At 63.0% G+C, this 57,119-nt stretch carries 47 protein-coding genes and 3 tRNA genes (1 of these 50 cut by a window edge); 31 read left to right on the top strand and 19 right to left on the bottom strand.

What is annotated here, in order from left to right; translation table 11 throughout:
* The first annotated feature begins 129 nt into the window (after positions 1–129).
* From arfB to dcd, 4 genes are all read left to right on the top strand, one after another.
* Positions 130–540 carry an alternative ribosome rescue aminoacyl-tRNA hydrolase ArfB gene (gene arfB / locus NFI08_RS15870; protein WP_045992488.1) on the top strand — a complete coding sequence of 137 codons (411 nt, stop codon included), beginning with the start codon at positions 130–132 and terminating at the stop codon, positions 538–540.
* 248 nt (positions 541–788) lie between these two features.
* A complete protein-coding gene (locus NFI08_RS15875; protein ID WP_349590572.1) occupies positions 789–2,405 on the top strand; it encodes a coiled-coil domain-containing protein in 1,617 nt (538 codons plus the stop codon).
* A gap of 177 nt (positions 2,406–2,582) precedes the next feature.
* Positions 2,583–3,386 (top strand): iron-sulfur cluster carrier protein ApbC, encoded by an 804-nt coding sequence (gene apbC, locus NFI08_RS15880; RefSeq protein WP_204248941.1) that lies wholly within the window; start codon positions 2,583–2,585, stop codon positions 3,384–3,386.
* Between the two features lie 159 nt (positions 3,387–3,545).
* On the top strand, positions 3,546–4,112 hold the full coding sequence (dcd, locus tag NFI08_RS15885; protein ID WP_045992486.1) for a dCTP deaminase: 567 nt from the start codon (positions 3,546–3,548) through the stop codon (positions 4,110–4,112).
* Between the two features lie 67 nt (positions 4,113–4,179).
* Here the strand turns inward: dcd and NFI08_RS15890 are convergent, their stop codons facing one another.
* The 8 genes from NFI08_RS15890 to purM form a co-directional block, all read right to left on the bottom strand.
* Positions 4,180–6,522: a lanthionine synthetase LanC family protein gene (locus tag NFI08_RS15890; protein ID WP_349590575.1), complete on the bottom strand. Its 2,343-nt coding sequence runs from the start codon at positions 6,520–6,522 to the stop codon at positions 4,180–4,182.
* Entirely contained in the window at positions 6,519–7,586 is a 1,068-nt protein-coding gene (locus NFI08_RS15895) for a phosphotransferase family protein (protein WP_349590578.1), read from the bottom strand. The genes NFI08_RS15890 and NFI08_RS15895 overlap by 4 nt, the downstream gene beginning before the upstream one ends.
* Complete coding sequence (locus NFI08_RS15900) at positions 7,583–8,101, bottom strand: hypothetical protein (protein ID WP_349590581.1); 519 nt, start codon at positions 8,099–8,101, stop codon at positions 7,583–7,585. The genes NFI08_RS15895 and NFI08_RS15900 overlap by 4 nt, the downstream gene beginning before the upstream one ends.
* A 301-nt stretch (positions 8,102–8,402) precedes the next feature.
* Positions 8,403–9,029 (bottom strand): hypothetical protein, encoded by a 627-nt coding sequence (locus NFI08_RS15905; RefSeq protein ID WP_349590584.1) that lies wholly within the window; start codon positions 9,027–9,029, stop codon positions 8,403–8,405.
* Positions 9,030–9,047: 18 nt separating this feature from the next.
* Positions 9,048–10,904, bottom strand: a complete 1,857-nt coding sequence (locus NFI08_RS15910) for a hypothetical protein (RefSeq protein ID WP_349590587.1) — start codon at positions 10,902–10,904, stop codon at positions 9,048–9,050.
* A gap of 36 nt (positions 10,905–10,940) precedes the next feature.
* A complete protein-coding gene (locus NFI08_RS15915) occupies positions 10,941–19,685 on the bottom strand; it encodes a Tc toxin subunit A-related protein (RefSeq protein WP_349590590.1) in 8,745 nt (2,914 codons plus the stop codon).
* Positions 19,686–20,288: 603 nt separating this feature from the next.
* Positions 20,289–21,020 carry a phosphoribosylglycinamide formyltransferase gene (purN, locus tag NFI08_RS15920; RefSeq protein ID WP_349590593.1) on the bottom strand — a complete coding sequence of 244 codons (732 nt, stop codon included), beginning with the start codon at positions 21,018–21,020 and terminating at the stop codon, positions 20,289–20,291.
* Entirely contained in the window at positions 21,017–22,090 is a 1,074-nt protein-coding gene (gene purM / locus NFI08_RS15925) for a phosphoribosylformylglycinamidine cyclo-ligase (protein ID WP_108133088.1), read from the bottom strand. The genes purN and purM overlap by 4 nt, the downstream gene beginning before the upstream one ends.
* Before the next feature lie 174 nt (positions 22,091–22,264).
* Between purM and NFI08_RS15930 the strand changes: the two genes are divergently transcribed.
* Positions 22,265–23,359, top strand: coding sequence for an AI-2E family transporter (locus tag NFI08_RS15930; protein WP_045992483.1), 1,095 nt, complete (start codon positions 22,265–22,267; stop codon positions 23,357–23,359).
* On the top strand, positions 23,356–24,057 hold the full coding sequence (gene hda / locus NFI08_RS15935; RefSeq protein WP_045992482.1) for a DnaA regulatory inactivator Hda: 702 nt from the start codon (positions 23,356–23,358) through the stop codon (positions 24,055–24,057). Before NFI08_RS15930 ends, hda begins: the two co-directional genes overlap by 4 nt.
* A gap of 101 nt (positions 24,058–24,158) precedes the next feature.
* On the opposite strand, the gene NFI08_RS15940 is transcribed toward hda, so the two are convergent.
* Together NFI08_RS15940 and NFI08_RS15945 are read right to left on the bottom strand one after the other, a co-directional pair.
* A complete protein-coding gene (locus tag NFI08_RS15940; RefSeq protein WP_108133089.1) occupies positions 24,159–24,758 on the bottom strand; it encodes a carboxypeptidase-like regulatory domain-containing protein in 600 nt (199 codons plus the stop codon).
* A gap of 271 nt (positions 24,759–25,029) precedes the next feature.
* Positions 25,030–25,413: a phasin family protein gene (locus NFI08_RS15945; RefSeq protein ID WP_045992506.1), complete on the bottom strand. Its 384-nt coding sequence runs from the start codon at positions 25,411–25,413 to the stop codon at positions 25,030–25,032.
* 407 nt (positions 25,414–25,820) lie between these two features.
* Here NFI08_RS15945 and NFI08_RS15950 point away from each other — a divergent pair, with 407 nt between their 5' ends.
* Complete coding sequence (locus NFI08_RS15950) at positions 25,821–27,200, top strand: class II fumarate hydratase (protein WP_108448791.1); 1,380 nt, start codon at positions 25,821–25,823, stop codon at positions 27,198–27,200.
* Between the two features lie 174 nt (positions 27,201–27,374).
* Here the strand turns inward: NFI08_RS15950 and NFI08_RS15955 are convergent, their stop codons facing one another.
* The 4 genes from NFI08_RS15955 to NFI08_RS15970 all read right to left on the bottom strand — a co-directional run bounded on the left by NFI08_RS15955 (position 27,375) and on the right by NFI08_RS15970 (position 33,165).
* On the bottom strand, positions 27,375–28,451 hold the full coding sequence (locus NFI08_RS15955) for an endonuclease/exonuclease/phosphatase family protein (RefSeq protein ID WP_045992479.1): 1,077 nt from the start codon (positions 28,449–28,451) through the stop codon (positions 27,375–27,377).
* Positions 28,452–28,560: 109 nt separating this feature from the next.
* Positions 28,561–30,189 carry a glycerol-3-phosphate dehydrogenase/oxidase gene (locus NFI08_RS15960; RefSeq protein ID WP_286985822.1) on the bottom strand — a complete coding sequence of 543 codons (1,629 nt, stop codon included), beginning with the start codon at positions 30,187–30,189 and terminating at the stop codon, positions 28,561–28,563.
* Positions 30,190–30,497: 308 nt separating this feature from the next.
* The gene (gene glpK, locus NFI08_RS15965; RefSeq protein ID WP_108448789.1) at positions 30,498–32,000 is read right to left on the bottom strand and encodes a glycerol kinase GlpK; all 1,503 of its coding nucleotides are present in this window, start codon (positions 31,998–32,000) and stop codon (positions 30,498–30,500) included.
* Between the two features lie 406 nt (positions 32,001–32,406).
* Complete coding sequence (locus tag NFI08_RS15970; protein WP_045992476.1) at positions 32,407–33,165, bottom strand: DeoR/GlpR family transcriptional regulator; 759 nt, start codon at positions 33,163–33,165, stop codon at positions 32,407–32,409.
* Positions 33,166–33,641: 476 nt separating this feature from the next.
* Here NFI08_RS15970 and NFI08_RS15975 point away from each other — a divergent pair.
* The 3 genes from NFI08_RS15975 (at position 33,642) to NFI08_RS15985 (ending at position 33,957) form a co-directional block, all read left to right on the top strand.
* Positions 33,642–33,718, top strand: a tRNA-Val gene (locus NFI08_RS15975).
* Between the two features lie 24 nt (positions 33,719–33,742).
* A tRNA-Val gene (locus NFI08_RS15980) sits at positions 33,743–33,819 on the top strand.
* 61 nt (positions 33,820–33,880) lie between these two features.
* Positions 33,881–33,957, top strand: a tRNA-Val gene (locus NFI08_RS15985).
* Between the two features lie 179 nt (positions 33,958–34,136).
* Here the strand turns inward: NFI08_RS15985 and msrC are convergent.
* From msrC to NFI08_RS16005, 4 genes are all read right to left on the bottom strand, one after another.
* Positions 34,137–34,601 (bottom strand): free L-methionine (R)-S-oxide reductase MsrC, encoded by a 465-nt coding sequence (gene msrC, locus NFI08_RS15990; protein WP_045992475.1) that lies wholly within the window; start codon positions 34,599–34,601, stop codon positions 34,137–34,139.
* Between the two features lie 79 nt (positions 34,602–34,680).
* A complete protein-coding gene (locus NFI08_RS15995) occupies positions 34,681–35,475 on the bottom strand; it encodes a MetQ/NlpA family ABC transporter substrate-binding protein (RefSeq protein ID WP_045992474.1) in 795 nt (264 codons plus the stop codon).
* Positions 35,476–35,579: 104 nt separating this feature from the next.
* The gene (locus NFI08_RS16000; protein WP_045992473.1) at positions 35,580–36,233 is read right to left on the bottom strand and encodes a methionine ABC transporter permease; all 654 of its coding nucleotides are present in this window, start codon (positions 36,231–36,233) and stop codon (positions 35,580–35,582) included.
* Positions 36,214–37,257: a methionine ABC transporter ATP-binding protein gene (locus tag NFI08_RS16005; RefSeq protein WP_045992472.1), complete on the bottom strand. Its 1,044-nt coding sequence runs from the start codon at positions 37,255–37,257 to the stop codon at positions 36,214–36,216. The genes NFI08_RS16000 and NFI08_RS16005 overlap by 20 nt, the downstream gene beginning before the upstream one ends.
* Positions 37,258–37,672: 415 nt before the next feature.
* On the opposite strand from NFI08_RS16005, the gene NFI08_RS16010 reads away from it, so the two are divergent.
* The 15 genes from NFI08_RS16010 (at position 37,673) to NFI08_RS16080 (ending at position 51,816) form a co-directional block, all read left to right on the top strand.
* Positions 37,673–38,293 carry a riboflavin synthase subunit alpha gene (locus NFI08_RS16010; protein WP_108133095.1) on the top strand — a complete coding sequence of 207 codons (621 nt, stop codon included), beginning with the start codon at positions 37,673–37,675 and terminating at the stop codon, positions 38,291–38,293.
* A gap of 154 nt (positions 38,294–38,447) precedes the next feature.
* Entirely contained in the window at positions 38,448–39,005 is a 558-nt protein-coding gene (locus tag NFI08_RS16015) for a cytochrome P460 family protein (RefSeq protein ID WP_231498667.1), read from the top strand.
* A 318-nt stretch (positions 39,006–39,323) separates the two neighbouring features.
* Entirely contained in the window at positions 39,324–40,655 is a 1,332-nt protein-coding gene (locus NFI08_RS16020) for an NCS2 family permease (RefSeq protein WP_045992468.1), read from the top strand.
* 133 nt (positions 40,656–40,788) lie between these two features.
* Positions 40,789–41,334: an adenine phosphoribosyltransferase gene (locus tag NFI08_RS16025; RefSeq protein WP_108133097.1), complete on the top strand. Its 546-nt coding sequence runs from the start codon at positions 40,789–40,791 to the stop codon at positions 41,332–41,334.
* A gap of 3 nt (positions 41,335–41,337) precedes the next feature.
* Positions 41,338–41,814, top strand: a complete 477-nt coding sequence (gene gpt, locus NFI08_RS16030; protein ID WP_045994212.1) for a xanthine phosphoribosyltransferase — start codon at positions 41,338–41,340, stop codon at positions 41,812–41,814.
* Positions 41,815–41,819: 5 nt separating this feature from the next.
* The gene (gene ung / locus NFI08_RS16035) at positions 41,820–42,503 is read left to right on the top strand and encodes a uracil-DNA glycosylase (protein ID WP_108448865.1); all 684 of its coding nucleotides are present in this window, start codon (positions 41,820–41,822) and stop codon (positions 42,501–42,503) included.
* 160 nt (positions 42,504–42,663) lie between these two features.
* A complete protein-coding gene (upp, locus tag NFI08_RS16040; RefSeq protein WP_045994211.1) occupies positions 42,664–43,293 on the top strand; it encodes a uracil phosphoribosyltransferase in 630 nt (209 codons plus the stop codon).
* A gap of 224 nt (positions 43,294–43,517) precedes the next feature.
* Entirely contained in the window at positions 43,518–43,868 is a 351-nt protein-coding gene (locus tag NFI08_RS16045; RefSeq protein WP_222516519.1) for a hypothetical protein, read from the top strand.
* Between the two features lie 309 nt (positions 43,869–44,177).
* Positions 44,178–45,332: an ABC transporter ATP-binding protein gene (locus tag NFI08_RS16050; protein WP_287165598.1), complete on the top strand. Its 1,155-nt coding sequence runs from the start codon at positions 44,178–44,180 to the stop codon at positions 45,330–45,332.
* A gap of 1 nt (position 45,333) precedes the next feature.
* Positions 45,334–46,437: an ABC transporter ATP-binding protein gene (locus NFI08_RS16055; RefSeq protein ID WP_124804855.1), complete on the top strand. Its 1,104-nt coding sequence runs from the start codon at positions 45,334–45,336 to the stop codon at positions 46,435–46,437.
* A complete protein-coding gene (locus NFI08_RS16060; RefSeq protein ID WP_349590609.1) occupies positions 46,434–47,321 on the top strand; it encodes a carbohydrate ABC transporter permease in 888 nt (295 codons plus the stop codon). Before NFI08_RS16055 ends, NFI08_RS16060 begins: the two co-directional genes overlap by 4 nt.
* Positions 47,314–48,207, top strand: a complete 894-nt coding sequence (locus NFI08_RS16065; protein ID WP_108133101.1) for a carbohydrate ABC transporter permease — start codon at positions 47,314–47,316, stop codon at positions 48,205–48,207. The genes NFI08_RS16060 and NFI08_RS16065 overlap by 8 nt, the downstream gene beginning before the upstream one ends.
* Positions 48,208–48,218: 11 nt before the next feature.
* The gene (locus NFI08_RS16070) at positions 48,219–48,491 is read left to right on the top strand and encodes a DUF2160 domain-containing protein (RefSeq protein ID WP_108133102.1); all 273 of its coding nucleotides are present in this window, start codon (positions 48,219–48,221) and stop codon (positions 48,489–48,491) included.
* Positions 48,492–48,557: 66 nt separating this feature from the next.
* Entirely contained in the window at positions 48,558–50,297 is a 1,740-nt protein-coding gene (locus NFI08_RS16075; protein ID WP_045994205.1) for an ABC transporter substrate-binding protein, read from the top strand.
* 265 nt (positions 50,298–50,562) lie between these two features.
* Entirely contained in the window at positions 50,563–51,816 is a 1,254-nt protein-coding gene (locus NFI08_RS16080) for a uracil-xanthine permease family protein (RefSeq protein WP_124804852.1), read from the top strand.
* A gap of 311 nt (positions 51,817–52,127) precedes the next feature.
* Here NFI08_RS16080 and NFI08_RS16085 read toward each other — a convergent pair whose 3' ends face one another.
* The gene (locus tag NFI08_RS16085) at positions 52,128–52,709 is read right to left on the bottom strand and encodes a cupin domain-containing protein (RefSeq protein ID WP_045994203.1); all 582 of its coding nucleotides are present in this window, start codon (positions 52,707–52,709) and stop codon (positions 52,128–52,130) included.
* A gap of 175 nt (positions 52,710–52,884) precedes the next feature.
* On the opposite strand from NFI08_RS16085, the gene mobA reads away from it, so the two are divergent.
* The 6 genes in view from mobA to moaA are tightly spaced (at most 9 nt apart) and all read left to right on the top strand, a layout consistent with a single transcriptional unit that may run on beyond the window.
* The gene (mobA, locus tag NFI08_RS16090) at positions 52,885–53,496 is read left to right on the top strand and encodes a molybdenum cofactor guanylyltransferase MobA (protein ID WP_045994202.1); all 612 of its coding nucleotides are present in this window, start codon (positions 52,885–52,887) and stop codon (positions 53,494–53,496) included.
* A complete protein-coding gene (gene mobB, locus NFI08_RS16095; RefSeq protein WP_108448785.1) occupies positions 53,493–54,062 on the top strand; it encodes a molybdopterin-guanine dinucleotide biosynthesis protein B in 570 nt (189 codons plus the stop codon). Before mobA ends, mobB begins: the two co-directional genes overlap by 4 nt.
* On the top strand, positions 54,059–55,309 hold the full coding sequence (moeA, locus tag NFI08_RS16100; protein WP_349590616.1) for a molybdopterin molybdotransferase MoeA: 1,251 nt from the start codon (positions 54,059–54,061) through the stop codon (positions 55,307–55,309). Before mobB ends, moeA begins: the two co-directional genes overlap by 4 nt.
* Before the next feature lie 9 nt (positions 55,310–55,318).
* Complete coding sequence (moaC, locus tag NFI08_RS16105) at positions 55,319–56,137, top strand: cyclic pyranopterin monophosphate synthase MoaC (RefSeq protein WP_108448783.1); 819 nt, start codon at positions 55,319–55,321, stop codon at positions 56,135–56,137.
* Positions 56,138–56,140: 3 nt separating this feature from the next.
* Entirely contained in the window at positions 56,141–56,599 is a 459-nt protein-coding gene (gene moaE / locus NFI08_RS16110; protein WP_108448782.1) for a molybdopterin synthase catalytic subunit MoaE, read from the top strand.
* Positions 56,596–57,119, top strand: partial view of a GTP 3',8-cyclase MoaA gene (gene moaA, locus NFI08_RS16115; protein WP_108448781.1) — the 5' portion only. The gene runs 469 nt beyond the window's last position; only the first 524 of its 993 coding nucleotides appear in the window; its start codon is at positions 56,596–56,598; its stop codon lies beyond the right edge, outside the window. The genes moaE and moaA overlap by 4 nt, the downstream gene beginning before the upstream one ends.

Raw genomic sequence — 57,119 nt, forward strand, 5'->3', positions numbered from 1 at the left:
TCAGCACTGGGCATCGGCACTGAGCATCAGCGCCGGGCATCAGGGCCGGGCATCGGCGCCGACCAGCGATACTGGTCACCAACGCCGTTCATCTACCGTCATTTATCAAGCCACCAGGAGGGAGGCAAGATGCAACTAAGTCGACGTCTGTCGGTCCCTCATAGCGAGATCGCCATGAGTGCGATTCGTGCCCAGGGAGCCGGCGGCCAGAACGTCAACAAGGTCGCCTCGGCGATTCATCTGCGCTTCGATATTCAGGCATCGTCGTTGCCTGACGACGTCAAGGAGCGCCTTTTGGCGCTCAATGATCATCGCATCACCCAGGACGGAGTGGTGATCATCAAGGCCCAGTCGGAACGCACCCAGGAGGCCAACCGCGCAGCGGCACTGGCGAGGCTGAAATCGCTGTTGCAGCAGGGACTGGTGATTCCCAAGGCGCGTCGCGCCACCCGGCCCAGCAAGGCGGCCAAGCGGCGTCGCCTCGAAGGCAAGAAGCAGCGGGGCAAGCTCAAGTCGCTACGCGGCAAGCCGGAGACGTAGTGCGTCGAACAGGTGTTGCATCATGAACGCTTGTGAGGGCGGCTTTCCGCAGACTCCTGCGCTTCGGTAATGGGGCTCGACGCTCTGCGGAAAACGTGCTCGGATAGGGTACACGGCAATTTTCTAATGCTCGCTAGCGCGTATTTTTGATGGAGCACACCCCTGACGCGCCCGCAGTCAGGCAGTATGCTGTGATCACTTTGGTCCTCGAACCTCAGGACCCGTCCCACCCCAAGGGAGACCCCCGAATGGAAGAGATCAATCCCGACAAGGACAACAACACCGAGAAGGATGGCAACACCTCCGAGGCGACCCAGTCTTCAGCCTCCGGCAAGGATGCCAAGGAGCTGTTCAAGGACAACCGCGTCAAGGGCCTGGCGGCGGTGGCCGGCGTCAGCCTGATCTGGGCCATCGGTGCCCAGCTCAGCGCCAGTTCCAACGGCGAGGCACGCACTGCCCTGACCAAGGAACTCGATGCCAGCGAGTCACGCGTCGAGACCCTGCGCGAGCAGGTGTCCGGGCTGGAAGAGAGCCAGGCTACCCTGGAAGCCCAGCGTGCCGAGCTCGAGAGCCAGGTATCCCAGTGGGAAGAGGCCGAGACCTCGCTTGAGGAAATGCGTGCCCAGCTCGAAACCCTGAAGGCCGAGGAGGCCGAAGCGCGTACCGCCCAGGCGGCAGCCGAAGAGCAGGCCGCCCAGGTACAGGCCGATCTCAAGGAACTCGAATCCACCCAGGCATCCTTGCAGTCCGACCTGGTGGCGGCGCGCAATCGTCTGGAAGAGGCGCAGAACGAACAGCAGCAGCTGGTGGAGCGTCGTGATTCGCTCAAGTCCGAGGCTGAGTCCTTGACCGGTGAGGTCGATGACGCCGAGAAGCGCCTGAGTGATCTGGAAAGCTCCATCGAAGAGAAGCAGAGCGCCGTCGGTTCACTCGAGGAAGAAGTGGCGAGCCTCGAGAGCCAGCAGCAGGAGGCGCAGAAGCAGGCCGAGCAGGCCCAGGCCCGCCTCGAGCAGACGCTGGCCAGCACCGCCGAGCAACGCGAGCAGGCCGAGGCGCGTGTTCGCCAGGCCGAGTCCCGTGCCGAGGAAGCGGTCGCCCGCCGCGATGAGCTGCAGGCCAGGATCGATGAACTCGAGGCCCGTGCCGACGAGCGTCGCCAGCGTCTGGCTCGTCTCAACAATCAACTCGACACCTGGCGCATCGAGCTCGAGAACCTCGATCGTGCCACCGCCGAGCTCTCCGATGGCGCATCCTCCGGTCAAGGCAGTGACAGCGAGGGTAGTGCCGACGAGCAGGCCTCGTCCCAGGGCGAAAGCAGCAGCGGCTCCGTCGAGGTCATCAGCTCCGGGGGTGGCGACCAGAGTGGTGGCGGCGAAAACAGCGGCGACCAGAGCAGTGATGGCATGAGCCAGGCCGATATCGCCGTTCAGTCGGCGAAGCGGTCGGCGGCAGAGGAACAGTCGTCGCAGGAGCAGGACTCTTCTCAGTCCTCGGGCAACAGCGCGGCCTCGGCCAGCGAGCAGGGCTCCAACGAGAGCGCCGCCGAGGACGAGGACGTGGCCTCGTCCGAGTCCATGGAGAAGACCCCGGGTGGCAGCGAGGGTGATCAGGCTTCTGCCGACGCCTCCCAGAGCGGGGAAGGTTCCTCCGCCGACGCTTCCCAGGCGGATGCGGCCAGCGAAGAGGGCTCCGCCGATGCGGCCGCCGAGGGCGAGGAGTCGTCTACCCAGTGGACCGATGAGGTAGCCTCCGGTGCCGCCGAGGCCGTCGAGACGGTCAAGGACGTGGCCCGTCAGGCTGCCGAGAAGGTGCGCGATGCGGCAGCCTCGGTCACCGACGACGCCAGCATCGAAAGCACCAACTGAGCGTCAGCGAGACGGTTGCCGGCGGTGACGCCGGCAAGGTTGCGGGAAGCAACAGCGGCGGGCCTTCGGGCCCGCCGCTGCGTTTGGCGGTCCCGCTTCGCTTAACCTCGCGCCGCCTGGGCCCTATACTGGCCCGGCGGATTAACCGCGCCCATCTGGAAACAGGAGCGAGACGTGATCGAAGGGGTCAAGCATATCGTTGCCGTGGCATCGGGCAAGGGTGGTGTCGGCAAGTCGACGGTGACCGTGAATCTGGCGCTGGCCATGGCCGCCGAAGGCTATCGCGTCGGCGTTCTCGACGCCGATATCTACGGGCCCAGCCAGGCGCAGATGCTGGGAGTCGGCGAAGGCGTGCGCCCCCAGGCGAGCGGCGAGAACCAGTTCCTGCCGCTGGAGGCCCACGGCATCCAGGCCATGTCCATGGCGTTCATGGTCGACGTTCGCGAGCCCATGGTGTGGCGTGGCCCGATGGTGGCGGGGGCCTTCCAGCAGATGCTTAACCAGACACGCTGGAGCGACCTGGACTATCTGTTCGTGGACATGCCGCCGGGCACCGGTGACATCCAGCTCACCCTGGCCCAGAAGGTACCGGTGGACGGCGCGGTGATCGTCACCACGCCCCAGGACATCGCCTTGCTGGACGCGCGCAAGGGCATCGAGATGTTCCGCAAGGTCAAGGTCCCGGTGCTGGGCGTGGTCGAGAACATGAGCCTGCATACCTGTTCGAAGTGCGGCCACAGTGAGCCGGTCTTCGGCGAGGGGGGCGGAGAGCGCATCGCTGCGGAGTACGATACCCGGGTGCTGGGGCGCCTGCCGCTGTCGATGGGCATTCGTGAGCAGGTGGACGGTGGACGTCCCAGCGTGGTCGCCGAGCCCGACGGCGAAGTGGCGACGACCTTCCGCACCATGGCGCGTCAGGTGGCCGAGCAGATCGACGGTGACGGTGGCGACCAGGGGCCGAGCATCAGCTTCAGCGAGTAAGGGCCAGCGGAGGATGACGCCTGGCGGCGTCGCCGGCTGATCCTCATCAAGCGCCTGTCAGGCGCCTATCACCTTTGCATCGTGACGTGGCAGCGAGGGGCCGCTATCATGTGGCCCCACCGAACGCGTTCACTCTTCGAGCACCCAGCAGGAAGTCCCATGAGCATCAAGTCCGACAAATGGATCCGCCGCATGGCCGAGAACGAGGGCATGATCGAGCCCTTCGAGGCCGATCAGGTTCGCTACGTCAACGACCGGCGGGTCATCTCCTATGGGACCTCGAGCTACGGCTATGACGTACGCTGCGCCGACGAGTTCAAGGTGTTCACCAACATTCACTCGGCGGTGGTCGATCCCAAGGCCTTCGACGAGAAGAGTTTTGTCGACATCAAGGGCGACGTCTGCGTGATTCCGCCCAATTCCTTCGCGCTGGCGCGGACCGTCGAGTACTTTCGCATCCCGCGCAGCGTGCTGACCATTTGCCTGGGCAAGTCCACCTATGCGCGTTGCGGCATCATCGTCAACGTGACGCCGCTGGAGCCGGAGTGGGAAGGTCACGTGACCCTCGAGTTTTCCAACACCACCAATCTGCCGGCCAAGATCTACGCCAACGAGGGCGTGGCACAGATGCTGTTTCTGGAATCCGACGAGATCTGCGACACCTCCTACGCCGACCGTGGCGGCAAGTACATGGGCCAGCGGGGAGTGACCCTGCCGCGCACCTGACTGGTGCAAGCCGCTACGGTTGATTCGCCCCCCTGGTGACATCAGTGGCTTGCTTCGTGCCTGGTGCTCATCTCCGCCACGTTGATGAAGCAGGGAGCAGGCCGACCGGCAGCAGCAGGCTTGGCGGTGGCTCTCGAAGGGCGCACCTCAGCAGGAAGTAGCCGGTACCGGCCAGCCCCAGCATAAGACCCGTGGCGTGCCCATCGGCCACGCCAAGCCCGCTTTTCCAGCGTCCCGCCTGCTTCAATATCCCTCGCCTGGCAGTAGCCCTTGCCAACAGACCCCAGTCTGGTCTTTGCAGCAGTAGAGCGGCGTCAAGCAGTGAGTCGGCGTTGCCGGCAGGCCCATGGCACAGGGTGAAAGACTCGCCGGCCCTTGGTCTTTCGCGGTGAAGGTCCTCTGCGACAGTGGCGAAGCCGGCCAGCGCCCTGGCACGATAGCGGCGATCGTCGAGCAAACACCACAGAGCCAGTCTCGACAGGGCGATGCCGGGGGCGCCGTGACACCATGCCATGCCACAGTGCTCCGGGCGATCTTCGAAACTGGCGGCGTCCTCGGCAAACAGGTAAGGCCAGTTGGCTTGCTTCGGTAGATACCAGAAGTCTTCGTAGGCCAGGGCGGCGTCGATGGCCTGGCGCCAGAGCGGTGACTGATCACACCGATACATCGCCGCAAAGGCCAGGGTGATGCCCGCGTTGCCGTGTGCCAGGCCGCAAAGACCCAGTGGTTGTGGAGGACACGGCCAGTGCCAGCCGTGGGGTGAACGCGATGCCTGTCGCACCAGGCGTTCGGCGTAGTGTCTTGCCTGAGTACGGCAACAGGCGGCGAGTTCCGGCAGGGCGTTCGCCACACCGAACAATCCGAGCACGGCGCCGGCCAACCCGTGCATCAGATCCGCCTCGGCGCACTCCTGTGGGAGCCTTCCCAGCAGTGTCCGGGCCGCCTGCTGGTAGCCATCAAGCAGACAGCTTTGGTCAAGCCGGCGCGCCAGCCAGGCGCCTTGGCTGACGATGCCGAGCCGTCCTTCGTACAAGCTGATGGTACTGGTGTTCGACTGGTCCAGGGCGTGCCACAGCGCGCCGACTGCGGTGTTGCGGTGACTGTCGTCATGACTGGCTTCTGCCAACAGGGTGAGAAAGGCAGCGACGCCGAGGCTGCCATCATAGAGGCTGCCGTTCATGCTGCGTGCATAGGCGGTCATTGCGCCACTGGCGTCGTCTACGTCGTCGTCGATCCAGGTGCAGGTCGATCCGTACCAGAGGGCGTCAGCGCAGAGCTGGTTGGCGATCGCCAGAGCCTCCCGCCACGGCGATGGCAAGGGCTGCTGCCGCGAAGGGAGCAGCACGCGCCTTGGCTGAAAGGTCTCTGACGGATTGGGGGGATGCCAGGCGTCGGTGGTCTGTCGCAAGGGAAAGGTCAGTTGGCGCAGCCCGAGGCGATCCTCCTCGTCGCTGCCAAGATGTGGGTGTTGCCAGTCGATGGCGGCTGCCTTGAAGTGTGCCTTGACGAAGGGCGAGGGGTCTTCAACGCCGGCCAGTGCCGCCTCGAGAAGCCCCTGGGCCAGGGCCAGGCAACGATGTTCGCCGAAGCTCAGACCGCCATCGGGGTCCTGGGCGAAGGCCAGTCCTGGCAGCAGGGGGGCGGCCCAGAGCGGGGTGACGTCCCGCAGCCAGGACGACAGTGTCAGGGCGATCCCGCCCAGGCGAGCGTGGCACTGGTGGGCATAGCGTGCCCCGACATACAGCACCACCGCATCGGGGCGCCACAGCGCGCGAGGGGGGCTGACGTACTTGAGGCTGTAGGGAAGACAGGCATCGTCAAGTTCCCGGCACAGGGTGGAGACCAGCGTTTCGAGATGCCCTGGCCCGGGCGCCAGGTAGTAGCGTACCAGGGCGTCATCGCTGCAGGCGTCGGATTCAACCTCTCCAAACAGATAATGAAAGCCGGTATCGAGACGTGGGTTCCATCGCCGGCGATATCGCCAGACCTGATCACCACGCACGGCGATCGCCGGTGCCCCGTCAAACAGATATTCCCCGGCTTGAAGGCGACGCGACCGGGTGCCTTCAAGCGCTGCCACAGCACCGTCTGAAAGCTGTTCCAATACCCGCCATGGACCAGACGTTCTCTGCTCGTTCGACAGCGGTTGCCACGGCTTTTCAGGATAGTCGTCGCTGGGCAGGGCCGATGGCCCCTGGTTGCCAATGTAGTGGTGTCGATACAGGTAGTGCTGAAGCGCTGTCACGCGAGGGTCGACATCGAGGGCGGTGGCATCGTCGGCTTGCGCTTCGGTGTGAAGCGGGAATCGTTGCCCATCGACAAACAGGGTGCCGTCATCGTCGCACCAGAGATCCTGAAACCGGCTGCGCTGATGCCTCCACCAGTGATCAAGTTGGCCTGTCGTGCTCATGGTTCCCCCAGCAGGTCGTGGACATGCTGGCCTGGATGGGCCAGCAGGTTCTGGGCAAGCTGCAGTAACATGACGTGTGCGTTCGCTATCTCCTGGGTGGCCCAGCATTCCTCGTAGAGGGTCTGGACCAGGCGGGCACCGCAGAGCCGTACGAAGCGCTCTGGATCGGCTGAAAGTGACGTTACCCGGTAGGCGGTGAACAGTGCACCGAGCGCTGTCTGCACCGGTGCAAGCGTAGCCTCGGCGCCCAGCCTGGCTCGGTGTCCGAGGTCGGGAGGCAGGGTATCCGACCAGTGCTTGAGCCAGGACTGGGCCAGACCCGCCAGGTCCCAAAGTGGATCGCCCAGGCATGCCATTTCCCAATCGATGAACAAACACCCTGGGGGGCCGCCGTCTTTGCGGTGAACAATGCAGTTCTGCCACTTCATGTCGCCATGGATCAGCTGCTGCGCTGGCCACGTTTCGGCCAAGGTGCAAAGGTGCGTCAGCAGGTCGGGAAAGTGGCCAATCAGGGTGACCAATTTTGCCTGAGCCCAACTCTGGTCTTCGCCCGCCAGGGGATGAAGCCTGTCGAAGCGCATCACCCAGGGGGCCGATGCACAAAACGGCTGTCCGCGAAGATCCTCTTTTCCGCTTGTCCGCAAATGGCCGTGCAGTTCGGCCAACGCCTTGCCAAGCAACGTTGCGACCGCTGTCCCAGTGCGGAGGTCGGCAATGGCCAGCGAAGCGCATGGGGCGCTCGAAACCTGCCAGTCGGTGACCAGCGCCTGCCGCCAGCGATCGAAACAGCGCAAGGTCGGTGCGCCGGGCACCGCGACATTACCATGGCCAATCAGGCGCAGGACGCGCGCCTCATTGACCACACTGGAGCGAGCCTCCCAGGGACCGGCATCGGGGCGATGCTGTTTGACGTAGTAGCCCTGGCCATTGGGCCAGGTCACACTGAAGCCGCGATTGCGCTGGCCGTGCGCATGCACGGCCAGGGAGGCTTTCACCAGATCGTCCAGGGACAGCAGGCCCTGGTGGACCAGAAACAATAGCGTATTGTGGCGGGTAAGGATCACGTCGAAGACTCATCCTCATCCGTTTCCACCGAGCAGCGTGGTTTCCTGGTGGGCTTGCAGCAGGGATTGCGAGTGGGCTTGCAGGTCTTGGTCTGAGTGCTGCCGGTACCCGCCACCGCCGCATCGTCGGACTGACTGGGCTGGCCAGCGACATCGTCAGCCGGGTCGTCGTCCTCGCCACGGCAGCGGGGCTTTTTGGTGGGCTTGCAGCACGGATTGCGGGTGGGCTTGCAGGTCTTGGTCTGAGTGCTGCCGGAACCCGCCACCGCCGCATCGTCGGACTGACTGGGCTGGCCAGCGACATCGTCAGCCGGGTCGTCGTCCTCGCCACGGCAGCGGGGCTTTTTGGTGGGCTTGCAGCAGGGATTGCGGGTGGGCTTGCAGGTCTTGGTCTGAGTGCTGCCGCCGCCGGCACCGCTATTGTCGCCTTCGTCACCGGCACGACAGCAGGGATTGCGGGTAGGCCGACAGGTCTTGGCCTGGGTGCCGATAACCTGCTCGGTATCGCTTACCACTTCCTCAGTGGCCCGGCAGCAGGGATTGCGGGTGGGTTTACAGGTCTTTGATGCGGTCCTGGCTGGGCCGTCGGCATGACCGCCGCCGCTACCACCTCCACCGTTGTCGCCAGTGGTTGCGGCGTGATACCCGAAGCCGCCAGCGAAATAGCGTTCAATAATGGGGCCAGCCAGCAGTGCGCGGGGTACCCTTGGCGTTGTGCTGTTGCCTCCTGAATGACGCCCTTCAATGCTTTCCTTGCTGCTGTCTGTTGGGGGGAAAGAGGGGGACATGAGAATCTCCTTCGTGCAGCGTGAATGGCTAGGGTCGTTGCACGGTGGGGTGGGGGGGCGAGACAAGCTGCTGACCCCAGCGGTTACGGCCGGGTGTCTCGAGGGAGTGCGCCGGACATGTCTCCGAGCGCATGGCAACCTTGCGTGATAACGGACAGCCGCACAGACCGCAGACCCCGAGTTCCTGGGTTTCGCGGCCGTCGCCGGTTATCGTCTTCGGCGCCAGCCGCTGCGGGCAGGCGAGACAGGCGCTGATCCGTTGCTGTCGTTCATCTGGATCAGTGGTGGCGAACCTGGTTCTCGACCAGGCAAGCAAAGCGCCAGCGCTGTGCCTGGCCAGTTCCAGGGCGCTGAAGTGGGGTGTGTGTCGATCATCTTCTGTGCAGGTGCCGGAGCCGGTGTCGCTGGCATCCTGCGGTGGAGTCGCCAACAGGGCAGCAAGCGCCGCCGGGCTACGCCGGCTACGCAGCAGGCCGCGGGCGTAACTGTCGCTGGTCAGTGCCGCCTTCAGCACCTGGAGTGGCACAGGTCCGTCTAGCCCGAGCAATTTCCCAAGCTCAAGACAACGTTGCTCGAGACTTCCGCTTGACGCGTCGCTGTTGGTGACGGCCAGTGCGTGTCCTTGCCAGCTATCGTCGATGGGTAAGGGGGGCATGAGACCTCCTTCAGGCGTTTATTTGCGACAATCCTTCACCTCGACGCTGGTGGCGTCGGGGTCCAGGGTGGAGGCGTTGTCGGCGGTGATTTCCCCCACCGACAGCGTCAGTGCCTGCTCTGGTTTCTCGCCCTCTACGATCAGCCAGGTGGTGTCAGGGACGCTCTGATCCATCTGTACCAGCGAGATGGCGAGCTTGGACGGCGCTTTGGTGGCGGTGTCGCTCAGGCGGTAGTGCCACGGATCGGTGGCACTTTTCCGATTCAGACGCAGATTGAAGCTCACCTTGATCGCCGTGGTGCCCTCGAAGCAGGTCCAGCAGGCGCTTTCAAGCTTGAGTGCCGCCGCCACTGGGCCACCTGCACAGGCGGGCAGAGGTAGGCCCGAGATCGCCGCATCAATGGCTTCCAGGCGACAGGGAATGGATGGCGTGGAGCAGACGCCTTGGCCAACGCGATTGGCAGGATCGATCAACGCAAAAATGCCAGCGATCTGCTGGTAGCCCTTGGTCGCCCAGACCATGTAGTCGCCGTAGAACAGCTGCTGCAGGACCTGGTTGGCGCCGCTGTAGTCTGCAGGGCCGGTGCACAGCAAGCCGGAGTCGTTGCCGACATCGTGGGGCAGAAAGCGTGCGGCGCCCTGAGACATCAGCATCGCGAGCCCCTGTTTGTAGAGGCCCTCGAGTCGCAATAGTTGTCCTGACAGGTAGACGGTGTGCTGTCCATAGGCCGCAAAGGCGAACATGTTGGGGTTGAGATCTTCCCAGTTGAGATAGAAGTTCAATTGGGGGTGAAAGGCCGAGAACAGGGTGGCAAGGTAGTCGAATTCGTTGACCAGAAACGTCTCACTGAGTCCCCGGAAGGTGCCGTTGTCGGCGATGTCCCGGGCCTGTGCCTGGGTGACGTAAGGGGTGGCACCGTAGGGGACTGGTGACGTATGTGTCAGGCTTTCATCGATCGGGGTGAAGTCGAACGAGGCGATCTCACGGGCGCCATGCCCCAGCGCCGCGGACGCCGAGACAGCGCCACGCGCATCGGTTGCGTAGTCTGCACTGCCAAGCTTGGGCAGGTCGTCATGGCCGGGGGCAAACATGTCGGCAAGATCTTCACCATCCTGCATCGCCAGCACCATATGATCACCCGCCACCACACCATTGGTTTCGAGGAACCAGCCGGGCGTTTCCTTGAGGTCGAAGCGTTGGGCGGACAGCGAATGGAAGCCCGTTCGCTGTTTGCCGAGTACGCATGCCTCCACCTTGACTGGCGCTCCCTGACGGTCGACCAGATGATCGTCGGTGGTGAGGCGATCAGCGGACTTCAGGGTGCCATCGGCCATCAGCATCGGCTGATCCGGGGTGACGACAAGTTCGCCTTCCTCACCGTACTGCACAAGCACGGCGCTCTGATTGTCAGTGGGGGCCATGCCGTCAGAGAAGGTTGCCGGTCGCGACTCCCAATGAAGGCTGGGCTTGCCATCGACCAGCTTGACCCGGGTGGTGAGCAGTGGATCGTTCAGGGCAATGCTCTCGACCACTTTGTAGCTGTCGGGGCCCACCGCCACCCGGGTGCCCCAGGCAAAGCACGAGCAGCAGCAGTAGCAGTTTCGCCATTCCCAGTCCTTGTCCTGGTCTCGCTTGGCGAGGCAGGCATTCATGGTGATGGCAAGGCGCTCCTGGGTGGACGTGTTGTAGCATTCGCCCGCTTCGACGGGAAAGCTGCCGCCATGAGGCTTGCAATCCGGAATCGGCTTGCCGTCCCAGCTCTGGCACTTGCAGTACTTGGCCATGGTCGAGGTCTGGCGAAAGTTGTTGCAGTGAGGCTCGCTACACAGCGTGGTTTCGGGGGGAATGTTTTTCTGGCAGGCATCATAGGCCATGGGATTCTCCTTCACTTCTGCGGAAGTGCCTAAGGCTCACCGGAAGACGGAGGCGGTGAACCGCACGGACAGCAAGACGTTGTCGAGTGCGTCGTCGCTGATGTGACCAGAGGCATCCAGCAACTGGGAGAGTCTTGGCTCCGTTGCCATGGCCTTGAGGTCGAAGGAAAGCTGCCAGTCACCGATAGTCTCGGCCTGGGGGAGCTTGGCAAGGTCGATCTTGCCGGCGTTGCCTGTGGTGGTGACGGGTTGTGGCGGCCGAGAGGCGATGGTGAGTTCAACGAACTGGGCGGATACCGGAAGCTGGATGTCATCGCCGGTGGCCAGGTAGAGCAGCACCTCGTCCACGACAAGGTCGCTGGCGTGTGGTGGAAATAGCGCCCGGCCCAGCGGAAATACCAGCGTCTGTCGCTGGGTCGAGCTGGTGTCGGCGATGAAGGCCGCCCACTGATCCGCGAAGCCGACGACCATGTTGAGCATCAAGGCTGCGACGTAGCGTTGGCCGGAAAGGGCCTTTTCTACCTTTTTTCGATAGTTGGCACCGGCGTCGAGGGCGGTGTAGCGCAGGGTCAGCGTAAGATCCTCGATGGTCGAAAAGTCGAATTGATTGGTCGTTGCTGGCAGGCGGTACTGCCAGCGAGAGACTGCCCCGGTACCTTCGAAGCGCTGTAGTTTCTCGCCGTCGCCGAAATACTCGATGAAGGCGCCGTCGGCCTTGGCGCGACGACTCAAGGAAGTGGTCTGATTGGCCCGCCAGTCCTGCCAGATGGCATCACCGGGATCGCCGCTGCCATCGAGCATGTAGTTCAGGCCCGCTTCGGTCGGCAAGCGCAGGATCTTGTTGCTGGTCTGGGTGATGACCGCATGGATCTCTTCGAACGCGTAGTCGTCATATGGCGGCAGACTCAGCTCGAGGGTCTTGATCCGGCGGCAGTAGTGGCCCGGGAAATCAAAGTCGAACAGTGCCTCGCTCAGCGCGAAATCGGCGACTCCTTCGGTTCTCAGTCGAATTAGCTGCTCGGGGTCAAGCTGGGACAGCTTCACTTGTTTGACGATTTCCTGACGCAGGATGTCCTTCTGGGAGTAGGCGAACTCCATGCGATCCAATACCAGATTGAGGCTTTCCGCTGCCATCAGGCCGCGATGGGCGGCGTCCCAGGGGTCGCTAGAGAGGAAGTTGTCGGTACTGGCCAGGTTCCATTGCAGCGAGCTTTGCGCGGCCGCCACTGCGTCAAGTGCCAACTGATAGGTCTGGTAGTACAACGCCGATGCTCGGCTGACCCGCCAGGCATAGTAGTCCGGGTTGTCGAACTTGGTGTTGAAGAAAGCCAGCTGGGCGTTGGCGTTGTCCAGTGCGGTGCGATGGGCGTCGAGATCTGACCTCGCAGCATTCAGTTCCTCCTCGGCAGACACGATTTGAGCGGCGATCTGCTCAAGTTCGTTGGTGGCCTCCGTCGCCAACTGCTCCCAGTCGGCGCTCTGGCGTTGAAAATGGCCGATGGTGTCGCTTAGCTCGCGAACTGCATCGAGGACCTCTGCGGCCTGTCGTAGCGTGCCCGAGGTACGGTGCAGGCCAAGCTCCAACTGTTGACCGCCATAGGTCATGGCAAAAGGAGAGCCTGCCTGGGGGGCTATGGCTGCGATGGCCGCGCCCGTCTCGAAGCCGATGGCGGCAAAGCTGGCGACGCGGGAACCAAGGCCAGCGGTGATCGATAGACGCTCGGCGCTATTCATGCCATTTTCCACCAGATCGGCGTAGTACTGGCGGCGCTGTTTGGTGGCCTTGCGGCTGGCCTTGAGCGAGTCGAGAGAGGCCTGGGCACCTTCGATACGCCACTCGTAGGAGGCCAGTTGTGCCTGATCCAGGCGCTGCTCATGGCTGGTCTGCAGTATCTGGAAGCTTTCATTGTTCTGCATCACCAGAGCCTGTTCCAGGTCGGATCCCAGCAGCTGCAGATCGCCAACCACTGCCCTGGCGTTGCCGACCAGCGTATTGAAGCGAAACACCTGGGGTGTCGGTGGAGTCGCAGTCAGAGGTGCAAAGCCACCGCTGGTCCCCGAGGCTGCAGCGGCACGAACCAGCGCCATGGGGTCGATGGGAGGCGCAAATAGCGGTAGCAGCAGGGGATTGCCGTCCAGATCAAGGCTCTGACGAATCTTGTAGAGGCGATCGTCGACGGTGTCGTAACGGCTAAGCAACAATTCGTTGTGGGGCACGCAGAAAAGCACGTCGACCTCGTTGAATGCCCCGCCCCCGAACAGGGGGGGCGATGTCGGCTGACCGCGCACCGCCAGCAGGTTTTCCATGTCGATCAGGAATTGTGGGATGGCATCAGGGTCATCGCCATAGCGCTCAAGAATCTGCTGAAAGGTGACAGGCAGTTGGGTCGAGCAGGGGCCGACGGCTTGTGGCCTTTCTCCGAGCAGATCACTGGCCATCACATAGAGCAGATAGGCGGCATTGAGCGATTCGCGGGTCTTGCGCTGGAAGTAGCTGTCGCCCCAGGCGATCAGTACATCGATCGTGTTCAGAAAGGTGGCCTTCTCGAAGGCTCCGATGCGCAGGCTGGCAATGGCGTAGGGGTCAAAGGGATCACGGTTGTAGACGGCAATCTGCTCGGGACTGCTCAGGATTGCCAGCAGCGATGACAGGGTGTGATGGCGAAACGGCTGAAAGCGCCAGAACTGTCCGCTGATGCCCGTTGTCTGGTGATTGAACAGAACGTTGCGCACTTCATCGATCATGCGTGCGTGTACCACCGGATCCTTGACGTCGGGGAACAGGAAGTCGAGAGGGGTGGCCGGGGAGTAGTCGCGCGCGACCTGGTCATCGGTGCTGATCAAGTGGTGAGCCTTCAGCGCAGCGAATGCACCGCTGGCCTGTGCCTGATGGATATCGGGGGTGACGAAATCGTCAGGTGAGAGGCAGGTGACAGGCTCGGTCGGATTGAAGATGTACTGCAGCCAGGTCAGTGCCTGGGAGAAGTCGCCAGCCTGGACCAGGGCATCGGCGATCAGCCGTGGTGTGAAAAAGAACAGTTCCCAGAAGTAGATACCGTAGACACCGCTGAAATCCACCTGGGCGGCGTCTTGCTGGGTGGGTGCCACGATGCGTTGCCCAGGAGCGTAGCGGGAAAAAGGCCGTTGAGGCACTACCGGCGCCTGCTGCTGTTTCAGGTCGAGTAGAGCGTCGATGCCACCGGCTTCGAGTGCCGTGGTGAGGCGCGGCACGGCGCCGGTTGTCAGTCGCCGTGCACGGAAGTAGAGGTCGTGGAGATGGCGACGCCAGGTAGTGTCGAAGTACCGGTCCAGCACGCGGGTCACGTCTTCGGTCAACACCGCTGCCTTGGTGGCAGGTAGGTCGGGGAACAGTCCGGAAAGGTCACTGTTCGGGCCGTAGTGCGCAGAGACAAGCCCCTGATCCCCGATGATCTGACGTGCCGTCAGCACATCGAAGACGTGTTTCGATTGTGCCGCACTCAGGCCTGCGGGGATAAAACTCTTTTCGTCAAGGATCACCGTGTCGTCCTGGGCGTAGTACGAAACTGCGGTCATGGTCGGGAGATTTACCATGACGACGCGCACCTGGGCGGACTTGATTCTGCGACTCTCAGGCGGGTCGTCTGGAAACAGAAACGACAGGTCTTCGTTGCTCGAAAACGGCCGGATCAGACGTCCGCTGGTATCGATGATCTGATGCTCGACCAGCAGATCGAAGGTCACGCTGGACTCTGCGGTGCTGATATCTGCGCTGATGAAAGACTCCCTGATCACCGACTGTAGCGTCGGCAGCCTCACTACGCGTGCCTGCTCGTTGAGGCCGACAGGGAGTGACGACTCGGGGGTGATCAGAAAGCTTTCGGTCCCCAGATTGGCGATGAATGCGGAGGGTTGGTTCTTGACCACGTAGGTCGTGCATGGAAGGTTGGCGACCTCCCCGAACACCAGGGGATCACCCATGGCGAGGTAGAGAATCTGGTGCAGGGCAAATTCGATGGAAAGGTGGTGTGGCGCACCGTTCAGTATCTCGGTCAGGCTGGACGCCGAGCTGAAGGTAGTGATCACCAGATCGTCAGTGGTCAGGACCCCCCCGGCCTTCAAGTCGATCAGTGCCTGTTGTGCTGCGGCCTGATCGATGGCGGTCATGACAAAGGTGTCCTCTTGAACCTCGCTGCCTTCGATGCTGGCGATCAGCAAGCGTTGTTTGGTCCAGTCACGAATGATGGTGTCGTCGCGGCTTTTGGAACCACCGAGTAGAAAGGAAAAGTCGGTGTTGTCGGAGAATCCCGGTTCGACTCGATAGTGGCCCTTGTCCGACTGCGTCAACAAGCCTTGCCCCACCAGGTCGAGAATGATCTGACCGGCAGCGTTGTCATCGACACCGGCAAAGACCAGCGAACTTGCATCGACCCGCTGTCGCGACCGTGCCGTCTCCACGTTATTATTCCAGTCGCCGTAGTAGTTGGTGCGAAAGACGTTGTAGGTCGGCTGAAGGTAGAGGCGATTGACCGAGTAGTCATAGAGCGGGGCGATGGTGGGAGGTACCCCGAGCGACGAGTTGTCGGTAAAATTGAGAAACTCCGTGCGGTCATACAGGTAGTCGCGCTGCAGCTCACGATTGAGCACCAGGGTGGGGCGCAGGCCGATGACGCCGCGTATGCCGGATGCGATGGCCTGGTTGACGATGCGGGCGCGACGAAATATCTGGATGTCGAAGTGGGCGACGGCGGGATCTTGCTGGTCGTCGGGTGTCGGCACTCGGGAGGTGTCGATTACGCTACCGTTCGAGCTGTTGTCGAGAAAGGGGCCGTACAATACGGCGATCTTCTCGTCGATTCTCAGCTGGTTGTCGGGACCAATCGGCGCCGTGCGCGAAAATACCTGCACATTGCACTTCTGCCAGAACAGGCTCTCCATGTTGAAGATGTCGTATCCCGATTGGGTCGACAGCCTGGTTTGATGAGGGGCCGCATAGATCACCTCTTCCTGGCTCAAGGTCTGGTCTGTCGACCAGGTCGCGTTGCTGTCCATGAAGCTGAAGCGGATGGCAGCCTTGTAGACGGCGCTATTATGCGAGCGGGTGTCGCCCTTGTCGGTCTTGATCGCGGTATTGGAGACCTGGCTTGTTTCGACCCAGAACACGAACAGCCGTCCGAAGGCGAACACCGGCGTTGCATGTGCGGATTTGATGGTGACGTCAATGCGTGACCAGGGAGTCCAGTTGGCGCCATCCTCCTGCTTGGTCCAGTGGTACTCGTAGGGCTCCGTGGCGGTTCGGGCGAACTGAAACAGGGTATCGATGCTGCCACGGCGACCGTCGACCACCGTTGTGCGAAAGGCGTCGATAAACTGCAGCGATGCCAGTCGGTCGAGACCCTGAATGTAGTCACGGTAGGCCGCTGTCACTCGCTCGGCGGTGATGTCGACCTGGGTCAGGTCAGACTCCAGAGTCTTGAACAGGGAGCTGCTGGAGGAGCGCAGGGTCGGTACCAGGTAGTTTTCCGGGTACAGGAATACCTTTCGATTGGCTTCCCAGAGGCGATAGTTGTCGAGCCACTGCCACCAGTTGTCGGGAATCGCAAGTCGCTTGATCCCTGGCTCGAGATTGGCGCGTGCCCGATGCAGGTACATCTGTACCGCGCCGGTGGCTTCGACCACCAGCGACGTCTGGCGCTCCCCGCCCATCTGCACGTCGAGCAGCAGATAGCTCGAGAGCTGATCTTCGCGGGTGATCTCAGGGTGGCTGAGCTGATAGCACCACAGTAGCGCCGGAAGCAGCGCATTACGTTGAGCATCGAGCCGCGCGGCATTAAGTGCCAGCCGGCGTTCAGGCCAGGCATCGCCCAGCATTGCCGACGCCGCACCCTCGCAGGTAGCGGCAAGCGCCGCCCAGTCGTTCCAGCAAGACGTCTTGTTGCGGTTTAGGCCGTCGTCGGCGTCTACTGCCCATTGCTGACTGGCAAGAAAGAGACGATAGGCGGCGGCATCGAAGCCGCCCTTGGCCAGCAGTACGAAGATCTTTGCCAGCCGGGCGAGCCCCCGGGTGTCGGCGTAGAGCGCTGGGGTGGTGCCCAGGGCCGTGACAAGGCCGCACAAATCGGTCCGCGACCAGCCAGTCAGGCGGCACAGCGTGGCGGCCTTCTCGCCGGTACCGCAATCAGCGTCCTGCGGCATGGCCAGCATGGCCAGATAGGCCTTGTCGGTGAGTCCAAGGCGCTCTCTTGTGTCGACATAGCGGTACATCGCCTGGAGGGTATTTAGGCTAAAGAGGCGGTCGAGGTTCACCCCGAAGGCGCTGGAATGGGAGGTCAGCGACTCGATCACCGTGTCGTCGATGGCTAGGGTCTGACATGCCATGTTCATGCTCACCAGGCACTTCAAGGTGGTGCTGGTCCGTGCCCAGCGATCATCCTTCTCGCCGCTTGGTGTCAGCAGGCTGACGATCCAGCCGTCGACATTGGGCTGTGCCGATATCAGATTCCCCATGGCCTCCATTCGGGTGGCAGAACTATCCAGGGGACCGGCGATTCCTCCGTTCAACACCTCAGCCTGAGCGGCGTTGGCAGTATTGAGGATAACCACCAGTCGTTCGATTTCGGCCTCGCCAAGTGACAGCGGAGCGTTCCGTAGCGGCTGGAGCATTGCGGTATCGACCTTATCTTCAACCAATGCCAGGGGGGAGCCTGGGGCGCCTGGCACGAACTGATGATAGGCGTTGCTGACGTCACGGACGGGCGAAGGGGCCAGAGCAAAGAGGGCTGCGTAGATGGCCAGCGCTGTCTGATCGTCGATGCTGTCACCGGTTAGCTGGGTGGGGGCAAGCAGGGTCGTGCTGGCCTGACTCCAGAGGCCTTGCATGTCGGTGTAAGCCGGAATGCCATCGTGCCCAGCGGAGGGATCAACAAAGCGTCGAATCTGCTCGCTGTCCAGGCCGGATTGGCGCTGCCAGTTGGCGAACATCAGGAGCAGGGTAACGTCTTCGGGCGGCAGTGGCCCTTTCAGGTCGACCTGTATCCAGCCAGCCGCCTGGCCCAGTTCGACCAGCTCAAGACGGCAGGCGCGCGCCAGCCAGGCAACTCGATAGAGCGTCGACAGGTTGGCAACACTCAAGGCCACCGTTGGCTGTTCGGGAAACACCAGCTCGGCCAGGGAGGCGAGTTCATCGCCGGATAGCCCGAGTGCTGAACGTAGGCGAGAGACATTGAAGCCGCTACTGCTGGTGGTTGACTGCTTGACCTGCCAGTCGATGACAGCGTCGGTGTAGAGTGGATTGGTCGGGTCCAAGGGGTGATAGAGGTCGCCGTCTCCCCGAGTCGAGGGACGATTCCAGACATCGTCGAATACGCACGCAGTGGTGTCCGCATCGGCCTGTCCACTGGTGGGCATGGTGGACCACAGGCTCGAGCAGCGGGCCCAGCTGGAGACCAGCGACTTGACCACTGAGCTGGCGGCGGCAAGGCGCTGCAGGGCGTTCGCATCCAGGTTGGCAATCGCCAGGCCGCGCAGAGCATGGCCGAGTTCGCCGACGTCGATGCCACTCCACTGACTCAGTCGAATGAAGCGATTGGTGGCATCCAGTGTCTTGGGAGTGAGGTGCTCGAGCGTGTCGGGGGCGTCATCGGAGCCTGGCACGATCTGTACGGAGTCGCCACTGGGCAGACTCAGGTTGAACCACAGCGCGTGCGCAAGGCCGGCGTTCAGCTCGTCAGCGTTCAAGCCTTGTTGTGTCAGTTCCGTGATCTGTTGGCGCGACAGTCCGGATTGGCGCGAAAACACGCTCAGCCTGGTGAGTGAGTCGAGTGGCGCCTGGCGCAAGCCCCAGGCCGTCGTGAGAGAAGTCTCGCTAAGTGGGGTGGTCACGAATGCTGCCTGCTCGATCGACAGGTGCAGGTATTCCCGAGCCAGGGCATCTGGGCTCGCTGTCGCATATCCGCTGGCGCTGGCGTACAGCGCTGCGACACTAAGATCGAGTGCTCCGAGGGTGTCGCGAACCCGCTGCAGGCGACTGTTGAGGGGGGCCGTAAAGGGGTAGACCGCTGTGGCCAGGTAATGATCGACGCTCTCGACCGCAAGTTCATCGGCAAGTCGCTGATCCAGTGTCGCGACGACGATGGAAAGGTAGGGCACCATCTCGTTGGTGGTGGCACAGGACAGTGGCAGGTTGAACAGATCTGGGCGGCGCTGGTGCAGACGGTAGCCCTTGGGGATGGTGGTATCGTTGAGGCGGGAGACGTAGCGATCGGTGATTCGCATCAGGTCAACATAGTAGGCCGCCGGCCCGAAGATCGAAGCGCAGGCTTCGCACTGGCAGAAGTTCTGGTTGCCGAACATCTCCTGGTAACTTGGCAGCGCTTGGATATCGCCCAGAATCGTCGAGTCTACGGTGCACGCGCGCGATGCCTCGAAGCCCCCGCCGGTTCGTATCGCCTGCAGGTTGGCCCACAGATGACTGACCCTGTGCTTGATGTCCAGCGCACGGGCGTGAAGATCGACCGCTTGTTGCTGGCCTATCTCGGGGGCGAGCAGGTCGACCAGGGTTTCCTCTGGCAGGGCGGCGATCCGGTGGGCACTGTCGAGCCCCCGCTGCTTCAGGCAGTAGGCCAGGTGGTGGCTGTCCGTCAGCCTCGAGAGCCGCTGATACCCCTTGAGGTGAGGGATCACATCGGCATCCATGCAAGCACCCTGAGGATCGACCTGGTGAGCGATGAAGTCGAATGTCGTCAGGTCGACGTCGGGGTGTGCTTCAAGAAACGGGGAAACCTGAGGGTCGGCAACCTTCATGGCTTGCTGCTCCCGCTGAGTCATCGGTGGTATCGACAGGAGGGCGTTACCCACATCACTTTAGTGCTGGAATTGGCATAATTCCGCTTCGCAAGTTTTTGGCTGAAACTTTGCTCAGGTAGGCTGTTCTAACAACTTTCTCGGTTTAGAAGTGGCGTGGAATGGCGCGGTCATTCGCGATACTGGCGTAAGCTTCGTCTCGGGTTCTCCTGATCAAAATGAGGACACCCTGTGTGATAACCAGCGAAAACGGACGACGGTGGGAGTCGGAGTCAGCAAGAGATAGCCACGAAGCGGGCAGGAAGGCTTACGGTTTCTTCTTTCAATACAGCGGGATGTACTCCCCAGGAAGGATTTGCCATTGAGCGGCTGGCGCCGGTATGGCGGAAGAAAGACTCGACAGAGCCTGGGTGGCTTAAACCAGGAGGGAGCGACTGTCGCTCTGGGTGTGGCAGTGAAGATCGTCCCCTTCTCGGTGTCGAAAAGGGGACGAAAATATTCGAAGATATATCGAATGACGCCATTATGATTCGCGCATTTCTTACGCAAGGAAGCGCGAATTTAATACGTGCTGATCAGTAATATCCTATTCACGCGACAAGACTAGTCGTCCTCGTCGAGTTCCTCGGCGGCGTCCTCGTGGGACAGTCGCATGCCGCCCGGCGGCAGCGGCTGGCCGTCGATGGTCGCGATGTCGCCCTGCAGGCGCAGACGCCCCTCGAGGAACCAGCGTACCGCGATCGGGAAGATCAGGTGCTCACGACTCAGCACTCGCTCCTTGAGGGTCTCTTCGGTGTCATCCTTGTTAACCTTGACCACGGCCTGGATCGCCACCGGCCCGCCATCGAGTTCCTCGGTGACGAAGTGTACGCTGCAGCCGTGCTCGTCGATGCCGTCGGCCAGCGCCCTGGCGTGGGTGTGCAGGCCCTGATAGGCCGGCAACAGCGACGGATGGATGTTGATCATCCGCCCCATGAAGCGCTGGACGAAACGTGGCGTCAGGATACGCATGAAGCCGGCCAGCACCACCAGGTCAGGCTCGTGGCGCTCGATCACCTTGATCAGGGCGCCGTCGAAGGCATCGCGGCTGTCGTACTCGCGGTGGGGCAGGGCCACCGCGTTGATGCCGGCATCACGCGCCCGCTTCAGACCGTAGGCGTCGGCGACATTGGACACCACGGCCACGATCTCGCCACCCAGTTCGTCGTGGCTCTGGGCGTCGATCAGGGCCTGCAGGTTGGTGCCACCCCCCGAGATCAGCACTACCACCCGTGGCTGGGTGGCCTCTTCCGGGGTGAAGCCGTTGAGCTCGCCCTCGTTCACGCCCTCGCTCATGACGCTGGCATCTCCAGTTGCACCTGCTCCTCGTCGCCCTGGCGCGCGGCGATGTGGCCAATGCGATGGACGCCTTCGCCCTGGGCCTGCAGGTGAGCGCGGATCTGGTCGGCCTGATCTTCAGGTACCACCAGCACCATGCCGATGCCGCAGTTGAGCACGCGGTGCATCTCATGTTCGTCCACGTTGCCCTGCTGCTTGAGCCAGTCGAACACCGCAGGGCGCTGCCACAGGCTGGTATCGACGTGGGCGGTGAGGTCCTCGGGCAGCACCCGGGGCAGGTTCTCGAGCAGGCCACCGCCGGTGATGTGGGACAGGGCGTGGACCTGATAGTCGTCGTGGCGCAGCAGTTCCAGCAGCGGCTTGACGTAGATGCGTGTCGGCGCCATCAGGGCGTCACCCAGTGACTGGCCGTCGATGTCGGTGGACAGGTCGGCGTCAGCCACTTCGAGGATCTTGCGGATCAGGGAGTAGCCATTGGAGTGAGGGCCGGATGAGCTCAGGCCCAGCAGTACGTCACCGGCGGCGACCTTGGTGCCGTCGAGGATCTCGTCCTTCTCCACCACGCCGACACAGAAGCCGGCCAGATCGTAGTCGCTGCCTTCGTACATGCCGGGCATCTCGGCGGTTTCGCCACCGACCAGAGCACAGCCGGCACGTTCGCAGCCTTCGCCGATGCCGCTGACCACGTCGGCGGCGATATCGACGTCCAGCTTGCCGGTGGCATAGTAGTCGAGGAACAGCAGCGGCTCGGCGCCGGCGACCACCAGGTCGTTGACACACATCGCAACCAGATCGATGCCGATGGTGTCATGGCGGCCCAGGTCCATGGCCAGGCGCAGCTTGGTGCCGACCCCGTCGGTGCCGGAGACCAGCACCGGCTCACGGTAGCCGCTGGGCAGCTGGCACAGCGCGCCGAAGCCTCCCAGCCCGCCCATTACCTCGGGGCGGGTGGTGCGTTTGGCGACGCCCTTGATGCGATCGACCAGGGCGTTGCCGGCGTCGATATCGACACCGGCGTCCTTGTAGCTGAGCGAAGCCCTTTCGGGGGAGGAGGAGGAGTCGGTCATGACAGATCCTGTGGAGTCGGTCGACCCGCGGGCGTGGTGCGCACCAGCGGACGAACGTGAGACAATGGGCACGTTGGGGGCGGAGATTGTAGCACTGTGCTTCGGCCATCGCAGCCATGGCACACTATCGGTCGGGCATCACAGGGAATGGTGGTTTCTTTCGGGGAAAAGCGAATGAGCAAGCAGTGGTGGATCGTCGCCGCGGTGGCGGCTGTTGTGCTGTGGTTCTTCGTCAGCATCGAACCGGTGTTGGCGCCCTTCTTCGTCAGCATGGTGCTGGCGTACCTGGGTGACCCTATCGCCGATCGCCTGGAGGAGCGCGGGCTGTCGCGTCAATGGGCGGTCTGCGTCGTGTTTGTGCTGTTGACGCTGCTGGTAGGGCTGACGCTGCTGCTGCTGGTGCCGCTGCTGGGACAGCAGATCGGGCAGCTGGTGGAAGCGCTGCCGGCAGTACTGAGCTGGATTCAGAGCACGGTGTTGCCGGAGCTGCAGTCGTTGACCGGGCTCGATCTCAGCACCGACTTCGATGCACTGCGCAAGGCAGTACTGGAAAACTGGAAAGAAACCGGTACCGTCGCCGCCAGCGTACTGGCCCAGGTGTCGCGGTCGGGTATGGCGCTGGTCGGCTGGCTGGCCAATCTGGCGTTGATTCCGGTGGTGACCTTCTACCTGCTGCTGGACTGGGACGTGCTGGTGGGCAAGGTCAGGCGTCTGCTGCCGCGTCAGTGGGAGCCGACGGCCGTTCGGCTGGCCAAGGAGTGCGACGAGGTGCTGGCGGCCTTCCTGCGTGGCCAGTTGATCGTGATGCTGTGTCTCGGCGTCATCTATGCCATCGGACTGACGCTGCTGGGTGTTCGCTTTGGCCTGCTGATCGGGCTGCTCTCAGGGCTTGCCAGCATCGTGCCCTATCTGGGCGTGATCGTGGGGATCTCGGTGGCCGGTGTGGTGGCCTTCTTCCAGTTCGGCGACTGGCTGGTACTGCTGGGCGTGGGGCTGGTGTTCGGCTTCGGGCAACTGGTGGAAAGCACCCTGCTGCAGCCGAAGCTGCTGGGGGACAAGATTGGCCTGCATCCTGTCGCGGTCATCTTTGCGGTGCTGGCCGGCGGCCAGCTGTTCGGCTTCACCGGTGTGCTGCTGGCGCTGCCGGTGGCGGCCATGGTGATGGTCATCTTGCGCTACCTGCATGATACGTATAAGAATTCGTCGCTCTATGACGCGGAGCATGAATCCGACAAGGAGCCCTCCGCCGCCAACGAGGAGTCCTCATGAGTCGAGCCCCCGCGCAGTTGCCTCTGGGCGTCGGACTGCGCGACGACGCGACCTTCGACAACTACCATCCGGGTGCCAACGCCACCCTGGTGGAGTGCCTGAGTCATCAGTTCGATGACAACGGCGAGCCCTTTCTGTACCTGTGGGGGGGCGACGGCGTCGGTCGTAGCCACCTGTTGCAGGCGGCCTGCCACCAGGCCTCCGCGCGGGACCTGCGAACCCTCTATCTGCCACTGGAGGAGCTGGGCCACTTCCCGCCGTTGATGCTCGAGGATGTGGAGCGTCTCGACCTGGTGGCCATCGATGATCTGGATCGAGTGGTGGGGCGCAAGCGCTGGGAGGAGGCGCTGTTCCATGCCTTCAACCGGCTGCGAGACAGCGGCAAGCGATTGTTGATCGCCGCGGATCGCCCGCCCCGGCAACTCGATATCAAGTTGGCGGATCTGGCGTCGCGGCTGACCTGGGGCATGACCTTCCACCTCAGGCAGCTGTCCGACGAGGACCGCATGCAAGCGTTGAAGCTGCGTGCCCACCTGCGTGGCATGGAGTTGCCCGACGAGGTGGCGCGCTACATCCTGCATCGTGGTGCACGCGAGCTCAGTGAGCTGTTTCGCTCGCTCGAGGTGCTGGACAACGCCTCGCTGTCGGCGCAGCGCAAGTTGACCATCCCCTTCGTCAAGAAGGCACTGGACTGGTAGCGGTCTGGGCATCTCCAGGAAAGCTCTCCAGGAAAGCAAGACGGCGACCCGCAATGGGTCGCCGTCCTGTTGTCAGGGCCAGGTCGAATCGGTACGCGGTATCAGCGGCTGAGCTGAATCTCGCTGTGGCCACCATTTCTTAGCGTGACTTCCTTGATCACGATCTGGCGGCTGCCACTGGCCGGATCGACCACCGTGCCCGAAACGTAGAAGTCGCCGGGGGGCAGGTCGCGTAGCTGAAAGTAGCCGTTGGTGTCGGTGCGGGTGGTGTGGGTGTATTCGCGGGCCCGTGGGTCGGCGCGTTCCACCGCCCGGCCGGCCAGCGCCTGGGCCGCCGCCTCGGCGGAGTACTTGGTGATCGGTGCGACCGATACCGTCTCGCCACCGCCGATGACCGGGCCTGCGGGGGTGTTCAGGGTGAGTCTGCCGGACAGCACGGCGCTGCCGCTCTTCGGCAGCTGGGCGTAGACGTCGGCGGGGAAGGGGATCTCCCTGGGGACCCTGGCTTGATCGGCGGTGGGCTGGTCGTCTCTCGGGCCCGGCTGTTCGATCGGGGTGTCGGGTTCGCCGATATCGATGACCTCCGGGGCGCGGGACGTGCCGGTGGTGCTGACGCTCTGACAGCCGGTGATCAGCAAGGCGAGGATGGCGATTACCGCCAGGCGGAATCGGCGTGACAACAGCGGGTAGGGTGCCTTCATGGCGCGGTCTCCTTGCAACGAATGTCGTTGGGCCCTGTGTGCTGTCAGCTTATGGAATCGGCGTCGGAATTGCCACGCGTGGCGTGTGCGTGGCCGGACAGGCGTCTGCCCGAGCCAGTCATGATGACTTGGCGTTGGCGCTAGCCTTGGTGGCGGTGTCACAAGGCAGCGCCTTGATTGACGCTGGCTGCAGACGCAAAACGGCCCCCGATTGAAATCGGGGGCCGCTTGGTGAACGACCTGAGTCGTTCAGGCGTCTGCCGTAGCCAGATTACTTGGCGTTGGCGGTAGCCTTGGTGGCGGTGTCGGTGGCCTGCTTGACGTTCTCTTCGGCCAGCTTCTGGCTCTTGGAGACGAAGTCCTGCTGCAGGGCCACGACCTTCTCGGCGTCGCCTTTCAGGCGCTCGGTCAGGTCCTTGGCGACCTTCTGCTGGCCTTCCATGTAGGAGCGCAGACCTTCGACGTCCTTGACGGAAGTGAAGGCGCGAGCCTGGGCCAGACCGGTCTCGGTGTAGGCCTTGGCGGCTTCCAGCTGGGCGCTGGTCAGCTTCTCGGCGAAGTCGACGGTCAGGCTTGCGTAAGCGCGGGCCGGGCCGAAGAACAGGTTTTCGACTTGCTCGTTGTTGAACAGTGCTTTGGTATCGATAGTGCGCATCATGTGAACCTCCTGGGGTTTCGAACTACTTGTCGGCGATGACCGTGGGACCATTCCCAGTGGTCGATGCCGTTGCGTCGTCTGTTGCAGTGCACAATAGCAGAGGGTTTTGTGCATCGCAACATGGATTGGGTCGAGAATCGGGGGAAAAGGGGTTTGGATCCAAAGAATGCTTGAAACAGCGAAAAAACGACGAAAAGTCCGTTATCTAGCCTTCTTCGCCCTTTGATGGGATACCGGCGTGCAAGTTCACCGTGCCCCTGGATCGCCTTCAGCCTAGTGTGGAGACATGACAGCGATGTGATCCCTGCAAGCCTTGCAAGCAGGAAGTCTCGCCACCATGGTATTCAAGAGAAAACGAAGGACCGTACCTTTAACCCTTTGCCTTTGACGATCAGGAGTGATCCATGACGCAGACCCGTATCGAACGCGACAGCATGGGGGAGCTCGAGGTTCCCGCCAATGCGCTCTATGGCGCCCAGACGCAGCGTGCGGTCAACAACTTCCCGGTGTCGGGCCAGCAGATGCCGTCAGCCTTTATCCACGCCATTGCTCGCATCAAGCGAGCGGCGGCGGTGGTCAACGGCGACCTGGGATTGCTGGACGACGATCGTCGTCGTGCCATCGTCGAGGCGGCAGACGCGATCATCGCGGGTCAGCACGATGATCAGTTCCCCATCGATGTGTTTCAGACCGGGTCCGGCACCTCGAGCAACATGAACGTCAACGAGGTGATCGCCCACCTGGCGAGCTCCGATGACTTGAGCGTCGGACCCAACGACCACGTCAACATGGGGCAGTCGAGCAACGATGTCATTCCCACCGCCCTGCACCTGTCGGCGGCGCTGGAAGTTACCGGTACGCTACGCCCGGCGCTCGAGCACCTCAGAGGTGTCATCGACGCCAGGGCAGAAGAGCTGGACGAGGTGGTCAAGACCGGACGCACTCACCTGATGGATGCCATGCCACTGCGTCTTGGTCAGGAACTCGGTGGCTGGTCGAGCCAGGTGGGGCAGGCCATCGAGCGTCTCGACAGCGCCATGGTGCGGCTGTGTCGGCTGGCCCAAGGGGGGACTGCGGTCGGCACCGGTATCAATGCCCATCCGGAGTTTGCCGAGCGCATGGCCGCCGAGCTCTCCGCCCGCACCGGGCTCGCTCTGACGCCCAATGACAGCTTCTTTGCCAGCCTTGGCTCCCAGGACGCAGCGGTGGAACTGTCGGGTCAGCTCAAGGGTCTGGCGTGTGTGGTGATGAAGATCGCCAATGATCTGCGCTGGATGAACTCCGGCCCGCTGGCGGGGCTTGGCGAGATCGAGCTTGAAGCCTTGCAGCCGGGCAGTTCGATCATGCCGGGCAAGGTCAATCCGGTGATACCCGAATCCGCCGCCCAGGCCGCCGCTCAGGTGATCGGTCTGGACACCGCCGTGACCGTCGCCGGACAGAGCGGCAACTTCCAGCTCAACGTGATGCTGCCACTGGTGGCAAGCAACCTGCTGACGTCGATCACCCTGATGAGCCAGACATCGCGGCTGCTGGCGGACAAGGCGATCGCGACCTTCAAGGTGCGCGAGGACAACCTGAGTGAGCCACTGGCGCGCAATCCCATCCTGGTGACGGCATTGAACTCGGTGATCGGCTATAACGCCGCGGCGGCCATCGCCAAGAAGGCCTACCAGGCCGGCCGGCCGATCATCGACGTGGCCGAGGAGGAGACCGACCTCGGACGCGATGAGCTCGAACGCCTGCTGGATCCCGCCTCCCTGACCCGTGGCGGTATTCCCGAATAGAGGTGGCGAGGGCGCGGCCGACATGGCGCCTCTTGGAATAACGCCCCTTGAAGAAGAAGAGCCTTGCCACGACGGCAAGGCTCTTCTTTTCTACTGCTACCCGTCTTTTCTATTGCTGCGAGTCCATCGCCACACTTGTTACCACGACATGGACATCGCCTGGAAGGCGGGAACTCAACTCGACTGATCGCGCTCCCTGGCTTCCTCGACGGTTTCACGGGCGTCGTGATGCTCTTCGTTGTCGGCGTCCGGGGTGTCGTGCTCGTCGGCTCTGGAGGGGCGATAACAGACGGTGGCAAGGATCGGGAAATGGTCTGAGCCAAAGGCCCGCAGCCGATCCATCTTGGCAAGGGTGAAGTGCTCGCTGACGAAGACATGGTCCAGCGGCCAGCGCAGGAACGGATAGCCGGCGTGGAAGCTCGAGAACATGCCGCGGCCGCGCCGCAGGTCCAGCATGCCGCTGACGCGGCAGAACAGGCGCGTGCTGCGTGACCAGGCCACGTCATTGAGGTCGCCCGCGACCAGCGTCGGTACCGGGTTCTGGTGGATCTCTTCGGCGACCAGCGAAAGCTCCGCGTCCCGCCACAGCGATTCCTCGCTCTCGCTCGGTGCCGGTGGCCTGGGGTGAAGGGCGCGAAAGCGGATGTGATCTCCGCTTTCGAGTTCCACCTCACAGTGGATCGAGGGGATGTCATCCTGGATCAGCCACTTGACCTCGGGGTCGATCAGCGGGCGACGGGAATACAGGTGCATGCCGTAGAGGTTGTCCAGCGGGACCCGCACGGCGTAGGGGTAGCCGTCTGCCAGGCCGGCATCGAGCTTGTCGCCCCACCATTGGTCGGATTCCAGCGTCAGCACCATGTCCGGGTCGCGCTCGGCGATGATCTCCAGCAGGTCGTCGCTGCGCCGGTTCGGCGTGAGTACATTGGCGATCAAGAGCGTCAGGCAACGCTCCGGGGCGTCGCCCTTGGCGGCCATGACCTGCACCGGCCACAGCGGTGTCCAGGGCAGTACATAGAAAGCCTGGATGGCGAAGACGACCAGGCCGGCCGTGGCAATCCAGAGTGTCAGGGAGTCGCTCGCCAGCGGGCTTGCCAAAGCACAGAACAACCCGATGAGTCCGATCTGGACACGGGGGAACTCACAGGCCCTGAGCCACCACCAGTGGGACGGAATCCTGGCGATCAGGGTAGCGCCGGCGACGATGGTCACCACCGCGATCAGAAGGGTATCGATGACAAGTGAGAGCATGCAGGGGTCCCTTTTCGGTCCGGCGCACCGGCTCGGCGCAACAATGATGATGACGAGCCTAACGGTCCTCGGCCTTTAACGATAGAGCCAAGGAGCGCCGTTGAGGACCTCAGGCCCGTTCGCGCGATGTCGGTGTGGCACTCGCAAAGTATTCCTCGAGCCGTTCTTGGGCCTCGTCGCCGAACAGGATTCGGGCGGCCTCATCGAGGCCAGGTGACCCGTGCAGGGTCTGAGTGTCCACCACCAGGGCGATCTTGGAGCGGCGGCGCAGGAAGTCCTCGAGTCGTGTGATCATCTCTCGCCGGGCGGCGTGCTCGAGCTCGCAGCGCAGGTATTCGGTACCCTCGATCAACAGCTCTCCCTGTCGCGGGTCCTGGCGGATCTGCTCCAGCATGTCGAAGGCGTTGAGGCCGTAGCGACGCCACAGGCGCTTGCTCAGAGGTTCACTGGACGAGGAGGGGGTGCGCTCATCGAGGCCCAGCAGGCTTGCCTGGTGCAGGAATTCTCGCCTGTCCGTGTCCGAAGGTTCGCCGTACCAGCGGGCGCGCGGCTGTGGCAGCTCGAGGCCTAATCGTTGCACCTCTCTGACGATCTCCTCGCCGACGTTGAGGCAGTCGGTGAGCTTGCCGCCAAAGATGCTGATATGGCGCTCCGTGGCGTTGATGTCGATGGCATGCTTGCGCGACATCTGGAGAAAGTCGCGGCCATTGCCGGCGTTGGCCTTGACCGCCAGCGGGCGCACGCCGCAGCGGGTGGCGATGATGTCCGAACGGTCGAGCGGGCGTTTCAGACTCAGGCGCTTGTTGATGTTGTCCAGCACGAAATCGATGTCGGCGTCGCTGATCGCGACCTCCGGGCGCTCTTCCTTGGTGTCGGTGGTGCCGATGCAGGTGCGCGGCCCCATGGGAATGGCGAAGAACAGCCGCCCGTCGTCGGCAAAAAAGGCCAGCACGCGCTGGCGCTCCGACAGCCGTGGCACGATCAGGTGGATGCCCTTGGAATAGGCGTGGTGGTGATCGGTGGTCTGTCGGCTCAAGGCGTTATGGTCGTCCACCCAGGGGCCGGTGGCATTGATGATGATTCCGGCGCGCAGGCTGAAGGTCTCGCCGCTCTGGTTGTCCCGGGCGTCAACGACCCAGCCGTTGTCGCTGCGTCGTGCACCCCGCGACTCGACGTAGTTGGCCGCCGCCGCGCCGTAGTCCAGCGCCGAGCGTACGAAGCTGTAGACGAAGCGGGCATCGTTGTCATGCAGGTAGGCGTCGGAGTACTCGAAGCCACCGATCGCCGCACGCGTATCGACCAGTGGCTCGCGTCGGTTGATGCCTTTTGGCGTCAAGTAGCGCGGCAGTCGGGTGAAGGCGTTGCCCATCAGCCAGTACAGCCAGGTGCCCGCCCAGAGCATGCGAGGGTGATAGCGAAAGCCCCTGTCGATGGTGGTCAGAAAGCGAATTTCCTGGACCGTCGACGGAAAGCTCCTGATCAGGTGGTTGCGGCTCTTGCATAGCTTGCGCACCAGCGAAAAGTCATAGCTTTCCATGTACTTGATGCCGCCCCACACCAGATTGGACGAGTGCTGACTGGTCTCGCCGGCGAAGTCGCCACGGTCGATCAAGGCCACCCGGGCGCCCTTGCCGGCCAGCGCGGCGGCGCTGGCGGCGCCGTTGATGCCGGCGCCGATGATCAGTACATCGAAGTGCTCCTCCTTCAGGCGCTGAAGGTTGGCGTCACGTAGTTGCATGCATGTCCCCCGCGGTTCCTGAAGGAGTCGGGACGCAAGGCCCCGGTGTGGTCAGTCTTCGTCGCGCTCCCGGTTCTTGGGCCATAATTGCACGGCCTTCTTCTCAGTCTTCGTCGCGCTCCCGGTTCATGGGCCACAATTGCACGGCCTTCTTTTCAGTCTTCGTCGCGCTCCCGGTTCATGGGCCACAATTGCACGGCCTTCTTTTCAGTCTTCGTCGCGCTCCCGGTTCATGGGCCATAATTGCCCGGCCTTCTTTTCAGTCTTCGTCGCGCTCCCGGTTCATGGGCCGTTGTACTGCCTTCTTTTCACTCTTCGTCGCGCTCCCAGTTCATGGTCCGTCGCACGGCCTTTTTCCAGCCCTTGTAGCGTCGTTCCCGTTCGGCGTCTTCCATGGCGGGCGTAAAGGTGCGTTCGATGTCGCCCCGGGTGGCGAGCTCCGGCAGGTTCCACATGCCCACCGCGATCCCCGCCAGGTAGGCCGCCCCCAGGGCGGTGCTCTCGATGACCCTGGGGCGTTCGACGTCGACCGCCAGCATGTCAGCCTGGAATTGCATCATGATGTTATTGGCGACGGCGCCGCCGTCGACCCGCAGGGCCTTGAGGGTGATCCCCGAGTCCTTCTGCATGGCGTCGATGATGTCTCGCGTCTGGTAGGCCAGGGCGTCCAGGGTGGCGCGGGTGATATGCTCCTTGCCGGAGCCTCGGGTCAGGCCGAAGATCGCTCCACGGGCGTACATGTCCCAGTAAGGAGCGCCGAGACCGGCGAAGGCGGGGACCACGTAGACACCACCGGCATCCTCGACCTTGCTGGCGTAGTATTCGGAGTCTTCTGCCGAGTCGATCATCTTGAGTTCGTCGCGCAGCCACTGCACCGCCGCGCCGGCGATGAAGATCGATCCTTCCAGCGCATAGGTGACCTTGCCGTCGAGCCCCCAGGCGATGGTGGTCAGCAGGCCCGAGGTCGAAGGCACCGGGGTCTCGCCGGTATTCATCAGCAGAAAACAGCCGGTACCGTAGGTGTTCTTGACCATGCCCTTGTCGAAGCAGGCCTGGCCGAACAGGGCGGCTTGCTGGTCACCGGCGATACCGGCGATGGGGATCTGGGCGCCACCGAACATTTCCTTGGCGGTGGTGCCGTAGACCTCGCTGGATGGCCTGACCTCGGGCAGCATCGCCCGGGGAATATCGAGGGCCTCGAGCAGTCGGTCGTCCCAGTCGAGCCGTTTGATGTCGAACAGCATGGTGCGCGAGGCGTTGGAGACATCGGTCAGGTGGCGTTCGCCGCGGGTCAGGTTCCACACCAGCCAGCTGTCCATGGTGCCAAACAGCAGATCGCCGGCCTCGGCGCGCTGCTGAGCACCGTCCACCTGGTCGAGGATCCAGCGAATCTTGGTGGCGGAGAAGTAGGCGTCGACCACCAGACCGGTGGTGTCGCGGATATGGGTTTCCAGCCCCTGGGCCTTGAGCTCGTCGCATAGCGGTGCGGTGCGTCGATCCTGCCAGACGATGGCGTTGTGGATCGGTTTGCCGGTGTGCCGGTCCCAGATCAGGGTGGTCTCGCGCTGGTTGGTGATGCCGATGGCGGCTACCTGGGACGGCTTGACGCCCTGGGTTTCCAGCACTTCTCGTGCGACTCCCATCTGGCTGCCCCAGATCTCCATGGCATCGTGTTCCACCTGGCCTGGCTTGGGGTAGTGCTGGGTGAATTCCTTCTGCGCGATGCCGACGATGCGGGTGTCCTGGTCGAACAGGATGGCCCGGCAGCTGGTGGTGCCCTGATCAAAGGCGAGAATATAGCGTGTTGGCATGTTCCGGTGTCCTGACGGTTGTTGTGGTCGAGCGATACCTTCACCTTCGGTGAGCAGACGGTTTCCGTCTAGTGCTGCCGGCAGGGACATGGCCAGATGCAGCGACGTCGGGTGCCCCTATGCAACGTCGCCGCCGCGGGTGATCAATGGTCGTACGAGGCCACAACAAGTTCGTTATCGAAAATAAAGGTAGCGTTGAGGTCGTGAACGAACAACCAGAGCGCGAAAGTTTTCGCTAGCACTTTGGTCGTGGCGTCTGGAGAGCAGGCGAAGAACGTTGCCTCGGCTGGGTTGGTGCGCCAAGGCGTCCACGGGACCGAAGAGGAGTCGGGAGGGCCTGGCGTTTTCGCAAGATGACACAGAGCGGCTGTGGCAGGCCAGGTGCAGGGTCAGGCCAGGCGCAGGATCACGCAAGGTGCAGGGCGACCCCGTGGTCCTGCAGTAGCCGTGCGATGGCCTCCGGTGGCTCGCGATCGGTGAACAGGGCGTCGAGTTGGGATACGTTGCCCTGGCGCACCACCGGGTTGCGGTGAAACTTGGAGTGATCGGCGACCAGAAACACCTGACGTGAGTTCTCGATAATCGCCTGAGCGACGCGGACTTCCTGATAGTCGAACTCGAGCAGGGAGCCGTCCTGATCGATGCCGCTGATCCCGATCAGCCCAATGTCCACCTTGAACTGATGGATGAAGTCGATGGTCGCCTCGCCGATGATCCCGCCGTCACGGGGTCTGACCTGGCCGCCGGCGACGATCACCTTGAAGTCTTCTTTGTGATGCAGGATGGACGCCACATTGAGGTTGTTGGTGATGATCTCCAGGCCCTGATGCTCAAGCAGTGCCTCGGCCACCAGTTCGTTGCTGGTGCCGATATTGATGAACAGCGAGGCGTGGTGCGGCACCTGGCGCGCCACGGCATCGGCGATGCGTCGTTTGGCGTCGAGGTTGAGCGTCTTGCGGGTGGCGTAGGCGGTATTGACGGTGCTCGACTCGAGGCCCGCGCCACCGTGGACTCGGCGCAAGCGGCCTTCGCTTGCCAGTGTGTTGAGGTCGCGGCGGATGGTCTGAGGGGTCACCGCGAAGTGATCGGTCAACTGCTCGATGCTGGCGTATCCCTGGCGACTGACCAGTGCAATGATGGCGTCCTGACGCTGCTGCTGGTTCATCCCGATTGCCCTTGTGCTTGGAAGGCCTTGAAAGATGGAAAGCCCTTGTGCCTGAAAGGCCCCTGATAGACGGAAGGCCTCGATAGAAGAAAAGCCCTTGTGTCTGAAAGGCCCTGGTAGATGAAAGGCCTCGATAGGTGGAAAGCCCTTGTGCATCGATGCCCTTGGAACAGGCAGGCCCTGGTGCATGGAACGTCCTGGTACATTGCAGGCGAGGACGTCGCTTTGGAGACGCCGATGAGGCTGTCGTGGATCTCGCTTCACCAGACGCATTCCCGATGATCGTAAACGAACGCGACCAGATTTGGCGATGGTGGAATCGCGCTGCGGTGAAGGCGTTCGAGACGCCGAACGCGACCCACGAAGGAAAAAATCATTCGGTGAACTCAAGGGCTTGCAAAATTCTGCCGAAGGCGTAGAATTCGCATCCGTTGTCAGCAGCGAGGGTGGTGACTCCCTCGTTTCGGCAGCCGTGTAGGACCATAGCTCAGTTGGTTAGAGCGCCACGTTGACATCGTGGAGGTCGGCGGTTCAAATCCGCCTGGTCCTACCAGCTAGATCGCACATCGAGTGATGCAGGACCATAGCTCAGTTGGTTAGAGCGCCACGTTGACATCGTGGAGGTCGGCGGTTCAAATCCGCCTGGTCCTACCAGCACTACCTCGCAGTGCCATTGCAAGGCGTATTGCGACGTGCCATCTCGCTTTCCTGCTTCAGGACCATAGCTCAGTTGGTTAGAGCGCCACGTTGACATCGTGGAGGTCGGCGGTTCAAATCCGCCTGGTCCTACCAGATTACAGACAAAAGCCCCGCGGCCTCGCCTCGGGGCTTTTGTCGTTTCTAGGGTCGTCGCCGTCGCCGGTGTTTGGCAACTGCTGCCATCGCCTGATCAACGCAGTGGCCAAGCCGCGGGTGGGCATTGAAGTGAGTGCGCCGCCTCCTGGGCGGCGCGGTTCATCCGTTGGGACAGTTCAGGCGTCGCCGAGCCCGCTCAAGCGGCGGAAGGTGGCCACCAGGCGCTCGATGCCGGCCTGGTCGTCTTCGCTGAAGCGCCCCTGGTCGGGGCTGTCCAGGTCGAGCACGCCCCATAGTTCACCGTCCTTGTCGAGCACCGGTACCACCAGCTCGGAGCGCGAGGCGCTGTCGCAGGCGATATGGTCCGCGACCGCGTGGACGTCGTCGACGCGTTGGGTCTGGCGGCTGCGGGCGGCGGCGCCACAGACACCCTTGTCGAAGGGGATCGGATGGCAGGCTGGCTTGCCCTGAAAGGGGCCCAGGGACAGCATGCGCGGCTGGCGCTGCAGATAGAAGCCGACCCAGTTGAGGCGCGGGACTTCCTGCATGATGAAGGCCGAGGTCTGGGCGGCGTTGGTCAGCCAGTCGCCGGAGTCGAGCAGGGCGGTGAGCTGGCGGTCGAGAAGATCGTAGGAAGACATGTCGAGTGTGGCAGTGTCCGCGGGTGAAAACGGCGAGGCCGGCCCTGGGGCCGGCCTCGAGAGGGAGCGCGCGTCAGGCTTACTTCCAGCCAGGAACGGCGGCGCCCTTGAACAGCTCTTCTGCCTTGGCGGCGACTTCGTCGCTCTGGTAGGCGTCGACCAGCTGCTGGATCTCCTCGCGATCCTCGTCGCCACCGCGCACGGCGATGATGTTGACGTAGGGCGACTCGGGGCCTTCCTTGACCAGGGCGTCGTCCAGGGTCAGGCCGGCCGGCTGGGCGAAGGTATTGTTGATGAAGGCCATATCCACGTCGGGCAATACGCGCGGCAGCTGGGCCGCCTCGATCTCGCGGAAGTCGAAGTCGTGGGGGTTTTCCACGATATTCAGCGGCGTGGCTTCCAGATTTTCGGGGTCGTCCAGAGTGATCAGGCCCTCGTTGTGGAGCAGGATCAGTGAGCGGCCTTCGTTGGACGGGTCGTTGGGCAGCGCGATGGTGGCGCCCTCGGGCAGGTCCTCGATGCTCTCGTACTTCTCGGAGTAGGCGCCGATCGGGTAGACGAAGGTGCGCCCGGCGATGGCGAAGTCGTAGCCGCGGTCGTTGACCATGGCGTTCATGTAGGGCTCGTGCTGGTAGGCGTTGGCGTCGAGGCTGCCGTCGGCCAGGGCGGCGTTGGGCGTCACGTAGTCGGTGAACTCGATGATCTCGATCTCCAGACCATAGCGCTCCTCGGCCAGATCGGCGGCGACCTGCATGACGTCGGTCTCGGGGCCGGCGACGGTGCCCACCTTCAGGCTGTGCTCATCGGCGTTGGCCTGGCTGATCGCCAGTGACAGGGTGGAAAGCGCCAGGGCGCCCAGCAGTGTCTTGCGCATCTTCAGTGTCTCCCGAAACGGTGTGTGACGTGTGTGGCGATGTTAATGGAATAACACGTCTTTCGCTAATGCAATTTGGTTATTAAGGCCATGCAGGGTGCATGTCACTTGTGGTCACTCTTGCGCACCAGATAGTCACCCAGGCTCTGGAAGGCCTGAACCATGACCACCAGGATGGCAACGGTGATCAGCATGATGGTCGGATTGAAGCGGTTGTAGCCGTAGCGAATGCCCAGGTCGCCAAGACCACCTCCGCCCACGGCGCCGGCCATGGCCGAGTAGCTGACCAGGGTCACCGCGGTGACGGTCAGGGCGGTGAAGATGCCCCCGCGGGCCTCCGGCAGCAGTACCTTGGTGATGATCTGCCAAGGGGTGGCGCCCATGGACTGGGCGGCTTCCACCAGCCCGGGAGAAATCTCGTTCAGCGCGCCCTCGACCAGGCGTGCGATAAACGGAATCGCGGCGATGGTCAGCGGCACGGCGGCAGCGTTGGTGCCGATGGACGACCCCACCAGCATGCGCGTGAACGGAATGATCGCCACCATCAGGATGATGAAGGGGATCGAGCGGCCGATGTTGGTGATGATGCCGAGGACCGACTGCAGCACCGGCTGGGCCAGGATCTGGCCCGGGCGAGTGACATACAGAAGCACGCCCAGAGGGATGCCGACCAGGGCCGCGATCACACCGGACACCGCCACCATATAGAGAGTGTCGAGGGTGGCTTCGAGGATGAGGTTAAACATCGCGCTGGACATGGCCAAGCACCTCCACTGTCAGGTCGTGAGATTGCAGGTAGGCGAGGGCGCGCCGGGTGTCCTCGGCATCCCCCATCAGTTCGGCGATCATCAGGCCCAGGGTTCGCTCCTGGATGGACTCGACCTTGGCCTGCAGGATGCTGACGTCCACGCCGCACTCCCGCGCCAGCCGCGAGATCAGCGGGGTGGACACGGCGTCGCCGGAAAACGCCAGGCGTACCACCGGATGCGAATTCGGCCCGGGTGTCTGCTCGAGGCGGTCGATCAGCTCCCTGGGCGGTTCGAGTTCGAGGAATTCGTTGAGGAAGTCGCGGCCGAGCTGAGTGCGCGGGGCGGTGAAGAAGTCACCGACATCGGCTTCCTCGACCAGCCTGCCACCGGAGATCAGGCTGACGCGATGGCAGATCGACTTGACCACCTCCATCTCGTGGGTGATCAGCAGAATGGTCAACCCGAGCTTCTGGTTGATGTCCTTGAGCAGTTCGAGGATCGAGGCGGTGGTGTGGGGGTCCAGCGCCGAGGTGGCCTCGTCGCACAGCAGTACCTGAGGACGGCTGGCCAGGGCGCGGGCGATGGCCACGCGCTGCTTCTGACCGCCGGACAGCTGTGCCGGATACTGCTGGGCCTTGTCGGCCAGGCCGACAAGCTCCAGCAGAGGCGTGACGCGCTTGGTGATCTCGTCGCGCTTGACGCCCATCAGTTCCAGCGGCAGGGCGACGTTGGCGAATACCGTGCGCGAGGTCAGCAGGTTGAAGTGCTGGAAGATCATGCCGATACGGTGGCGCGCCTGATTGAGGGCGGGGCCGGAGAGGCTGGTCAACGTCTGGCCATCCACCTCCACGGTGCCGGAGGTAGGCCGCTCGAGCAGGTTGACGCAGCGAATCAGCGTCGACTTGCCGGCGCCGGACAGGCCGATGACGCCGTGAATCTGCCCCTGGGGTACGTGCAGGTCGACGTCGGCTAGCGCCTTGACGGCGCGTGAGCCGGCACCAAAGGTCTTGGAAAGGTTGGTCAGTCGTATCATCTCAGCTACCGGGTGGGCACCGAGGGACCTGGGCGGGCAAGAGAACGGCAATGGGCAGGCATAAAAAAAGGCCACCCTGACGGGTGGCCATCAACGCTGGACACACCCTTTTAGCTGCACTTCATGCACCGACGCCTTGTGAGCGTCGCGGCACGGGCGCCCGCAATCCGGGTACAAATCGGCGCCTAAAAATGTAGCGGGCAAGGATAGGGCGAGCGAAGGACCCTGTCAATCGTTTACGCATAGCCACTGGCAAGGTCTTTCGAGGTAGGCGCCACGTCGTAGTGGAACCGCCCGCCGGACGCCGTGACTGGTGATAGGTTTTCTGAACAATAGCGCAAGCGTGGACCTTTGGAGGCGCGGCTTCTAGACTGGGCCGGTTCGGGGAAGGCCCCGTGATGGCAAGGAGACAAAGATGTTCACCGGTATCGTTCAGGGCACCGCCGAGGTGGTCGAGATCAAGGAAGCGGAGGCCTTTCGCAGCCATCTGGTGCGGATGCCGCGTCACCTGTGTGAAGGCTTGGAGCTGGGCGCATCGGTGGCCCACAACGGGGTCTGTCTGACCGTCACCGATATCGATGGGGATCTGGTCAGCTTCGACCTGATGCGCGAAACCCTGCGGGTCACCAATCTCGGCGGTCTGAGCGTCGGTGATCGCGTCAACGTCGAGCGGGCGGCGCGCTTCGGTGACGAGATCGGCGGGCACGCCATGTCCGGTCACGTCATGGGGCAGGCGGAGCTGGTGGAGCTCGACGAGGCACCCAACAACCGTCGCCTGTGGTTCCTGTTGCCGCAAGGGCTCGAGCGCTTTGTCTTTGCCAAGGGCTACATCGGCGTGGACGGCATCAGCCTGACCATTGGTGAGTTGCGCAACGATACCCGGGGGCCGGCCTTTTGCGTCGACCTGATCCCCGAAACGCTGGCCCGTACCACACTGGCCGACCGTCGCCCGGGAGACAGGGTCAATCTCGAGATCGATCCCCAGACCCAGGCCATCGTCGAGACGGTAGAGCGGGTCATGGCGGCCAGGGGCTGAGCGTCGACAAGTACCTTTGCAGCCAAGTGCTGTAGCTTTGTGCCGCAGCGCCCGGACGGGCGTCGGCGGTGGTCTCCCTCGCTTGAGAAGCTGCTAACTTAACCGGATGTAACATTCCTTTAAGTGCACCGACCGTGATCAGCGAGGGACTACCATGAAAATGACAGCCAAGGCATTGGCGACAGGCGTGTGCGCCGCAGCGGCGTTGGGAATTGCCACGGCTGCCGTGGCCCAGGATCTGTCTCCCTGGGTGGACAGCGAGGGCACCATCTCCTTGCCGGACAACTTCCGCACCGAGATGGCGCATCTGGGCTCCTGGTTCGTACCCGAAGGGGACGCCAGTGGCTTCCATAACGTCTATACCGAGCCCGAGAGCGTCGCGTCCTTCCGCGAGAACGGGGTCTTCCCCGACGGCGCCGTGCTGGTCAAGGAGTTGCGGGCACACAGCACCGGCGACTACACCACCGGCGCCGGGGTGAGCTACGAGAACGAGACCATCAAGCAATGGTTCGTGATGGTCAAGGACTCCACCGACCGCTTTGCCGACAGCAATGGCAGTTGGGGCGATGGCTGGGGTTGGGCGCTGTTCAAGACCGATGATCCTTCCACCAACGTTTCGGCCGACTACAAGGCCGACTGTCTTGGCTGTCATGTCCCGGCCCAGGACAAGGACTGGATCTATACCGAAGCCTATCCGATTCTGGTAGAGTAGCGCGCCTTCGAGAGTCGCCGACATCGGGCGCGGTACGGCGGACTCGCCGTACCGCGCCCGATGTGCGTTTGGCCCCGGCCGATCGTCGAGGGCTGGGATGCCGCTTTATGGGGCGGGCAGCCTTGCTTGACGTGGTGGCGCTGGAGGTCGCGCGGACGACCCTGCGTGCTCCCTGTGCGTTGGCCAGGTTGTGCAGGATCGTCGTGATTCCCTGGACGGCCTGCTATATGGTGTCACTAGTCGCAGGGTGGCAGGGCGCGTTCGGCGAACTCTCGTCCTGGACACTCCCCTATTGACTCCACGTGCAGGACCCAGCGCATGTCCAACCAGCAGCCTGAACCGAGCTCCGGCAAGAGCCCGCTCGATCGCTTCTTCAAGCTCAGTGAGCACCGCACCACCGTCAAGACGGAGGTGATCGCCGGGATCACCACCTTCCTGACCATGGCGTACATCATCTTTGTCAACCCGAGCATCCTGTCCGAGGCGGGCATGGACTACGGGGCGGTCTTCGTGGCGACCTGTGTCGCCGCCGCGGTGGGCTGTCTGGTAATGGGGCTGTGGGCCAACTATCCCATCGCCCTGGCGCCAGGCATGGGTCTGAACGCCTTTTTTACCTACGGTGTGGTGCTGGGCATGGGCTACACCTGGGAGGCAGCGCTGGGAGCGGTCTTCCTGTCCGGTGTTACCTTCTTTCTGCTCAGCATCTTTCGCATCCGCGAGTGGATCATCAACTCGATTCCGATCACCTTGAGACTCGGCATCGCGGCGGGTATCGGTCTGTTTCTGGCCATGGTCGCGATGAAGAATGCCGGCATCATCGTCGACAACCCGGCCACCCTGGTGTCGGTGGGCGATCTGTCCGAGCCGGCCCCGCTGTACGCCCTGGCCGGGTTCTTCGTGATTACCGCGCTGGCCCATCTGCGCGTCACCGGGGCGGTGATGATCGGTATTCTGGGGGTGACCCTGGTGGCCATGCTGCTGGGCCACAATGAATTCAGCGGGGTGGTGTCGATGCCGCCGTCGATCGCGCCGACCTTGATGTCCATGGACCTGGCCGGTGCCTTCGATGTGGCCATGATCAGCGTGGTCTTTGCCTTCCTGTTCGTAGATCTGTTCGACACCTCCGGTACCCTGGTGGGCGTTGCCCATCGCGGTGGCCTGCTCGACAAGGACGGCAAGCTGCCGCGCCTGGGTCGTGCGTTGATGGCGGACTCCACCGCCTCCATGGCCGGTGCTGCCCTCGGCACCTCGACCACCACCAGCTATGTGGAAAGCACCGCCGGCATCGCCGCCGGTGGGCGTACCGGTCTGACCGCCGTGGTGGTCGCGGTACTGTTTCTGGCCAGCCTTTTCTTCGCTCCGCTGGCGGGCTCCATTCCGGCCTATGCCACCGCGGGGGCGCTCCTGTACGTGGCGTCGCTGATGGCGGGAAGCCTTGCCCATGCCGACTGGGACGACGCCACCGAGGCGGCGCCGGTATTGATCGCCGCCCTGGCCATGCCGCTGACCTTCTCCATCGCCGAAGGTATCGCCTTCGGCTTCGTCAGCTACGTGGCGATCAAGGCCCTGTCCGGTCGCTTCAAGGACCTGAACGCCGCCGTGGTGATCCTCGGTGTGCTGTTCGCGATCAAGATGATCTACCTCGATTGAGCCCATCGGGCTGACCGGGGCTGGCTGGCCAGGACCGGCTGAGCCGGCAGGTTGGCCAGCCCCGCCGTGCGGCGCCGAGACAAGGCGCCGCATGTGTCATGCATTCTTCTTTCGACCCCTAGCGAGAACCGCCATGAGTATCTACGGCGACTACATCAAGTCCGTCATTCGCACCGTTCCCGACTGGCCCCAGCCGGGTGTCAACTTTCGTGACATCACCCCGCTGCTGCAGAACAGTGCGGCCTTTCGCAAGCTGATCGACAGCTTCGTGCACCGCTATCAGGAGATGGATCTGGACGCCATCGCCGCCATCGACGCCCGCGGTTTCATCGTCGGCGCGCCGGTGGCCTACGAGCTGGGCTGCAGTTTTGTGCCGGTACGCAAGAAGGGCAAACTGCCGTTCAAGACCATCAGTCAGACCTACACCCTGGAATACGGCCAGGCCGAGGTAGAGCTGCACTCCGATGCCTTCCGTGATGGCGACCGTATCCTGGTGGTGGACGACCTGATTGCCACCGGTGGCACCATGCTGGCCGCGGCCGAACTGATCAGCCGCAGCGGGGGACATGTGGTGGAGACGTCTGCCATCGTCGATCTGCCGGATCTTGGCGGCTCCCAGAGAATCCGTGACGCTGGCCACAGCGTGTTCGCCGTGTGTTCCTTCACCGAGGACGAGTGACCCATGAGCAGTCAACGCTACCATCGCCATTTCGTGGTGTCCTGGGACCAGCTTCATCGCGACGTGCGCGAGCTGTGTCATCGCCTGATCGAGCGCGATACCAAGGGCATCATTGCGATCACCCGGGGCGGGCTGATTCCCGCCGCGCTGATCGCTCGGGAGCTCAATGTTCGCCTGATCGACACCGTCTGCATCAAGAGCTACGACCATATGGAGCAGGACAGCCTCGAGGTGCTCAAGGGCGTGGATCACGACGGCGAAGGATGGCTGCTGGTCGATGATCTGGTGGACACCGGCAAGACCGCGCGCAAGGTGCGCGAGATGCTGCCCAAGGCGCACTTTGTGACCATCTACGCCAAGCCCGAGGGTCGTCCGCTGGTGGATCAGTACCTCACCGAGGTCGCCCAGGACTGCTGGATCCAGTTCCCCTGGGACATGGGCGTGGCCTACGTCGAGCCCCTGGCGGACCAGCGGCGGTGAGCGACATGGTTCAGGTATTGCCCGACAGCTGGGAGCGCTGGCTCGGAGCCGAGTTCCAGGCGCCCTACATGCAGCAGCTCAAGGCGTTTCTGGCGGCAGAGAAGGCCGCCAGGAAGACCATCTATCCGCACTCGTCGGACTGGTTTCGGGCCTTCGAGCTGACGCCGCTGGACGAGGTACGAGTGGTGATCCTGGGGCAAGATCCCTACCACGGTCCTGGCCAGGCTCATGGGTTGTGCTTTTCGGTGCGCGAGGGCATCAAGCCGCCGCCGTCACTGGTCAATATCTACAAGGAGCTGGCCCAGGACCTGGGGGTGACGCCGGTCAACCACGGCCACCTCGAGGCCTGGGCGCGCCAGGGGGTGTTGCTGCTCAACACCTCCTTGACGGTGGAGGAGGGCAACGCCGGCTCCCACCGGGGCAAGGGATGGGAGACCTTCACCGACCGCGCCATCGAGACCGTCAACGCCGAGGCGCCGCCCTGTGTCTTTCTGCTGTGGGGCAGCCACGCCCGCCAGAAGAAGGCGCTGGTGGATCAGGAGCGTCATCTGGTGCTGGAGTCGCCGCACCCGTCGCCGTTGTCGGCCCACCGCGGCTTTTTCGGCAATCACCATTTCTCTCGGGCCAACGCCTTTCTCGCCGAGCACGGGAGATCCACGGTGGATTGGCAGCTGCCGCCGACTCCCTGAACGTGTTGGGCGGACGGCCTGGACGTCCGCCGGCTTTCGGTGCACGCAGCGGGTTAACCTGACGCGGCGTTGCAGGTAGAATGGCGCGCAATTTGTCGCCCGCGTCCATGCGACGAAGGTCGTCCAAGCACCACCTCCCGTTATCAAAGAGGACTCGCCAATGAGCGTCCATGCCATCGATCACCCCCTGGTCCAGCACAAACTCGGTCTGATGCGTGAAGCCGGCATCAGCACCAAGAGCTTCCGTGAACTGGCCGGCGAGGTGGCAAAACTGCTCACCTACGAGGCGACCCAGGACCTGGAGTTGCAGGACTATGACATCGATGGCTGGAGTGGCGAGACCATCACCGTCAAGCAGCTCAAGGGCAAGAAGGTCACCATCGTACCGATCCTGCGAGCGGGACTAGGCATGCTGGAAGGTGTCACCGACCTGATTCCCAGTGCACGGGTCAGCGTGGTCGGTCTCTACCGCGATGAAGAGACCCTCGAGCCAGTGCCCTATTTCTCCAAGTTCGCCAACGACCTGGACGAGCGCATGGCGGTGGTCATCGATCCGATGCTGGCCACCGGAGGTTCCATGGTGGCCACCCTGGACATGCTGCGCGACCGTGGCTGCCAGTTGATGCGAGTGATCGTGCTGGTGGCAGCTCCCGAAGGCATCCGCCGCGTTCAGGAAGCCTACCCGGATATCGAGATCTACACCGCCTCGGTGGACGAGCGCCTCGACGAAAACGGTTATATCGTGCCGGGACTGGGCGACGCCGGGGACAAGATCTTCGGTACCCGCTAAGCACGCGATATCCCGCCAATGCCACGGCCAGACTATCCAGCGGTGGCATTTTACCCAGTGGTTTCATGCCTATGATCGAAAGCAGACATTTCAGGTGAAATGTCTGCTTTGCTGTGTCCGCAAGTCAGTTGGGCGGGAACGCAGTTCAGCCATTGTCCGTCTGGACAGACGCCGCGCTCTCGTTGTGGCTGTCGGTGGTTGATTCAAGAATCAAGGAGGCATGGATGAAGTTGTTGCGTGTGGCAGCTAGTGCTGCAGTAATTCTGAGTCTGGCGGCAAGCGTTCAAGCTGGGGTGATACGCCCCGACTGCGATGCTGAAAAGGTCGCCAAGAATGCGGCACTCGAGGCCACGGTGGGGGTGTCTGGTCGTTGCACCGCAGATCGCGCCGTGGAAAACGCCAAGGACAACGTCAATGATCGTGTCGATGACGCCCGGGACGGGGTCGCGGATCACGTCGACGATGCTCGGGGTGGGGTTTCCGATCGGGTGGATGCTGCACACGACAGCGTCGAGCGAGCGGGCGGGAAGGTCGATGATGCGCTGGATAAGCCAGTGCGTACGCTGTTGAACTGACGTCAGCGGGTTCTCCCGCCTCCGTCGTGCGCCCAATGTTCCTTTGCGAACATTGGGCGCTTTTTTTTTCTGGAAACAACATCTGCACCGAGGCTCAGCTATCAGGGCGGTGGCTTTTCGCATTAGACAAAAGTTGATGACATGGGAGAAGTAAAGCAAAAACAGAAAGATGGGAAATAAAAAGGGTGTCTTCTGGCGCGTGGTGGGCCCTTTCGTTTAAAAACATCACGGGCGAGTAGAGATTCTCTACTACCGTACAGATGACGCCCCTCGGAGACGAGGGGAACCTCTGCGCGAAAGAGTACGCCCATGTCCCTGATCCTCGACGGCGTCACCCGCAAGGTGGCGAGCGAGACCCACATCGATGACATCAGCCTGACCCTGGAGCCGGGTTCCTTCAATGTCCTGCTGGGCCGCACCCTGGCCGGCAAGACCAGCCTGATGCGCCTGATGGCCGGGCTGGACCAGCCGACCCGCGGGCGCATCCTGATGCAGGGTGAAGACGTGACCGGCAAGGGGGTTCGCCAACGCAACGTGGCGATGGTCTACCAGCAGTTCATCAACTACCCCCACCAGAGTGTCTTCGACAATATTGCCTCTCCGCTGAAGCTGGCCCGTGTCGCCAAGAGCGAGATCCAGCGACGTGTCCACGAGATCGCTGAGCTGCTGCACATCGAAGGCCTGCTCGACCGCCAGCCACTGGACCTGTCCGGTGGCCAGCAGCAGCGCACGGCCATGGCACGGGCGCTGGTCAAGGACGCGGACCTGGTGCTGTTCGATGAGCCTCTGGTCAACCTCGACTACAAGCTGCGCGAGGAGTTTCGCGAGGAGTTGAGTGCCTTGTTCGCCCGGCGTGACTGCATCGCGGTCTACGCCACCACCGAACCGGCGGAAGCGCTGGCGCTGGGTGGCAATACGGCAATTCTGCACGAGGGGCGCCTGGTTCAGCATGGCCCGACCGCTACGGTGTTCCGCCAGCCGGCCTCCCTGACCGCGGCGGAGATGTTCTCCGAACCCCCCATCAATGTGCTGGAAGGGCGCATCCGCGACGGTGAGGTCAGCTTCGACGACGAGGTGCACTTCCCGCTCGATGAAGCTCTGGCGGCGCTTGACGAGGGCGGCTACCGCTTCGGTGTGCGGCCGGCTCATCTGGCCATGCAGCCCCGGGCAGACGATGACCTGGCGCTTGACGTCAAGGTCGAGCTGGCCGAGATCAGTGGCTCCGAGACCTTCCTGCACGTGGGCAACGAGAGGATGTCGCTGGTGGCGCATCTTTCCGGTGTTCACAGCTTTCGTGTGGATGAGCCGATCACACTCTATGTACCGGTGCATCGCCTGTTCGTGTTCGACATGGATGGCAAGACCCTGCACGTGCCGCCGGAAGCCGGTGACGGAGGGGTGCGTCCGCCGCTTCCGTCTTCACGGCAGGCACCGCCGGCGTCGGCGTCAGGGGAGGAGCGCTAGCATGGCCGAGATTCGCCTTTCACAGTTGGCGCACAGCTATTCGGCGTCGCCTTCGAAGCGCAGCGACTACGCCATCGAACAGATGGAGCACGTGTGGGAGCAGGGTGGTGCCTATGCCCTGCTGGGGCCATCCGGCTGCGGCAAGTCGACCCTGCTCAATATCATCTCCGGGCTGCTGGTACCTTCCCAGGGCGAGGTGCGCTTCGACGGGGTCATGGTCAACGAGCTGCCGCCGGAAGAGCGCAACATCGCTCAGGTGTTTCAGTTCCCGGTGGTCTACGACACCATGACGGTCTACGACAACCTGGCCTTCCCGCTGCGCAACGTGAAGACCCCGGAGGAGCGGGTTCGCGAGAGGGTCGAGGAGGTCGCGGACATCCTCGACCTGACCGACCGCCTGGCCAGCAAGGCGCGCAACCTCAGTGCCGACGAGAAACAGAAGGTGTCCATGGGGCGTGGCCTGGTCCGTGATGATGTGGCGGCCATCCTGTTCGACGAGCCACTGACGGTGATCGACCCGCAGCTCAAGTGGAAGCTGCGGCGCAAGCTGAAGGAGATCCATCAGCGCTTCGCCATCACCATGATCTACGTGACCCACGATCAACTCGAAGCCTCGACCTTTGCCGACAAGATTGCGGTGATGTACGACGGTCGAATCGTCCAGTTCGGTACCCCGCGCGAGCTGTTCGAAAGCCCCGCCCACACCTTCGTCGGCTACTTCATCGGTAGTCCCGGCATGAACTTCTTCACGCCATGCATCGATGGCGACAACATCCTGATCGACGGCCAGCGCCTCGAACTGTCCGCCGCGATGCACCGCTCGCTGCTTGATGCTCGTGAACGCAGCGACAACCTCAAGCTGGGCATTCGTCCGGAATTCATCGAGCTTGCCGAGGACGGCACGAGCGGGACCCTCAGCGCCGTGGTGGACCACTGCCAGGATCTCGGGACCTACTCGATCTTGACGCTGGCGCTAGACCAGGCGCGCTTCAAGGTGCGCGTGGAGGAGGGCGGGCTCGCGCTTTCCGGGCGCGTGTCGGTGCGTTTCCCAGAAAGATGGCTGACTTTGTACGTAGATGAATCCCGGGTAGAGGTGGCGTCATGAACAAGGTCCCCAACAATCGCGCCTGGTGGCTGGTGCTGCCGATGCTGGCGCTGGTCGCCTTTTCCGCCATCGTGCCGCTGATGACGGTGGTCAACTACTCGGTGCAGGACGTCTTCGACGCCAATACCCGGTTCTTCACCGGCACCGAATGGTTCGTCAAGATGCTCAACGATCCGGCGCTGCAGGCGGCGCTGGCCCGGCAGTTTGCGTTTTCGCTGACCATCCTGGCGATTCAGGTGCCGCTGGGGGTGGGAATCGCTCTGTTGATGCCCAAGCGTGGGTGGCGGGCGTCGCTGGTGTTGATCCTGGTGACCTTGCCCTTGTTGATCCCGTGGAACGTGGTGGGCAGCATCTGGCAGATATTCACCCGTGGCGACATCGGTCTGATGGGCTGGAGCCTGCGCCAGATGGGCTATCCCTACAACATCACCTCGAGTCCGCTGGACGCCTGGGTAACCATCGTGCTGATGGATGTCTGGCACTGGACCTCGCTGATCGCACTGCTCTGCTACAGCGGTCTGCAGGCGATTCCCGAGGCCTACTATCAGGCGGCGCGCATCGATCGCGCTTCACGCTGGGCGGTGTTTCGCTATATCCAGCTACCCAAGCTCACCAACGTACTGGTGATCGGGGTGCTGCTGCGTTTCATGCACTCCTTCATGATCTACGCCGAACCCTTCGTGTTGACCGGCGGCGGGCCGGGAAGCGCGACCACCTTCCTCAGTCAATCGCTGGCGATCATGGCCACCGCCCAGTTCGATGTAGGGCCTTCGGCGGCCTTTTCGCTGATCTACTTCCTGATCATCCTGCTGGTCTGCTGGGTGTTCTATACCGCCATCATGAATCTGCAGAAGGACCGGCAGGGAGGGGCTCGCCATGACTGATTCCACGCCATCCAGTCCCGACCAGGTGCGAAAGCGCGCGGAAAAGGAGGCGGCCCGCCGCCGTCGACAGGGCCGTTCGACAGGACGACGCTTTCGCCGTGGCTTCTTGATGCTGGCCTACATCGTGTTTGTACTGCTGCCGATCTACTGGCTGGTCAACATGTCGCTGCAGACCAATAGCGAGATCCTCGGCGAGCTGACCCTATGGCCGCAATCGCTGACCTTGGCCAACTACGCCAAGATATTCACCGACCCGAGCTGGTACATGGGTTACGTCAACTCGATCACCTATGTGTTGATGAACATGGCGATCAGCATGAGCGTGGCGCTGCCGGCGGCCTATGCCTTCAGTCGCTACCGTTTCATCGGTGACAAGCACCTGTTCTTCTGGCTGTTGACCAACATGATGGCGCCACCGGCGGTGTTCCTGCTGCCGTACTTTCAGCTCTACTACACGGTGGGCCTGTTCGATACCCACATCGCCGTGGCGCTGGCCCACTGTCTGTTCAATATTCCGCTGGCGGTATGGATCCTCGAAGGCTTCATGTCCAGCGTGCCCAAGGAGATCGACGAGACCGCCTTTATTGATGGTTACAGCTTCCCGCGCTTCTTCGTCCAGGTGTTCATTCCGATGATTCGCTCCGGCATCGGCGTGACGCTGTTCTTCCTGTTCATGTTCTCCTGGGTCGAGCTGTTGCTGGCACGCACTCTGACCTCCACCGAGGCCCAGCCCATCGCCTCGGTGATGACGCGAACCTCGACCGCCTCGGGCATCGACTGGGGCACCCTGGCGGCGGCCGGGGTACTGACCATCGTGCCAGGCATCGTGGTGGTGTTCTTCGTGCGCCATCACATCGCCAAGGGCTTTGCCCTGGGCCGGACCTGAGGAGCACCGACATGGACTGGATGGTATGGACCCTGCCCACGGCGATCTTCTTTGGTGTCATTGCGCTGTTGCTGGTGGTCATGACGACCTGGGAGCTGGTATCGCCGACGCGGGAACGGCGCGGTTTTCTGCCGATCAGCACCACCCGGGGGGACCGTTTCTTCATCGGCATGCTGTCGGCGGCCTACATCCATCTGGCGGTCGTGGGCTTCACCAGCCTGAGTCTGTGGCTGGCGCTGGGCGTATCGGTGGTGTGGATGCTGGTCCTGCTGCGATGGGGCTAGCGGGGGCCAGGCTCCCTTCGACGACAACGATCGACCTGACGGTCGACGACAACAATAGAGGTGACCATGAACGCTAGACTCAAGCTGACCAGACTAGGTGCTGTGGGGCTATTGCTGCTCAGCGGCGGCGCCCTGGCCCAGGACGATCGAACGGCGGTGATCGAGCGCTTGGCCGACGAGGTGTTCAAGGACTCGACCCTGAGCCGCGAGGAACGCATCGCTGAACTGGAATGGTTTGCCAAGGCTGCCGAGCCGTTTGAAGGCATGGAGATCAACACCGTCGCCGAGGGCCTGACCACCCACACCTGGGAGCGTGACGTGCTGGCGCCGGCCTTTACCGAGCTGACCGGTATCGAGGTAACCCACAACATCATCGGCGAAGGTGATGTGGTGCAGAACATGCAGACCCAGATGCAGTCGGGGCGCAATATCTATGACGCCTACGTCAACGACTCGGACGCCATCGGTACCCACATTCGCTACGGCTCGACCATCAACCTGAGCGAGGCCATGGCCAACGAGTGGAAGGACCTGACGCTGCCGACCCTCGATCTGGACGACTTTATCGGCATTCAGTACACCACCGGGCCCGACGGTAGCATCTACCAGCTGCCCGACCAGCAGTTCGCCAACCTCTACTGGTTCCGCTATGACTGGTTCCAGCGCGATGATCTGAAGGCACAGTTCAAGGACATCTACGGCTATGATCTGGGTGTGCCCACCAACTGGACCGCCTATCAGGACATCGCCGAGTTCTTCAGCGAGCACGTCGGCGAGATCGACGGTCAGAAGGTCTACGGCCACATGGACTACGGCCGTCGGGATCCGTCGCTGGGGTGGCGCTTCCATGACTCCTGGCTGTCCATGGCCGGCATGGGCAGTCCCGGGGTGCCGTTCGGCAACCCGGTAGACGACTGGGGCATTCGGGTCGATGAAGAGAGCCACCCGGTGGGGGCCAGCGTCAGCCGTGGCGGCGCCACCAATTCACCGGCCTCGGTGTTCGCCGTCACCAAGATGGTGGAGTGGCTTCGAGACTATGCGCCGCCCGAAGCCCAGGGCATGACCTTCGGCGAGGCCGGGCCGGTGCCGGCCCAGGGCAACGTGGCCCAGCAGATGTTCTGGTACACCGCCTTTACCGCCGACATGGTCAGTCCCGATGTGGCGGTGACCGACGATGAGGGCAATCCCAAGTGGCGCATGGCGCCGTCTCCCACCGGCCCGTACTGGGAAGAGGGGATGAAAGTCGGCTATCAGGACGTGGGGGCCTGGACCTTCTTCGATTCGACGCCGGAGGATCGGCGCAGCGCAGCCTGGCTGTTTGCCCAGTTCACCGTGTCCAAGACCGTCTCGCTGGAGAAGCTGATGGCGGGGCTGACGCCGATCCGCCGGTCCGACATCTTCTCCGACCAGATGACCGAGATGGCGCCGAAGCTGGGTGGCCTGGTGGAATTCTACCGCAGTCCCAACGAGTCCAACTGGACGCCTACCGGCACCAACGTGCCTGACTATCCGCGCATGGCGCCGCTGTGGTGGCAGAATCTGGCCCCTGCGGTCAATGGCGACATCTCGGCCCAGGAGGCGCTGGATAATCTGGCCGGTGACCTCGACAACATCATGGCGCGTCTGGCGCGGGCCAAGGTGTTTGCCACCTACGCGCCGGTGCTCAATGAACCCAAGGATCCCGAAGAATGGTTGAGCCAGCCCGGCGCGCCCAAGGCCAAGCTGGACAACGAGATGCCCCAGGGCACCACAGTGCCCTACGAGCAGATGATGGAGGAATGGATGTCGGCCGGTACCCGTGAGTAGGACGGGGACTTGTGCGCAGGTGACGGCGCTTCGCAGGTCGCCTTTCGTGCATGGCCCCTGATGTGCAGGACGCCGGGCCCTCGCTGGAGACAGCGGGGGCCCGGTGCCTTGTGGGCAATACATGGCGCCGGGTGGATAGCACAGTCTGGATGAGAGGAGCGTCTGCCAAGCGTTGGCGGTGGCGTCGAAAGACGCGCAAAATTTTGCCGAAACGTTGCGCGTGCGTTGGTACCATAGCCGGCGTTTGTCCACCGCGGAGCCCTCCATGTCAGACCCCTCGTCCTCTTCCTCGCCCGTCGAAGCAACGACGGATTCCTTGCCTCGGCTGGTGCTGGTCGGTGCCCAGATGCTGTTCGTGGCGTTCGGCGCCCTGGTGCTGGTGCCATTGCTGACCGGCCTCGATCCCAACGTCGCCATGTTCACCGCCGGTATCGGCACCCTGGTGTTCCATCTGACCACGCGTCTGACGGTTCCGGTGTTTCTGGCGTCGTCCTTTGCCTTTATTGCCCCTATTCAGGGCTCCATCGCCCACTTTGGTGTCTCCGCCACCCTGGGCGGGCTGATCGCTGCCGGTTTCGTCTACGTGGCGATCTCCCAGGCGGTTCGGCTGAAGGGGACGGGGTGGCTGCATCGGCTGCTGCCGCCGGTGGTGGTAGGACCGGTGATCATGGTCATCGGTCTTGCCCTGGCACCAGTCGCGGTGAGCATGGCCACCGGCGAGAACAGCGAGACCATCGGTTACACCCAGGCCATGGTGCTGTCCATGTCGAGCCTGCTGGTGACGCTGATCCTGGCGGTCTTCGGGCGCGGTCTGTTGCGCCTGGTGCCGATCATGGGGGGGATCGTCACCGGCTATCTGATGGCATTGCTGATGGGGGTGGTCGACTTCAGCCCGGTACGTGAGGCGGCCTGGCTGGCGTTGCCATCCTTCACCGCGCCGAGCTTTCACTGGGCGGCGGTCCTGTTCATGATCCCCGTCGCCATCGCGCCGGCGGTGGAGCATATCGGTGATATGGTGGCGATCGGCTCGGTGACCCGACGCAACTACCTGGAGAAACCAGGCCTTCACCGCACCCTGTTGGGCGACGGCCTGGCGACCATTTCGGCGGCGCTGTTCGGTGGGCCGCCCAACACCACTTACTCGGAGGTCACCGGGGCGGTCACCCTGACCCGCGCCTTCAATCCGATGTTCATGGTGTCCGCCGCACTGGTAGCCATCACCTTGGCCTTCGTCGCCAAGCTGGGGGCAGTATTGCAGACCATTCCTACCCCGGTGATGGGCGGGATCATGACCCTGCTGTTCGGCTCCATCGCGGTGGTCGGCATGAATACCCTGGTGCGCGCCGGCAAACCCCTGACCGCCCCGCGCAACCTGGTGGTGGTCTCGCTGATCCTGGTGTTCGGCATCGGTGGTATGCAGTTCGGCGATGGCCAGTTCGCCCTGCAGGGGGTCAGCCTCGCCGCCTTGATCGGCATCGCCCTCAACCTGGTGTTGCCCCGGGCCAGCGAGGACGAATGAACCCTGCTATTACCATGGCCCGGCGCGACAGCCGGGCCATCGGCTGTTGGCGACAGGGCACTGACGATCCTGCCCTGTCGTCGTCTTTGATCAATGATGTAGCTGATCTCCACCATCGGAGACGGTGGGGGAAATCAGTGATGTAGTTGCTCTCCACCATCGGAAAAGGTGGGGGGACAGGTGTTGGCGACAGGGCACTGACAATCATGCCCTGTCGAAGGCATTTCTCAATGGTGTAGTTGCTCTCCGCCATCGGAAAAGGTGGGGGGACAGGTGTTGGCGACAGGGCACTGACAATCGTTCCCTGAGCATCAGTGATGTAGTTGCTCTCCGCCATCGGAAAAGGTGGGGGGAGTGTTCGCACTGACAATCACGCATTCCTGATCCCCCAGGTTGCGAAACCGATGGGGCAGGCGTGAGTCGAAGTAGTAGGCGTCGCCGGGGCCGAGCAGACCTGTCTCGCCGTTGACGGTGATCTCGATCTCGCCGGCGATGATGACGCCGCCTTCCTCGCCGTCGTGTTCAAGCATCTCTTCGCCGGTATCGGCTCCGGGCGGATAGCGCTCGTGGAGCACCGACATGCGTCGGTCCGGGCGTCTGGCCGCGACAAGCCGCCAGGACAGATGGCCATCGCCGATCTCGGTGAGCTCCGCGGCGCGATAGAAGGGGCTGGGGTGGTTCGGTTCGTCACCCGCGAAGAAGGCGCTGATCGATACCGGCAAAGCGTCAAGAATCTTCTTAAGCGAGCTGACCGATGGGCTCACATTGTTAAGCTCAATCAGCGAAATGGTGCTGTTGGTCACGCCGGCTCTTTTCGCCAGTTCGCGTTGAGAAAGCTGCTTTTCCTGTCGTAGTTGGCGCAATCTGGCGCCGACGTCGAAACTGTCTTCCATCCTGTTTCCCGTCTCGGCAAAGCCGATGTTGTGCATAATGATGGACACATGATACCCGCTAACGTCGCTGTCCGACATCCCTGGCGTCTACTGTCTACCCCGATACGCTCATGGCAGCCTGCGGGTGGCTAAGGCATCATGGAGGATGCTGTCGACGACCAATAAAAGAGGTGCAATGGTGGCGAGGCTGGACGCGAAGGAGATAAGCGGCGTGGTTCTGGCGGGAGGCCAGGGGCGACGCATGGGGGGAGTCGACAAGGGGCTGGTGCCGTTCGACGGCAAGCCGCTGGCGGCGCACGCCGTTGCCTGTCTGAAGCCCCATGTGGCTAGCGTGATGATCAATGCCAATCGCCATCTGGACGAGTACGCGGCTCTCGCCGATCGAGTGGTCGAGGATCACCAGGCGGGCTACCACGGACCCTTGATGGGCATCTACAGTGGTCTGGTCGCGTCCTCTACGCCCTGGGTGGTGGTGGTGCCCTGCGACAGCCCGGCGCTGCCCGCCGATCTGGTGCCCCGGCTGGTGGCTGGCTGGCGCGATGGGCTGGATATTGTCGTCGCCCATGACGGAGAGCGGCTGCACCCCGTGGTGGCGTTGCTGTCCCGTCACCTGCATGAGGATCTGGCGGCGGTGCTCGAGCAGGGCGAACGCAAGATCGACCGCTGGTACGATCGCCACCGCTGGGACCGGGTCGACGTCAGCGACTGCGCTGCCGCCTTCGCCAATCTCAACACCGAAGAGGAAAGACGACGGCTGGAGGCGTGTCGTCAGGAGCGTGACTCATGACGCAGGCGCTGAGCTTGCGCCCCGATCAGCCGCTGTTGGGCATCGCCGCCTGGAGCGGGACCGGCAAGACCACCCTGCTGGAACGTCTGGTACCGATGTTGAAGGGCGCCGGGCTCAAGGTGGCGGTGATCAAGCACGCCCACCACCGCTTCGAGGTAGACCAGCCTGGCAAGGACAGTCATCGCCTGCGTATGGCGGGGGCCGAACCTGTCCTGATCGCCTCCCGCGCCCGGCTGGCATTGATGATGGAGACGCCGGGGGGCGAAGAGGCCGATCTGGCAACCCTGCTGGCCATGGTCGCGCCGCTGGAACCGCAACTGGTGCTGGTCGAGGGCTTCAAGGACTGGCCTTTACCCAAGCTGGAGCTCCATCGGCCGGCGCTGGAAAAGCCGCTGATGGCGGAAGACGATCCATGGATTCAGGCCGTCGCCAGTGACGCCCCCCTGGCGACCAGGGGCGATGCGCTCGATCTCAATGATCATGACGCCATCGCCGCCTGGGTCCAGGCCTGGGTGAGGCGGTGGCCCGAATGGCTTGTCGCGCACCAGGGAGGAGAACCGTCATGACAACGCTTTCCTGTTTCGATCTTGGTGAGCGCATGCTCGGCGTCGTGGAGGCGCGCGATGCCCTGTTGACGCTGGTGGCTGGTCGCCTGGCGGCGGAAAAGGTGCCCCTGGCCAGGGCCCACGGCCGAGTGCTGGCCGAGGCGGTAGAAGCGCCCTTCGATGTGCCCGGGCATACCAACTCCGCGATGGATGGGGTGGCGCTCAACTGGTCGACCGAGGACCCCGGCGAGGTCTTTCTCCAGGTGGGAGAAGCCCTGGCGGGGCAGCCTTTTCAGGGTCGCCTGGGCGACGGTGAGTGTATTGCCATCACCACGGGGGCGCCCTTGCCGCCAGGGGCCGACACCGTGGTCATGCTCGAACAGCTCGAGCGAGATGGCGATCGTGTGAGGGTGACACGCGCCGACCGCGTCAAGCAGGGGCAGAACGTGCGCCAGGCGGGCGAGGATCTGCGTGCCGGCCAGGTGGCCATTGCAGCAGGCAGGCGCCTCGAAGCCGCCGCGCTTGGCCTGTTGGCGTCTCTCGGGCAGGCCGAGGTCCGGGTGCGGCGACGTCCTCGGGTAGCCGTGTTCTCCACCGGCGATGAGGTTACGGCACCCGGTGAGGCACGCGCCCAGGCGGCGATCTATGATGCCAACCGCTATTCTCTGATGGGGTTGTTGCAGGAGCATGGCGCCGAGGTAATCGATCTCGGCATCGTCGCCGATGACACCGACGCCCTGGTCGAACAGCTCGCTGACGCCGCCCGGACCGCGGATCTGGTGGTCTCCAGTGGCGGAGTGTCGGTGGGGCAGGCGGACCACACCCGGGAAGCGGTGGAGCGCCTTGGCAGGTTGACCCTGTGGCGGATCGCCATGCGGCCAGGCCGGCCCATGGCATGTGGGGTGATTGGCCCCGACGAGACACCCTTGCTGGGACTGCCGGGTAACCCGGTGGCCTGCATGGTGACCTGTCTGGTGTTTGTGGTGCCGATGCTGGCGGCTCTGGAAGGGCGCTCACCCACTCAGCCACGCTGGAAGGCCGTGGCCGGTAGCGCCTTTCGCAGCAGGGTCGGACGTACGGACTACAGTCGCGGTGTCTTTCACTGTGATGCGGACGGGACCTTGCGGGTGGTCAATACAGGCAATCAGGGTTCCGGTATTCTGTCGTCCATGGTCTCGGCCAATTGCCTGGTCGAGATTCCCGAGGATACGGACTCGGCGTCCATCGATGATATCGTGATGGTACTCCCTCTCTTTCGATTTTCCTGAGGCTTGAACATGACGCTTTCCCATCTCAACGCACGCGGCGAAGCCAACATGGTCGATGTCGGCGACAAGGCAGCGACCCGACGGGAGGCGACGGCGACCGGAAGCATCTCCATGGCGCCGGAGACTCTGGCGCTGTTGAGCGATGGCAAGTTGCCCAAGGGCGACGTGCTGGCGACCGCCAGGATTGCCGGTATTCAGGCCGCGAAACGCACCCACGAGCTGATCCCGCTTTGCCACCAGCTGGCGTTGTCCAAGGTCAGCGTCGACTTCGAGATCGACGCCGAATCCAGCTGTGTCAGGGTGTCCGCCACCTGCCGTCTGACCGGACGGACCGGGGTCGAGATGGAAGCCCTGACGGCCGTATCGGTGGCCTGTCTCACCCTTTACGACATGTGCAAGGCGGTGGACAAGGAGATGGAGATCGGCGAAATCCACGTGGATGCCAAGCAGGGTGGCAAGTCCGGTGACTATCTGCGTCGGAGCGCGACCGCGACCGCTGCGACGGCAACGCCGATCGTGACCAGCCCCGAGAACAGCCCGGCGTTGACCCTGGGGCTTGCGTCCGCCGCGGAGCAGTGTGTCAGGGTTAAGTGCCTGGCTGAACTGCGCGAAAGGCTTGGCGTCGGTGAAGCATCGGTGCCACTGGACAGGTTGCCCAGTGCCGATGTTGCCGGTCTCAAGCAGGCACTGAAGACCCTGGATGATCGCTTCAAGGGGCTGGATGAAGGGCGTGTGCTGTGCGCCGTCAATCAGGTGATGGCGAGTGACGGTACCCGTCTGACCTGTGAGGACGAGGTGGCCTTCTTCCCGCCGGTGACAGGAGGCTGATCGATGATACGCGTGCAGCATGAGACCTTCGATGCGGGCCATGAACAGCGCCGGATGCTTGAGCATCGCACCGACATCGGAGCGATGGTCAGCTTCACCGGACTGGTCAGGGACTTCAATGAACGCCCGGACGTCACGGCGCTGACGCTTGAGCATTATCCCGGCATGACCGAAGCGTCGCTGGCCGAGATCGAAGCTGAGGCGCGACAGCGCTGGCCGCTCGATGAGGTAACCCTGATCCACCGGATCGGTCGTCTGGAGCCCGGTGATCCCATCGTACTGGTGGTGGTGGCCAGCGCCCATCGGCGTGCCGCCTTCGAAGCCTGCGAATTCTTGATGGACCATCTGAAGACCCGGGCGCCATTCTGGAAGAAGGAGCACACCGAAAGCGGCGATTACTGGGTATCTGAACGTCGTCAGGATCATGATGACGCCAAGCGTTGGGAGGTCGCTTCGCAATGACACAACAGTTGATCGATAGTTTCGGTCGCCGGGTGACCTACGTCCGATTGTCTGTCACCGACCGCTGCGACTTTCGCTGCGTCTACTGCATGAGCGAGGAGATGACCTTCCTGCCACGTGCCCAGGTGCTGACGCTGGAGGAAATCGCCCAGGTGGCGCAAGCCTTCACCGAGCTCGGCGTGGAAAAGATTCGTTTGACCGGGGGGGAGCCGCTGGTCCGTCGCAATATCGAGCAACTGGTGTCCAGTATAGGGGCCTTGCCGGGGCTTCGGGACTTTGCCATGACCACCAACGGGGCGGGCCTGAGGCGGCATGCCGAGGCGCTGCGCCAGGGCGGCATGAAGCGTCTCAACATCAGTCTGGATTCGCTGGATCCCGAGCGCTTTCGACGGCTGACGCGTACCGGTGATCTCGACAAGGTGCTGGACGGCATCAGCGCCGCTCGGCAGGCCGGCTTTGAGCGCATCAAGCTCAATGCGGTGGTGCTCAAGGGGCGCAACGAAGACGAGGTGCTGGATCT

It is taken from the genome of Halomonas sp. EF61, assembly GCF_040147045.1.
Taxonomy (GTDB): Bacteria; Pseudomonadota; Gammaproteobacteria; order Pseudomonadales; family Halomonadaceae; genus Halomonas; species Halomonas litopenaei.

Excerpts from the sequence above, each read along its gene's own strand:
- arfB (WP_045992488.1), top strand. The coding sequence starts at position 130 with ATGCAACTAAGTCGACGTCTGTCGGTCCCTCATAGCGAGATCGCCATG.
- NFI08_RS15875 (WP_349590572.1), top strand. The coding sequence starts at position 789 with ATGGAAGAGATCAATCCCGACAAGGACAACAACACCGAGAAGGATGGC.
- dcd (WP_045992486.1), top strand. The coding sequence starts at position 3,546 with ATGAGCATCAAGTCCGACAAATGGATCCGCCGCATGGCCGAGAACGAG.
- NFI08_RS15890 (WP_349590575.1), bottom strand. The coding sequence starts at position 6,522 with ATGAGCACGACAGGCCAACTTGATCACTGGTGGAGGCATCAGCGCAGC.
- NFI08_RS15905 (WP_349590584.1), bottom strand. The coding sequence starts at position 9,029 with ATGCCCCCCTTACCCATCGACGATAGCTGGCAAGGACACGCACTGGCC.
- NFI08_RS15910 (WP_349590587.1), bottom strand. The coding sequence starts at position 10,904 with ATGGCCTATGATGCCTGCCAGAAAAACATTCCCCCCGAAACCACGCTG.
- NFI08_RS15915 (WP_349590590.1), bottom strand. The coding sequence starts at position 19,685 with ATGAAGGTTGCCGACCCTCAGGTTTCCCCGTTTCTTGAAGCACACCCC.
- purN (WP_349590593.1), bottom strand. The coding sequence starts at position 21,020 with ATGAGCGAGGGCGTGAACGAGGGCGAGCTCAACGGCTTCACCCCGGAA.
- purM (WP_108133088.1), bottom strand. The coding sequence starts at position 22,090 with ATGACCGACTCCTCCTCCTCCCCCGAAAGGGCTTCGCTCAGCTACAAG.
- NFI08_RS15930 (WP_045992483.1), top strand. The coding sequence starts at position 22,265 with ATGAGCAAGCAGTGGTGGATCGTCGCCGCGGTGGCGGCTGTTGTGCTG.
- hda (WP_045992482.1), top strand. The coding sequence starts at position 23,356 with ATGAGTCGAGCCCCCGCGCAGTTGCCTCTGGGCGTCGGACTGCGCGAC.
- NFI08_RS15940 (WP_108133089.1), bottom strand. The coding sequence starts at position 24,758 with ATGAAGGCACCCTACCCGCTGTTGTCACGCCGATTCCGCCTGGCGGTA.
- NFI08_RS15945 (WP_045992506.1), bottom strand. The coding sequence starts at position 25,413 with ATGCGCACTATCGATACCAAAGCACTGTTCAACAACGAGCAAGTCGAA.
- NFI08_RS15950 (WP_108448791.1), top strand. The coding sequence starts at position 25,821 with ATGACGCAGACCCGTATCGAACGCGACAGCATGGGGGAGCTCGAGGTT.
- NFI08_RS15955 (WP_045992479.1), bottom strand. The coding sequence starts at position 28,451 with ATGCTCTCACTTGTCATCGATACCCTTCTGATCGCGGTGGTGACCATC.
- NFI08_RS15960 (WP_286985822.1), bottom strand. The coding sequence starts at position 30,189 with ATGCAACTACGTGACGCCAACCTTCAGCGCCTGAAGGAGGAGCACTTC.
- glpK (WP_108448789.1), bottom strand. The coding sequence starts at position 32,000 with ATGCCAACACGCTATATTCTCGCCTTTGATCAGGGCACCACCAGCTGC.
- NFI08_RS15970 (WP_045992476.1), bottom strand. The coding sequence starts at position 33,165 with ATGAACCAGCAGCAGCGTCAGGACGCCATCATTGCACTGGTCAGTCGC.
- msrC (WP_045992475.1), bottom strand. The coding sequence starts at position 34,601 with ATGTCTTCCTACGATCTTCTCGACCGCCAGCTCACCGCCCTGCTCGAC.
- NFI08_RS15995 (WP_045992474.1), bottom strand. The coding sequence starts at position 35,475 with ATGCGCAAGACACTGCTGGGCGCCCTGGCGCTTTCCACCCTGTCACTG.
- NFI08_RS16000 (WP_045992473.1), bottom strand. The coding sequence starts at position 36,233 with ATGTCCAGCGCGATGTTTAACCTCATCCTCGAAGCCACCCTCGACACT.
- NFI08_RS16005 (WP_045992472.1), bottom strand. The coding sequence starts at position 37,257 with ATGATACGACTGACCAACCTTTCCAAGACCTTTGGTGCCGGCTCACGC.
- NFI08_RS16010 (WP_108133095.1), top strand. The coding sequence starts at position 37,673 with ATGTTCACCGGTATCGTTCAGGGCACCGCCGAGGTGGTCGAGATCAAG.
- NFI08_RS16015 (WP_231498667.1), top strand. The coding sequence starts at position 38,448 with ATGAAAATGACAGCCAAGGCATTGGCGACAGGCGTGTGCGCCGCAGCG.
- NFI08_RS16020 (WP_045992468.1), top strand. The coding sequence starts at position 39,324 with ATGTCCAACCAGCAGCCTGAACCGAGCTCCGGCAAGAGCCCGCTCGAT.
- NFI08_RS16025 (WP_108133097.1), top strand. The coding sequence starts at position 40,789 with ATGAGTATCTACGGCGACTACATCAAGTCCGTCATTCGCACCGTTCCC.
- gpt (WP_045994212.1), top strand. The coding sequence starts at position 41,338 with ATGAGCAGTCAACGCTACCATCGCCATTTCGTGGTGTCCTGGGACCAG.
- ung (WP_108448865.1), top strand. The coding sequence starts at position 41,820 with ATGGTTCAGGTATTGCCCGACAGCTGGGAGCGCTGGCTCGGAGCCGAG.
- upp (WP_045994211.1), top strand. The coding sequence starts at position 42,664 with ATGAGCGTCCATGCCATCGATCACCCCCTGGTCCAGCACAAACTCGGT.
- NFI08_RS16045 (WP_222516519.1), top strand. The coding sequence starts at position 43,518 with ATGAAGTTGTTGCGTGTGGCAGCTAGTGCTGCAGTAATTCTGAGTCTG.
- NFI08_RS16050 (WP_287165598.1), top strand. The coding sequence starts at position 44,178 with ATGTCCCTGATCCTCGACGGCGTCACCCGCAAGGTGGCGAGCGAGACC.
- NFI08_RS16055 (WP_124804855.1), top strand. The coding sequence starts at position 45,334 with ATGGCCGAGATTCGCCTTTCACAGTTGGCGCACAGCTATTCGGCGTCG.
- NFI08_RS16060 (WP_349590609.1), top strand. The coding sequence starts at position 46,434 with ATGAACAAGGTCCCCAACAATCGCGCCTGGTGGCTGGTGCTGCCGATG.
- NFI08_RS16065 (WP_108133101.1), top strand. The coding sequence starts at position 47,314 with ATGACTGATTCCACGCCATCCAGTCCCGACCAGGTGCGAAAGCGCGCG.
- NFI08_RS16070 (WP_108133102.1), top strand. The coding sequence starts at position 48,219 with ATGGACTGGATGGTATGGACCCTGCCCACGGCGATCTTCTTTGGTGTC.
- NFI08_RS16075 (WP_045994205.1), top strand. The coding sequence starts at position 48,558 with ATGAACGCTAGACTCAAGCTGACCAGACTAGGTGCTGTGGGGCTATTG.
- NFI08_RS16080 (WP_124804852.1), top strand. The coding sequence starts at position 50,563 with ATGTCAGACCCCTCGTCCTCTTCCTCGCCCGTCGAAGCAACGACGGAT.
- NFI08_RS16085 (WP_045994203.1), bottom strand. The coding sequence starts at position 52,709 with ATGGAAGACAGTTTCGACGTCGGCGCCAGATTGCGCCAACTACGACAG.
- mobA (WP_045994202.1), top strand. The coding sequence starts at position 52,885 with ATGGTGGCGAGGCTGGACGCGAAGGAGATAAGCGGCGTGGTTCTGGCG.
- mobB (WP_108448785.1), top strand. The coding sequence starts at position 53,493 with ATGACGCAGGCGCTGAGCTTGCGCCCCGATCAGCCGCTGTTGGGCATC.
- moeA (WP_349590616.1), top strand. The coding sequence starts at position 54,059 with ATGACAACGCTTTCCTGTTTCGATCTTGGTGAGCGCATGCTCGGCGTC.
- moaC (WP_108448783.1), top strand. The coding sequence starts at position 55,319 with ATGACGCTTTCCCATCTCAACGCACGCGGCGAAGCCAACATGGTCGAT.
- moaE (WP_108448782.1), top strand. The coding sequence starts at position 56,141 with ATGATACGCGTGCAGCATGAGACCTTCGATGCGGGCCATGAACAGCGC.